At 70.8% G+C, this 54,074-nt stretch carries 58 protein-coding genes (2 of these 58 only partly in view); 30 read left to right on the forward strand and 28 right to left on the reverse strand.

Annotated features, from left to right (window positions below; translation table 11 throughout):
- Positions 1–1,010: the 5' portion of a hypothetical protein gene (locus FHR33_RS11855; RefSeq protein WP_183646074.1), read on the reverse strand. Its footprint begins 583 nt before the window's first position; 1,010 of the gene's 1,593 nt are visible here — the first part of the coding sequence; its start codon is at positions 1,008–1,010; its stop codon lies off the left edge, out of view.
- Between the two features lie 141 nt (positions 1,011–1,151).
- A complete protein-coding gene (locus tag FHR33_RS11860; protein ID WP_183646076.1) occupies positions 1,152–1,853 on the reverse strand; it encodes a DUF998 domain-containing protein in 702 nt (233 codons plus the stop codon).
- Positions 1,854–2,090: 237 nt separating this feature from the next.
- On the opposite strand from FHR33_RS11860, the gene FHR33_RS11865 reads away from it, so the two are divergent.
- Both FHR33_RS11865 and FHR33_RS11870 read left to right on the forward strand, forming a co-directional pair.
- The gene (locus FHR33_RS11865) at positions 2,091–2,927 is read left to right on the forward strand and encodes an alpha/beta fold hydrolase (RefSeq protein WP_183646078.1); all 837 of its coding nucleotides are present in this window, start codon (positions 2,091–2,093) and stop codon (positions 2,925–2,927) included.
- Positions 2,928–3,020: 93 nt separating this feature from the next.
- On the forward strand, positions 3,021–3,821 hold the full coding sequence (locus FHR33_RS11870; protein ID WP_221241062.1) for a helix-turn-helix domain-containing protein: 801 nt from the start codon (positions 3,021–3,023) through the stop codon (positions 3,819–3,821).
- A gap of 404 nt (positions 3,822–4,225) precedes the next feature.
- Here the strand turns inward: FHR33_RS11870 and FHR33_RS11875 are convergent, their stop codons facing one another.
- The 3 genes from FHR33_RS11875 to FHR33_RS11890 form a co-directional block, all read right to left on the reverse strand.
- Positions 4,226–4,585 (reverse strand): cupin domain-containing protein, encoded by a 360-nt coding sequence (locus FHR33_RS11875; protein WP_183646080.1) that lies wholly within the window; start codon positions 4,583–4,585, stop codon positions 4,226–4,228.
- 152 nt (positions 4,586–4,737) lie between these two features.
- Positions 4,738–5,451 carry a DUF6223 family protein gene (locus FHR33_RS49090; RefSeq protein ID WP_221241063.1) on the reverse strand — a complete coding sequence of 238 codons (714 nt, stop codon included), beginning with the start codon at positions 5,449–5,451 and terminating at the stop codon, positions 4,738–4,740.
- 276 nt (positions 5,452–5,727) lie between these two features.
- Complete coding sequence (locus FHR33_RS11890) at positions 5,728–6,567, reverse strand: NAD(P)H-binding protein (protein ID WP_183646084.1); 840 nt, start codon at positions 6,565–6,567, stop codon at positions 5,728–5,730.
- Between the two features lie 284 nt (positions 6,568–6,851).
- On the opposite strand from FHR33_RS11890, the gene FHR33_RS11895 reads away from it, so the two are divergent.
- The 4 genes from FHR33_RS11895 to FHR33_RS11910 all read left to right on the forward strand — a co-directional run bounded on the left by FHR33_RS11895 (position 6,852) and on the right by FHR33_RS11910 (position 10,526).
- Positions 6,852–7,793: an RNA polymerase sigma-70 factor gene (locus FHR33_RS11895; RefSeq protein ID WP_183646086.1), complete on the forward strand. Its 942-nt coding sequence runs from the start codon at positions 6,852–6,854 to the stop codon at positions 7,791–7,793.
- A 119-nt stretch (positions 7,794–7,912) separates the two neighbouring features.
- A complete protein-coding gene (locus FHR33_RS11900; RefSeq protein WP_221241064.1) occupies positions 7,913–8,977 on the forward strand; it encodes a hypothetical protein in 1,065 nt (354 codons plus the stop codon).
- A gap of 117 nt (positions 8,978–9,094) precedes the next feature.
- Positions 9,095–10,318: a cytochrome P450 gene (locus tag FHR33_RS11905; RefSeq protein WP_183646088.1), complete on the forward strand. Its 1,224-nt coding sequence runs from the start codon at positions 9,095–9,097 to the stop codon at positions 10,316–10,318.
- A gap of 7 nt (positions 10,319–10,325) precedes the next feature.
- Positions 10,326–10,526 carry a ferredoxin gene (locus FHR33_RS11910; RefSeq protein ID WP_312895484.1) on the forward strand — a complete coding sequence of 67 codons (201 nt, stop codon included), beginning with the start codon at positions 10,326–10,328 and terminating at the stop codon, positions 10,524–10,526.
- Between the two features lie 83 nt (positions 10,527–10,609).
- On the opposite strand, the gene FHR33_RS11915 is transcribed toward FHR33_RS11910, so the two are convergent.
- Positions 10,610–11,161, reverse strand: coding sequence for a MarR family winged helix-turn-helix transcriptional regulator (locus FHR33_RS11915; RefSeq protein WP_183646090.1), 552 nt, complete (start codon positions 11,159–11,161; stop codon positions 10,610–10,612).
- Positions 11,162–11,283: 122 nt separating this feature from the next.
- On the opposite strand from FHR33_RS11915, the gene FHR33_RS11920 reads away from it, so the two are divergent.
- From FHR33_RS11920 to FHR33_RS11930, 3 genes are all read left to right on the forward strand, one after another.
- The gene (locus FHR33_RS11920; protein ID WP_183646092.1) at positions 11,284–12,159 is read left to right on the forward strand and encodes an NAD-dependent epimerase/dehydratase family protein; all 876 of its coding nucleotides are present in this window, start codon (positions 11,284–11,286) and stop codon (positions 12,157–12,159) included.
- A 191-nt stretch (positions 12,160–12,350) separates the two neighbouring features.
- Complete coding sequence (locus FHR33_RS11925; RefSeq protein ID WP_221241065.1) at positions 12,351–12,755, forward strand: nuclear transport factor 2 family protein; 405 nt, start codon at positions 12,351–12,353, stop codon at positions 12,753–12,755.
- Positions 12,748–13,752 carry a zinc-dependent alcohol dehydrogenase family protein gene (locus FHR33_RS11930; protein WP_183646094.1) on the forward strand — a complete coding sequence of 335 codons (1,005 nt, stop codon included), beginning with the start codon at positions 12,748–12,750 and terminating at the stop codon, positions 13,750–13,752. The genes FHR33_RS11925 and FHR33_RS11930 overlap by 8 nt, the downstream gene beginning before the upstream one ends.
- 183 nt (positions 13,753–13,935) lie before the next feature.
- Here FHR33_RS11930 and FHR33_RS11935 read toward each other — a convergent pair whose 3' ends face one another.
- Positions 13,936–14,385: a MerR family transcriptional regulator gene (locus FHR33_RS11935; protein WP_183646096.1), complete on the reverse strand. Its 450-nt coding sequence runs from the start codon at positions 14,383–14,385 to the stop codon at positions 13,936–13,938.
- A 29-nt stretch (positions 14,386–14,414) separates the two neighbouring features.
- On the opposite strand from FHR33_RS11935, the gene FHR33_RS11940 reads away from it, so the two are divergent.
- Genes FHR33_RS11940 through FHR33_RS11960 form a run of 5 tightly spaced genes read left to right on the forward strand, consistent with a single transcriptional unit; the run spans position 14,415 to position 17,404 of the window.
- Complete coding sequence (locus FHR33_RS11940; RefSeq protein ID WP_183646097.1) at positions 14,415–14,813, forward strand: MFS transporter; 399 nt, start codon at positions 14,415–14,417, stop codon at positions 14,811–14,813.
- Entirely contained in the window at positions 14,806–15,588 is a 783-nt protein-coding gene (locus FHR33_RS11945) for a class I SAM-dependent methyltransferase (protein ID WP_183646099.1), read from the forward strand. The genes FHR33_RS11940 and FHR33_RS11945 overlap by 8 nt, the downstream gene beginning before the upstream one ends.
- Positions 15,585–16,205, forward strand: coding sequence for a GNAT family N-acetyltransferase (locus FHR33_RS11950; protein WP_183646101.1), 621 nt, complete (start codon positions 15,585–15,587; stop codon positions 16,203–16,205). Before FHR33_RS11945 ends, FHR33_RS11950 begins: the two co-directional genes overlap by 4 nt.
- A gap of 26 nt (positions 16,206–16,231) precedes the next feature.
- The gene (locus FHR33_RS11955; RefSeq protein WP_183646103.1) at positions 16,232–16,759 is read left to right on the forward strand and encodes a DinB family protein; all 528 of its coding nucleotides are present in this window, start codon (positions 16,232–16,234) and stop codon (positions 16,757–16,759) included.
- Entirely contained in the window at positions 16,760–17,404 is a 645-nt protein-coding gene (locus FHR33_RS11960; protein WP_221241068.1) for a 50S ribosomal protein L11 methyltransferase, read from the forward strand.
- 108 nt (positions 17,405–17,512) lie between these two features.
- Here FHR33_RS11960 and FHR33_RS11965 read toward each other — a convergent pair whose 3' ends face one another.
- Together FHR33_RS11965 and FHR33_RS11970 are read right to left on the reverse strand one after the other, a co-directional pair.
- On the reverse strand, positions 17,513–18,310 hold the full coding sequence (locus FHR33_RS11965) for an SDR family NAD(P)-dependent oxidoreductase (RefSeq protein ID WP_183646105.1): 798 nt from the start codon (positions 18,308–18,310) through the stop codon (positions 17,513–17,515).
- Complete coding sequence (locus tag FHR33_RS11970; protein ID WP_183646107.1) at positions 18,310–19,743, reverse strand: DHA2 family efflux MFS transporter permease subunit; 1,434 nt, start codon at positions 19,741–19,743, stop codon at positions 18,310–18,312. The genes FHR33_RS11965 and FHR33_RS11970 overlap by 1 nt, the downstream gene beginning before the upstream one ends.
- Positions 19,744–19,820: 77 nt before the next feature.
- Between FHR33_RS11970 and FHR33_RS11975 the strand changes: the two genes are divergently transcribed.
- Entirely contained in the window at positions 19,821–20,468 is a 648-nt protein-coding gene (locus FHR33_RS11975; RefSeq protein WP_183646109.1) for a TetR/AcrR family transcriptional regulator, read from the forward strand.
- Positions 20,469–20,590: 122 nt separating this feature from the next.
- On the opposite strand, the gene FHR33_RS11980 is transcribed toward FHR33_RS11975, so the two are convergent.
- Together FHR33_RS11980 and FHR33_RS11985 are read right to left on the reverse strand one after the other, a co-directional pair.
- Complete coding sequence (locus tag FHR33_RS11980) at positions 20,591–21,109, reverse strand: DinB family protein (protein ID WP_312895486.1); 519 nt, start codon at positions 21,107–21,109, stop codon at positions 20,591–20,593.
- Positions 21,110–21,167: 58 nt separating this feature from the next.
- On the reverse strand, positions 21,168–21,962 hold the full coding sequence (locus tag FHR33_RS11985) for an SDR family NAD(P)-dependent oxidoreductase (RefSeq protein ID WP_183646113.1): 795 nt from the start codon (positions 21,960–21,962) through the stop codon (positions 21,168–21,170).
- A 91-nt stretch (positions 21,963–22,053) separates the two neighbouring features.
- Between FHR33_RS11985 and FHR33_RS11990 the strand changes: the two genes are divergently transcribed.
- Positions 22,054–23,031 (forward strand): endonuclease/exonuclease/phosphatase family protein, encoded by a 978-nt coding sequence (locus FHR33_RS11990; protein ID WP_183646115.1) that lies wholly within the window; start codon positions 22,054–22,056, stop codon positions 23,029–23,031.
- Positions 23,032–23,056: 25 nt separating this feature from the next.
- Here FHR33_RS11990 and FHR33_RS11995 read toward each other — a convergent pair whose 3' ends face one another.
- Complete coding sequence (locus FHR33_RS11995; protein WP_183646117.1) at positions 23,057–24,694, reverse strand: serine hydrolase; 1,638 nt, start codon at positions 24,692–24,694, stop codon at positions 23,057–23,059.
- A 178-nt stretch (positions 24,695–24,872) separates the two neighbouring features.
- Here FHR33_RS11995 and FHR33_RS51715 point away from each other — a divergent pair, with 178 nt between their 5' ends.
- A complete protein-coding gene (locus FHR33_RS51715) occupies positions 24,873–25,373 on the forward strand; it encodes a calcium-binding protein (RefSeq protein ID WP_312895487.1) in 501 nt (166 codons plus the stop codon).
- A 32-nt stretch (positions 25,374–25,405) separates the two neighbouring features.
- On the opposite strand, the gene FHR33_RS12005 is transcribed toward FHR33_RS51715, so the two are convergent.
- Positions 25,406–25,975, reverse strand: a complete 570-nt coding sequence (locus FHR33_RS12005) for a TetR/AcrR family transcriptional regulator (RefSeq protein ID WP_183646119.1) — start codon at positions 25,973–25,975, stop codon at positions 25,406–25,408.
- Positions 25,976–26,068: 93 nt separating this feature from the next.
- Here FHR33_RS12005 and FHR33_RS12010 point away from each other — a divergent pair, with 93 nt between their 5' ends.
- Complete coding sequence (locus FHR33_RS12010; protein ID WP_183646121.1) at positions 26,069–26,557, forward strand: GNAT family N-acetyltransferase; 489 nt, start codon at positions 26,069–26,071, stop codon at positions 26,555–26,557.
- A 219-nt stretch (positions 26,558–26,776) separates the two neighbouring features.
- Here the strand turns inward: FHR33_RS12010 and FHR33_RS12015 are convergent, their stop codons facing one another.
- Positions 26,777–27,679 carry a LysR family transcriptional regulator gene (locus FHR33_RS12015; protein ID WP_246451779.1) on the reverse strand — a complete coding sequence of 301 codons (903 nt, stop codon included), beginning with the start codon at positions 27,677–27,679 and terminating at the stop codon, positions 26,777–26,779.
- 109 nt (positions 27,680–27,788) lie between these two features.
- Here FHR33_RS12015 and FHR33_RS12020 point away from each other — a divergent pair, with 109 nt between their 5' ends.
- From FHR33_RS12020 to FHR33_RS12030, 3 genes are all read left to right on the forward strand, one after another.
- Complete coding sequence (locus FHR33_RS12020; protein ID WP_183646124.1) at positions 27,789–28,205, forward strand: hypothetical protein; 417 nt, start codon at positions 27,789–27,791, stop codon at positions 28,203–28,205.
- Complete coding sequence (locus tag FHR33_RS12025) at positions 28,189–29,802, forward strand: multicopper oxidase family protein (RefSeq protein WP_183646126.1); 1,614 nt, start codon at positions 28,189–28,191, stop codon at positions 29,800–29,802. The genes FHR33_RS12020 and FHR33_RS12025 overlap by 17 nt, the downstream gene beginning before the upstream one ends.
- Positions 29,803–30,051: 249 nt before the next feature.
- Positions 30,052–30,717 carry a B3/B4 domain-containing protein gene (locus FHR33_RS12030; protein WP_183646128.1) on the forward strand — a complete coding sequence of 222 codons (666 nt, stop codon included), beginning with the start codon at positions 30,052–30,054 and terminating at the stop codon, positions 30,715–30,717.
- Positions 30,718–30,748: 31 nt separating this feature from the next.
- On the opposite strand, the gene FHR33_RS12035 is transcribed toward FHR33_RS12030, so the two are convergent.
- Positions 30,749–31,450: an SRPBCC family protein gene (locus FHR33_RS12035; RefSeq protein WP_183646130.1), complete on the reverse strand. Its 702-nt coding sequence runs from the start codon at positions 31,448–31,450 to the stop codon at positions 30,749–30,751.
- Positions 31,451–31,535: 85 nt separating this feature from the next.
- Here FHR33_RS12035 and FHR33_RS12040 point away from each other — a divergent pair, with 85 nt between their 5' ends.
- The 3 genes from FHR33_RS12040 (at position 31,536) to cydB (ending at position 34,958) form a co-directional block, all read left to right on the forward strand.
- Entirely contained in the window at positions 31,536–32,405 is an 870-nt protein-coding gene (locus FHR33_RS12040; protein WP_183646132.1) for a polysaccharide deacetylase family protein, read from the forward strand.
- 251 nt (positions 32,406–32,656) lie between these two features.
- Positions 32,657–33,997, forward strand: coding sequence for a cytochrome ubiquinol oxidase subunit I (locus tag FHR33_RS12045; RefSeq protein WP_183646134.1), 1,341 nt, complete (start codon positions 32,657–32,659; stop codon positions 33,995–33,997).
- A 10-nt stretch (positions 33,998–34,007) separates the two neighbouring features.
- Entirely contained in the window at positions 34,008–34,958 is a 951-nt protein-coding gene (cydB, locus tag FHR33_RS12050) for a cytochrome d ubiquinol oxidase subunit II (RefSeq protein ID WP_183646136.1), read from the forward strand.
- Here the strand turns inward: cydB and FHR33_RS12055 are convergent.
- Genes FHR33_RS12055 through FHR33_RS12075 form a run of 5 tightly spaced genes read right to left on the reverse strand, consistent with a single transcriptional unit; the run spans position 34,902 to position 39,401 of the window.
- Positions 34,902–35,633, reverse strand: a complete 732-nt coding sequence (locus tag FHR33_RS12055) for an ABC transporter ATP-binding protein (protein ID WP_183646138.1) — start codon at positions 35,631–35,633, stop codon at positions 34,902–34,904. The two genes, cydB and FHR33_RS12055, sit on opposite strands and share 57 nt — an antisense overlap.
- Positions 35,626–36,357 carry an ABC transporter ATP-binding protein gene (locus FHR33_RS12060; RefSeq protein ID WP_183646139.1) on the reverse strand — a complete coding sequence of 244 codons (732 nt, stop codon included), beginning with the start codon at positions 36,355–36,357 and terminating at the stop codon, positions 35,626–35,628. Before FHR33_RS12060 ends, FHR33_RS12055 begins: the two co-directional genes overlap by 8 nt.
- Positions 36,354–37,331, reverse strand: a complete 978-nt coding sequence (locus FHR33_RS12065; RefSeq protein ID WP_221241069.1) for a branched-chain amino acid ABC transporter permease — start codon at positions 37,329–37,331, stop codon at positions 36,354–36,356. Before FHR33_RS12065 ends, FHR33_RS12060 begins: the two co-directional genes overlap by 4 nt.
- Positions 37,315–38,196 (reverse strand): branched-chain amino acid ABC transporter permease, encoded by an 882-nt coding sequence (locus FHR33_RS12070; protein ID WP_183646141.1) that lies wholly within the window; start codon positions 38,194–38,196, stop codon positions 37,315–37,317. The genes FHR33_RS12065 and FHR33_RS12070 overlap by 17 nt, the downstream gene beginning before the upstream one ends.
- On the reverse strand, positions 38,190–39,401 hold the full coding sequence (locus tag FHR33_RS12075; RefSeq protein WP_221241070.1) for an amino acid ABC transporter substrate-binding protein: 1,212 nt from the start codon (positions 39,399–39,401) through the stop codon (positions 38,190–38,192). The genes FHR33_RS12070 and FHR33_RS12075 overlap by 7 nt, the downstream gene beginning before the upstream one ends.
- 247 nt (positions 39,402–39,648) lie before the next feature.
- Between FHR33_RS12075 and FHR33_RS12080 the strand changes: the two genes are divergently transcribed.
- Entirely contained in the window at positions 39,649–40,701 is a 1,053-nt protein-coding gene (locus FHR33_RS12080) for a LacI family DNA-binding transcriptional regulator (RefSeq protein ID WP_183646145.1), read from the forward strand.
- Positions 40,702–40,845: 144 nt separating this feature from the next.
- On the opposite strand, the gene FHR33_RS12085 is transcribed toward FHR33_RS12080, so the two are convergent.
- Positions 40,846–42,558: a M4 family metallopeptidase gene (locus tag FHR33_RS12085; protein ID WP_183646146.1), complete on the reverse strand. Its 1,713-nt coding sequence runs from the start codon at positions 42,556–42,558 to the stop codon at positions 40,846–40,848.
- A 121-nt stretch (positions 42,559–42,679) separates the two neighbouring features.
- Between FHR33_RS12085 and FHR33_RS12090 the strand changes: the two genes are divergently transcribed.
- Positions 42,680–43,909 (forward strand): MFS transporter, encoded by a 1,230-nt coding sequence (locus tag FHR33_RS12090; RefSeq protein WP_312895488.1) that lies wholly within the window; start codon positions 42,680–42,682, stop codon positions 43,907–43,909.
- Here the strand turns inward: FHR33_RS12090 and FHR33_RS12095 are convergent.
- From FHR33_RS12095 to FHR33_RS12125, 7 genes are all read right to left on the reverse strand, one after another.
- On the reverse strand, positions 43,899–44,276 hold the full coding sequence (locus FHR33_RS12095) for a hypothetical protein (RefSeq protein WP_221241071.1): 378 nt from the start codon (positions 44,274–44,276) through the stop codon (positions 43,899–43,901). The two genes, FHR33_RS12090 and FHR33_RS12095, sit on opposite strands and share 11 nt — an antisense overlap.
- Positions 44,277–44,372: 96 nt before the next feature.
- Positions 44,373–45,386 carry a leucine-rich repeat domain-containing protein gene (locus tag FHR33_RS12100; RefSeq protein ID WP_183646149.1) on the reverse strand — a complete coding sequence of 338 codons (1,014 nt, stop codon included), beginning with the start codon at positions 45,384–45,386 and terminating at the stop codon, positions 44,373–44,375.
- On the reverse strand, positions 45,383–47,737 hold the full coding sequence (gene cutA, locus FHR33_RS12105) for an aerobic carbon-monoxide dehydrogenase large subunit (RefSeq protein ID WP_183646150.1): 2,355 nt from the start codon (positions 47,735–47,737) through the stop codon (positions 45,383–45,385). Before cutA ends, FHR33_RS12100 begins: the two co-directional genes overlap by 4 nt.
- Positions 47,734–48,216: a (2Fe-2S)-binding protein gene (locus tag FHR33_RS12110; protein WP_183646152.1), complete on the reverse strand. Its 483-nt coding sequence runs from the start codon at positions 48,214–48,216 to the stop codon at positions 47,734–47,736. Before FHR33_RS12110 ends, cutA begins: the two co-directional genes overlap by 4 nt.
- The gene (locus FHR33_RS12115) at positions 48,206–49,069 is read right to left on the reverse strand and encodes an FAD binding domain-containing protein (protein WP_183646153.1); all 864 of its coding nucleotides are present in this window, start codon (positions 49,067–49,069) and stop codon (positions 48,206–48,208) included. The genes FHR33_RS12110 and FHR33_RS12115 overlap by 11 nt, the downstream gene beginning before the upstream one ends.
- Positions 49,066–50,418 (reverse strand): uracil-xanthine permease family protein, encoded by a 1,353-nt coding sequence (locus FHR33_RS12120; protein ID WP_183646154.1) that lies wholly within the window; start codon positions 50,416–50,418, stop codon positions 49,066–49,068. Before FHR33_RS12120 ends, FHR33_RS12115 begins: the two co-directional genes overlap by 4 nt.
- 192 nt (positions 50,419–50,610) lie before the next feature.
- Entirely contained in the window at positions 50,611–51,453 is an 843-nt protein-coding gene (locus FHR33_RS12125) for a PaaX family transcriptional regulator (protein WP_246451782.1), read from the reverse strand.
- 76 nt (positions 51,454–51,529) lie between these two features.
- Here FHR33_RS12125 and FHR33_RS12130 point away from each other — a divergent pair, with 76 nt between their 5' ends.
- The 4 genes in view from FHR33_RS12130 to FHR33_RS12145 are tightly spaced (at most 13 nt apart) and all read left to right on the forward strand, a layout consistent with a single transcriptional unit that may run on beyond the window.
- The gene (locus tag FHR33_RS12130) at positions 51,530–52,402 is read left to right on the forward strand and encodes an SDR family oxidoreductase (RefSeq protein WP_183646155.1); all 873 of its coding nucleotides are present in this window, start codon (positions 51,530–51,532) and stop codon (positions 52,400–52,402) included.
- Entirely contained in the window at positions 52,399–53,262 is an 864-nt protein-coding gene (locus FHR33_RS12135; protein WP_183646156.1) for an amidohydrolase family protein, read from the forward strand. Before FHR33_RS12130 ends, FHR33_RS12135 begins: the two co-directional genes overlap by 4 nt.
- A complete protein-coding gene (locus tag FHR33_RS12140) occupies positions 53,259–53,717 on the forward strand; it encodes a MaoC family dehydratase (protein ID WP_183646157.1) in 459 nt (152 codons plus the stop codon). Before FHR33_RS12135 ends, FHR33_RS12140 begins: the two co-directional genes overlap by 4 nt.
- Positions 53,718–53,730: 13 nt before the next feature.
- Positions 53,731–54,074: the start of an MFS transporter gene (locus FHR33_RS12145; protein ID WP_183646159.1), read on the forward strand. It continues 967 nt past the right edge of the window; the window shows 344 of its 1,311 coding nt (coding positions 1–344); the start codon lies at positions 53,731–53,733; the stop codon falls past the right edge of the window.

Below are 54,074 nucleotides of genomic sequence, written 5' to 3' on the forward strand. Positions count from 1 at the left end.
TTGGAGCGCGGCCCGTAGATCCCGCCGATCCGGCGGAACGGTGACTCCTTGGAGAACATGGCCGCGTAGACCGGCGAGGCGATCCTGGGATCGCTCGGAGGTCTCTTGGGGCACAGGACGGCCAGGTCGGGGGCGGGTTTGATTCGTGCGCAGTCGGCGAAGGCGGCGGTCCGCCCGTACAGCCAGACCGCGCCGTGCCGGTTGAAGCCCCACTCGCCGTAGTGACTGTGGAACCACGCCATGTACGCGGTGACCGGTACCAGGAACGCCCCCACCGCCACGATGACGGTCAGGCCCGACGCCCGTCGTCGCCAAGCGCCGGCGCCTGCGCCGTTCAGACCTGTCATGACGAGGCCCGCCGCGATGACAAGGATCAGTGGAAGGCCGACGATCCTGGTCACCGCCGCGCATCCGGCCAGCAGTCCTGCCGCCCCCGCCGACCATCGGGGCACGGGGCTTCGCCACAGCAGGACGGTCACCGCCGACATCACCAGGAAGGCGAACAGTTCATCGGAGACCAGTAGGTGCTCCAACTGCAGGCGGTCTCCGTCGAGCAGCACCGGGATCGAGGCGGCGCAGCCCAGCGCCTGGGGCAGCCAGGGCCGGTGCGGCCATCGGGCGCGCGCCGCCCGCCATACCAGCGCGTACACCATCACCCCGGTGAGCAGGCCCATGACGGCCTGGGCGGCCACCACCGCGGTGAACCCGTGCAGCGGCCGCAGCAGCCACAGCAGGATCGGATACCCGCCGGGGTGGTGCGCCGCGGGCGTCAGCGTCAGCGCCGCGCGCACGTACACGGCCGAGTCGCCGGTCCACAGCATCGAGGGATACCCCGCGGCGGCGACGATCCGCAGGGTGGCCGCGGCCACCAGCACCCCCGCGAAGAGCGCGTGCCGCCACGCCCATCGGCCGCAGGCGCTCAGCCGCCGGAGCATCGCGCCGCTCCCTGGCCGATCGCGAGCAGGCCGGTAGGCGAGGAGGACCAGACGGCCGGACACGCGACGTTCCATGCCTGCTCGCCTACCCCTTCGCCCGTGGGGTTCCCGGCGCTCCCGTCGATCCATGGCGGTCCATGGCCGGAAGATTCCGCCGTCTTTCCTCTGGGCGGCTTTCCTCTGGGCGGCGGGCAACGTGCCGGGAACCCCGCGCCGTCACCCGCCCGCCCGGTCCCCGATCTCCTGCCCGCGCAGCAGACGGAGGGCGAGCAGGCTCAGCCAGCACCACCCCGCGGTGATCGAGATGCGCTGGAACAGCCCGGCCACGTCCACCAGCCCCTCGGTCTGCTCGAAACCCATGCCGGCGAGCACGAACGCCCCCGTGAAGACGATGCCGGTCACCGCGGAGTAGGCCGCCCAGAGCGGACTCCCCCATCCGGCGAACCTCCTGGCGAAGACCAAGCAGGCCGCCACCAGGGCCACGAAGGCGAGCAACGAGAAGACGTCGTGCAGGGCGGCGTACGCGCTGCCGTACTGCGTGAGCCTGCCGGGGGTGCCCGGCGGATACCCGCTGATGGGGTCGGTGACGAAGACGCCCGCGCCGATCAGCCCCGCCCCCCAGACCCCGACGAGCACGGGCCCCCAGGTCGAGCCGCCGAAGGGCCGGAGCGCGCGCCTGAGCCCGACGGCGAAGGCCACCGTCAAGGCGCCCGCGACGACGAAGGTGGCCACCTGCGTCCAGCCGAGGTCGCCCAGGGCGAGCGAGCTCACCGGGTGGCGCAACGGGTCGTAGCCGGCGCGGGTGGCGCCCGTGATGAGGAAGACGACGACGAACAGCGGGCCGGCGATCACGCCGCAGACGAGGAGAAGGGCGGCCCGTGCCGCGTTCAGCCGTGCTCGCGTCGATTGCTGCCGCATCAGTCCTCCGCCATTTTCACAGTAACCGAGCGGGAGCCGGAAAACATGGGCCCGCAGGCCGATGTCGCGCGGCCACCGGCTCCCTCACCTGTGACCCTGACCCTGCGCGATGGGGAGGGAACATGCCCGGCCTGGAGAACAAGGTCGCCGTCATCACCGGCGCGGCGAGCGGTACGTGCGACTCCGCGGGAACATTTGTCCAAGACTGACGGTCGGCCGCCCGTGCATGGTCTCCGCATGAGTAACTACGACATTGAGCACTCGCATGGGACGCACGTGGTCCATGACGGCCCGCCGCAGGCGCCGCCGTTGTTGCTCATCCACGGATCGGGGGCTTCGGGCGGCTTCTGGAGCCCGGTGGTCCCGGCACTGGCCGGCCACCATCATGTCATCCGGGTCGACCTCCCGGGCTGCGGACAGTCCCCGCCCGCGCCGTCGTACGACGTGCCTGCGCAGGCGGGCCAGGTGGCGGCGCTGCTGGATGACCTCGGCCTTCGCCACGTCGCCGCGGTCGGGCACTCCAGCGGCGGCTACGTCGCCACCGCGCTTGCCGAACAACGTCCCGACCTCGTGGGTTCGCTCGCACTGATCAGTAGCGGCCCACGTCCGGATGCGCTCCTTCGGCAGCCGTTCATCCTTCGGGTCCTGTTGGCCCCGCCTTTGGGCCCGCTGCTGTGGTCGAGGCGTTCGGATGCGATGATCCGCAGGGGGATCAGCGCGACGGCCGCTCGCCCGGTGCACCTTCCGGACGCCGTGGTCGCCGACGTACGGGGCATCACCTACCGTGTGATGAGGACGGTGCTGCGCCGGAACACCGCGTACATCGCCGAGCGGAGCGTGCCCGAGCGTCTCGCCGCCCTCGAGGTCCCCGTGCTGGTGATCTTCGGCGCCGCCGACCCCCGTTGGGAGCCGTCGTCGGCGCACCAGTACGACTCGGTGCCGAACGCGCGGGTCGAGCTGCTGCCCGGCGTCGGGCATCTCCCCATGGTGGAAGCGCCCGAGACGACCAGCGAACTGCTGCTGGGCTTCACGGCAACGGCCGCTGACAGTCCGACCATGATCCCAGAGGCCTAGACTGGTCACGTGTTGTCGACCAGGACGCCGCCTGACGAGGCGTGGGTGGACGTCGCAGTCCCATGCCCGTCGGCTCGGCTGCCGGGGGTCAGCATGGCCGGGTTCCGCCATCGCGCCCCGGCCGCTGTGGACATCGCCATGGTCGCGCACCCGTCCGTCACCCTGCTCGTCGACCTGAGCGAGGGAGAAGGCGTCGTCTACGAAACCCGTGGCCGGCACGAGCGCGGCAGTGTCGTCGTCGGGCTCCTCCCCGGCGATCTTCGGGCAACTGGCCGGGGAGTCGGCGAGTGCCTCCAGATCCGGCTGGAGCCGGTCGTGGCGGCTGCGTTGTTCGGCGCGTCGGCCGAGCTCAGCGGGACGGTGGTAGCCCTTGAGGATGTCTGGGGCCGCGACGCGGGGCGAGCTGAGGACAGGCTGCGCGCCGCCGCGTCGTGGGACGAACGGTTCACGATCGCCGTGAACATCCTCGGCCGGCGGCTGGGCGCCCATTCACCGGTCGATCCGCAGGTCGCCCACATCTGGCGGCGGACGCTCACCAGCCGGGGGCGGGTGCGGGTCGACGGCTTGGCGGACGAGGTCGGCTGGAGCCGCAAGCGCCTGTGGTCCCGCTTCCGGTCCCAGCTCGGCATCACGCCCAAACGCGCCGCCCGACTGGTGCGCTTCGACCACGCCGCCCACCTTCTCGCGGCGGGTCACGCCGCCGCCCGCGTTGCCACCGAGAGCGGCTACGTCGACCAGTCCCACCTCCACCGCGAGGTCACGACGTTCGCCGGGCTCACGCCCACGGCCCTGGCCGTGGCGCCGTGGCTCGCGATCGACGACGTCGCGTGGCCGGCTTCATCGCCGACCCAGCGCCATGCGAAGAGTGGCGAACACATCCCCGACCTTCGTTGAACAGCGTGCTCTGGATGGCCCGGGTGTGAAGGCAGCGTGCTCGCACCGGCAACCGGATCTCGTTTCGCGACCTGCCCCCCGCCGCGCTGCTCGGTCTCATCCGAGGCATCCGCGAAGGTCGCGCCGAGAATCCGCCCGGCATGCCGGGAGCCGACCACGGCGGAGAAGCCGTGCGACGAAGCAGGACCCCCATCGGGTTCAGCGGCCGTTGTCGTGGCGGCCGGGCTCAGGTCCGGTCATCCGCGCCCAGGCGCGGCGCGCTACGGGTGTGCGGGGCCGACGTCGCTTCCCGCCCACACGCCATGCAGTACGGGTGCAGCTCGTTCTCAGGGACCCGCCGAGCTGGGCGGACACACTGCGAAATGCACCTGTCATGCCCCGACCGTAAGGACTGGCGCCGACAGTTACCGGCTACTGCCTCCGCTGGGACCCAGCAGGTCGCCTGCTCCGCCTTCCTTCGCGGGGCCGGGCTCCTTGAGCTCGATGAAGATGCTGTGGGTCTCCGTGTCGCCGATGTTCTCGCCGGAATGCTCCTGGGCGTCGAGCCAGCGCACCTGCCCCGCGGGAAGTTCGACGGCGACCTCCCGTCCTCCTGCCGACAGCTTCCTGCGGAAGAAGCTCAAGGTGTACATGACGCTGTCGGGATGCTGGTGCGCGACCGTCCTGTCACCGGGCCGATCCCTGTACTCCAGTACGCGGACGCGATCGTTTTCGAAGATCACCTTGTAGAGCTCTGGGTTGGTGACCGCTGGGTCCTTGCTCATGCCGGCCTCGCTCACTGTGATCGCCGTGGAGCCTGCCCCTGCCGGGGGCCGCACGGCAGACCCTACGGCGCGACGCTTGCAGATCGCATGCAGCCCAACCGGCTGATAAACGAGAGGTGGCCGTAGTGGTGATCCGTGCCGTGGAGATCGCTTCATGTGGGGAAGAGGGAAGCGACGGCGCGCAGGACGCGCCGCTCGATCGGCGACAGGGGCAGGTCGTCCAGGTCGCGTGCGCGCTCCCCCATGCCGTCGAAGACATCCGCGAGCACGGCCACCACGGCGGGCCGGCGGATCTGCAAGGCACCCGCTTTCGGGTTGCCGGGGTCGGCCTGGACGAAGGCGACAGCGCGGTTGACGATGGCCAGGTGCCGGACCCGCTCGGTGGTGACCCGGTGCAGGTCGCCCAGGGCGTGCTGGCTCCGCGCGTGGGGCTCCTGGGCGGGATCCTCCAGGGCGTGGGCGGAGAAGAGGATGCGGCTGCGCAGCCCGTGGGCCTCGTCCGACGAATCGAGATCGTGCGTGAAGCCGCGCCTGGGTCGGGTCAGGCGGTGCGGCGGGCTCGGGACAGGGCCAGCCCGCCCAGGACCATGCCGATCAGCCGGAACAGCAGGGCGAAGATGGCCCCTGCCGGTGCCCGAGCCGCCGGCGGAGCCGGCCGCGTGCGGCCCCCCGGTGATCAGGCTGGTCAGCCCGAGTGCCAGGGCCGTGACGGCGCCGGCGCGCCGGTTGCCGACGCCGATCCCCACGGAGCGGGCTCGGGCCAGCCCACCGATGACCACGCTGATCAGTCCCAGCACGACGGCCACGGGGGGCACGGTGCGCCCGGAGCCGATGTCGTAACCAGCGGCGGCGACGGAGAGCTGCACGGCCTCGGGTGCGGCGAGGAGGAGACGGACGGAATCGTCCTGGGCGAACCGGAGCAGGGGGATCGGCCTGAGCCGGTCGAGGCGCCGACGTGGAACGCCTAGGAGGTTTTCCGGTGTGATGTGGTGATTGAGCGGAGCCGGCCATTCAGGGCCCGGGGACGTTCTTTCAGCGGAGCTATCGCCGGTTGCCGTCCTGCTCGACGAAGGCCTGCCCGGTGATCGGCTTGCCCCGGTACCGTCCGGTGACGGGGGCAGCGCCCTCGAAAGGGCCTTCCGTCAGGCTGAGGCCGCGCCGAAGGCGGCGGCGTGGTCGGCGACCCACTGCGCGTAGGTGAAGGGCGGTCGGCCGGTGACCCTTTCGACCGTCGGCAGGACCTCCGCGGTCTTGCCGACTCTTGCGGTGAGCGCGTCGACGTAATCGTCGATCCCCTGGGCGGGCATGCCGAGGCGGGCCATCTCGTCCCGGAACCAGGCCTCGGACTGCTCCTCCCACCGCAACGGCCGTCCGATGGTCTCCGCGATGACGCGCAGACGGTCGATCGGGGTCAGCGACTGCGGTCCGGTCACCGAGTACCCCTCGCCGGCACGCCCGTCGAGGAGGCTGCGGACGGCGACCGCGGCGATGTCGCGCGGATCGACCGGGGCCGTCGCGGCGTCGCCGTACCGCCCGCGTACGTCACCGCCGTCGATGATCTGGGGCGCCCAGATCAGGTCGTTGGTCGTGAGCGCGTCGGGCCGCACGAAGGTCCACGCCAACCCGGACGCTTCGACGGATCGTTCGAGCCGCAGGTGCAGGTCGCCGACCCAGCTGGGCTCGGACCATGTGACGGACACCGAGGACAGCATCACGACATGCCGCAGGCCGGCTCGCCTCGCCACGTCGAGGAATCCGTCGAGCCCCTGGAGAACGGGGAACAGGAAGGCCCGCTCGATGCCGGACAGCGCCTCAGGCAGGGTTTCCGGCTGGGTCAGGTCGCCGGTCACGACCTCGACCTGGTCCGGGAACGCATGGCCGCTGGGGTTGCGGGTCATGACGCGGACCTTCTCACCTGCCTCCAGGAGTTGGCGGACGACGTGGGAACCGACGTTTCCGGTGGCACCGGTTACCAGGATCATGGTGGGGATCTCCTTCAGTTTCTTCGTTTCTCTGAGCCGGGGGCCGGTCGGTGACGATCGCGTCACTCGATCAGCCGTCCGGTGGATTCGAGGTCAGCGGTGAGTTCCACGAGGCGCGTGGATCGTTCGCGCGGCGTCCCTGACGACCATGAGGCGTCGGCGCCCCGGACTTTGTGACGGTGCGGACATGTGACATACGCCACCCTTCGCGAGTGTCACAGGGCGATGCGGGCCGGCGCCTTATGTGGAGAGCAAGGTGCGAAGAGAACACCCAGGAGCAGGCGATGAACGAGCACAGCGAGGCGACGGCCGGCCCGGGCGAGCCGCCCTTCGGTGACGGCCGGATGGACTCCGCCACCGAGACGTTCGTCGCTCACCGCAGTCTGCTGTTCACCGTCGCCTACGAGATGCTCGGCTCGGCTGCCGACGCCGAGGACGTCCTGCAGGAAACCTGGTTGCGGTGGGTCAAGGTCGACGCGGGGCAGGTGCACGACCAGCGCGCCTACCTGGTCCGGGTCACCACCCGGCGCGCGCTGGACCGGCTGCGCACCATGAAGCGCCGCAAGGAGGCGTATGTCGGCCCCTGGCTGCCCGAGCCGCTGCTCACCACGCCGGACGTGGCCGAGGACGTCGAGCTCGCCGAAAGTGTGTCGATGGCGCTCATGCTCGTCCTGGAGACGCTGTCGCCGACCGAGCGCGCCGTCTTCGTGCTGCGCGAGGTCTTCGACGTCGGCTACGACGAGATCGCCGCCGCCGTCGGCAAGACCCCGGCGACCGTCCGCCAGATCGCGCACCGGGCCCGCCGGCACGTCGATGCTCGGCGGCCTCGCGAGGTGGTCTCCCCCGTCCAGGCCCGGGCGGCGGTGGAGTCGTTCCAGCGCGCGCTCGAAACCAGGGACCTGCAGGGTCTCCTCGATGTGCTCGCCCCTGAGGTCGTCCTGGTGAGCGACGGCGGCGGCGTCAAGCAGGCCGCGCCGCGGCCGATCACCGGCGCCGACAAGGTGGCCCGCATGATCGTCGACGGCCTCGGCAAGGCCCGAATCGCGCTCACCAGCGAGCCCACCGTGGTCAACGGCAACCCGGCACTCCTCCTCCGCGTGAACGGCGAGATCGACGGCGTCATAGCAGTCCGGGTCGAGGACGCCCGCATCACCGGCCTCTACTACGTCCGCAACCCGCGGAAGCTGACCCGCATCGCGTCGGAGACCCCACTCACGCTGAAGTGATCCTTCAGCCGTCGCGCCATGATCACGACATCTCGACAGCGCGGAGCATCCCGAGCGAAGGCATCGGTTCATCGGCACGACCACGTCAGTCACGCAAACGTTGTATTCGAGGAGTGGACATGGCCGTTCAGGCCCCGCTGACAGCCGACACACCACCGTCACCCTGGCTGACGGTGGCCAGGGCAGTCGTCCTGCTCACAGCGAGCATCTCCGTGCTGCTCACCGCCTTCGCCTGGCCGTCGGTGCGCTCGTCGGTGCACGATGTGCCGATCGCCGTCGCCGGGCCGGCCGCCGCGGTCGAACAGGTCAGCACCGCTCTCGACCAACGCCTGCCGGGCGGCTTCGAGATCACCGAGGTCGCCGACACGGCGGCCGCCGAACGGTTGATCCGCGACCGGGAGGTGTACGGGGCGATCGACGTCAGCTCCGGCATCCCGCGGGTCATCATGGCCTCCGCCGCCGGCACAGCGGTCGCTCAGACCCTGAACAGCGTCGCGACCGCGCTCGGCCAGGCGCAGGCACAGGGCGCCGGCCCGGCGGTCGCCGTCCGCGACCTCGTCACCTTGCCGGCCGACGACCCGCGCGGCGCCGGCCTGGCCGCCGGATCCCTTCCCCTGGTCATGGCCGGTCTGCTCGCCGCGCTGTTGCTGACCAGGCTCGTCCGCGGCACCACCCGCCGGGTCACTGGAGCGCTCGCCTTCGCCAGCACCGGCGGCCTGGCCGTGGCTGCGATCCTGCAGTTCTGGCTCGGCTCGCTCAACGGCGCGTACTGGGCCAACAGCGGCGCCGTCGCCCTGACCATCGCGGCCACCTCCCTGAGCATCCTCGGGCTGGAGTCACTGCTCGGGTCGGCGGGTTTCGGTCTCGGCGCCGTCGCCATGATGCTCATCGGCAATCCCCTGTCAGGTACGGCGACCGCACCCGAAATGCTGCCCGGCTGGTCCGGCATCCTCGGCCAGCTGTTGCCGCCAGGGGCGGGTGGCCAGTTGCTGCGCTCCACCGCGTTCTTCGACGGCCGAGGGGCCACCCACTCCGTCATCGTCCTGCTCACCTGGCTCACGCTCGGTGTCGTGCTGTGCCTGGCCGGCGGCCTGCGCGCGCGCCGTGCCGCCACCGTGGCCGCGGGTTTTGTGAGGACGCCGTCATCACCGGCCTCCACGACGTTCGCAACCCCGAGAGGCTGACCCGCATCGCGCCCACGAAGCGGCGGCGCGACAGCCACCTGAACAGCACCGCTTCTGGCCTCACCACCCGAACAGCCCCGAAGGAATTCAGCCAGATCTCTTACCAGGAGGTTATTCATGACGAAGAACGTCGCCGACGAACTGGCAGGCCTGGAACTGCCGGTCGAGCGTGGCTGCCCGTTCGCCCCGCCCGCCGCCTACGAGCGGCTGCGCGAGCAGGCGCCGATCAACAAGGTCCGCCTGACCAGCGGCGGCCAGGCGTGGTGGGTGTCCGGGCATGAGGAGGCCCGTGCCGTCCTCGCCGACGGCCGCTTCTCCTCCGACAAGCGCAAGGACGGCTTCCCGCTCTTCACCCTCGATGCGGCGACCCTGCAGCAACTCCGCAGCCAGCCGCCGTTGATGCTCGGCATGGACGGCGCGGAACACTCCGCGGCCCGCCGTCCGGTGATCGGCGAGTTCACCGTGAAGCGGCTGGCCGCGCTGCGCCCGCGGATCCAGGACATCGTCGACCACTTCATCGACGACATGCTCGCCACCGACCGGCGCCCGGTCGACCTGGTGCAGGCGCTGTCCCTGCCGGTGCCCTCACTGGTGATCTGCGAACTGCTCGGCGTCCCCTACACCGACCACGACTTCTTCCAGAGCCGCACCACCATGATGGTGAGCCGGACCTCGATGGACGACCGCCGGCGAGCCTTCGCCGAACTGCGCGCCTACATCGACGACCTGATCACCCGCAAGGAGTCCGAACCCGGCGACGACCTGTTCAGCCGGCAGATCGCCCGGCAACGCCAGGAGGGCACCCTCGACCACGCGGGCCTGGTGAGCCTCGCCTTCCTGCTGCTGACCGCCGGGCACGAGACCACCGCGAACATGATCTCGCTCGGCGTGGTCGGGCTGCTCTCCCACCCGGAGCAACTGACCGTGGTCAAGGCCGACCCGGGCAGAACGCCCATGGCCGTGGAGGAACTGTTGCGCTACTTCACCATCGCCGACGGGGTCACCTCCCGGCTGGCCACCGAAGACGTGGAGATCGGCGGGGTGAGCATCAAGGCCGGCGAGGGCGTCATCGTCTCGATGCTGTCGGCCAACTGGGACCCGGCGGCGTTCAAGGACCCGGCTGACCTGGATGTCGAGCGCGGGGCCCGTCACCACCTCGCCTTCGGCTTCGGCCCGCACCAGTGCCTCGGCCAGAACCTGGCCCGGATGGAGCTGCAGATCGTCTTCGACACACTGTTCCGCCGTATCCCCTCCCTGCGGCTCGCCGTACCGATGGAGGAGGTGCCGTTCAAGGCGGACGCCGTCATCTACGGCGTTCACGAACTCCCGGTCACCTGGTGAGCAGGACATGATGCGGATCAAAGCGGAAACCGGCCTCTGTGTCGGCTCCGGCCAGTGCGTCCTGACCGAACCGGCCGTCTTCGACCAGGACGACGACGGCATCGTGGCCCTGCTGACCGACCACCCTGACGACCAGAGCGCCGCACAGGTGCGCCACGCCGTCACCCTGTGCCCGTCCCGCGCGCTGTCCATCCTGCGGGACGCCTGAAGCCACTGAAGCCACTGACTCCGGTGTTCTCCTGCTCACCGAGGCCTCGGCCCGCCGTTGACTCGGCCGTACCCAGCTCGGCGTCAGCGTACGTTCTGGTTCGGCTGCGCTTCGGCCTCCATGTCCGGCCCCGTGTCGCCGAGGGAGACGAGCAGGCGGCGCAGGAGCACCGGGATCTGGTCGCGGTCGGCGGAGCTCAGGCCCTCCAGGAGCCGCCGCTCGTTGGCGACGTGATGCTCGACGAGCCTGTTGACCAGGCTCAGCCCCTGATCGGTGAGGGAGATCAGGACGCGGCGCCGGTGGGCCGGATCGACGGCGCGGTCTACCAGGCCCTTTTTCTCGAGCTGGTCGATGCGGTTGGTCAGGGCGGCCGAGCTGACCATCGCCGCCGTGCTCAGTTCGCCGGCGCTGAGGACGTGGGGCGGCCCGGAGCGCAGCAGGGTAGCCAGCACATCGAACTCCCAGGGCTCGATGCCGTGCAGGGAGAAGTGATCCCTGATGGCGCGTTCGAGGAGGCGGGAGACCCGGGACAGGCGACCGATGATCTCCATCGGTGAGCAGTCCAGATCGGGGCGCGCCCTCTGCCACTGGCTGATGATCACGTCCACTCCGTCGTGGGGTTCGTCGGTCGTCATCGTGGGTCCTGTCCTGAGCGTGGGCTTTGCACAGAGACTAACACTTAGACGTCGAAGGGTTTGACTCTTGTGAACATCGTGCTCTAAGTTTTCGACATCGAAATTTTCGAGAGGAGACTTTGATGAAGATCTTGCTCATCGGTGCCGGCGGTTACCTCGGCTCGGCGGTCGCGGACCACCTGGACGAGGCCGGACACCACATCGTCGAACTGACCCGCGCCACCGACGACCGCCCGCAGAACGGGCGCGAACAGCGTGTCGGCGACCTGACCGATCCGCGTTCGCTCACCCGGGCGGTGACCCCCGACATCGACGCTGTGATCAACATGGCGACGCCCACTGGAGACGCCGAGACCGACGCCGCCGCGATCGCCGCGCTGACGGATCCACTGCGCGGCACCGGGCGAGCTTTCGTCTACACCAGCGGCGTCTGGGTGCTGGGAGCCACCGGGCCCGGCCCCGTGGACGAGAACACCCCTGCCAACCCCATCCCGATCGTGGGATACCGGCCGACGATCGAGCGTCAGGTGCTCGACACCGCCGCGAGCGGTGTGCGCGCCCTGGTGATCCGCCCGGGCATCGTGCACGGCCGAGGTGGCGGCATTCCCGCCCTCCTGGTGAACCTGGCCCGCGAACACGCGGCGCCGAGGTTCGTGGGGGAAGAGTCGGTGCGCTGGCCCATGGTGCACGTCGACGACCTCGCCGACCTGTTCGTCGCCGCAGTGGAGCGGGCGCCCGCAGGGTCGCTCTGGCACGGTGTGAGCGAGACCGCGGTCGCCGTCCACGACCTCGCCTCCGCGGCCGGACGCGCCGCCGGTGTCCAGGCGCAACCGCAGGGATGGCCGCTCGACCAGGCGCGTGAGGCGCTCGGCGCCCTGTTCGCCGACGCCCTCGCCCTGGACCAGAGCGTCAGCGGCGACGCCGCACGCGACAAGCTCGGCTGGCGTCCCCGGCGCGACGGCGCGATCGCCGACCTCGTCGACGGCTCCTACCGGTAGGACGACGGCACCACCCCCGGATCAGCACCACGACAACGCTTGACCAGCGCCCGGCGGCCACGGGCCGGACGTGCGGCCCTGGCGGCCGGTCCCGGCCCGCACCGCCCCACGGCGCCTTCCAGCGGTTGACAGTAGATCAACCAGTCTATATAAATCGATCAGTAGACCGACTGTTCTATCTATGAGGTGTCATGATGTCGTTTCGTACCACCACCGAGGTCATCGACCGTTTCAACCGCGCCTTCATCGATCACGACCCCGACCTGCTCGTCGACCTGATCGGCGAGGACTGTGTGATGGAGGCGGTCCAGCCGGCCCCCACCGGAGAGCGCGTCGAGGGTGGCGAGGCCTGCCTGGCCTGGTGGCGGACGCTCGTCGAGGACCGCACCACCCAGTTCGAGCCTCAGGAGGTCGTGATCGCCGCCGATCGGGCGACGATCCGCTGGCACTACCGCTTCGGCGACGGTCCCACCGACTGGGTGAGCGGGGTCAACCTCATGCGGGTGCGCGACGGCGTGATCGTGGAGGCCCTCGGTTACAGCAAGACCGCGGGCGAGGTTCCCCTGGCCACCGAGGGGAAGCCCGAGAATGCGTAGTTATCACCTCGACAGCGGCGCCGGAATCGACGGCCTGGCGATCCGGTGGCACGACGATCCCGTCCCCGGTCCCGGGCAGGTCCTCGTCGCGGTGCGTGCCGTCTCGCTCAGCTACCGCGAGCTGATGGTGCTGCGCGGCGACTACGTGCTGCCGGTGAAGCCGGACGTGGTGCCGGTCTCGGACGGATCCGGTGAGATCGTCGCGATCGGCTCCGGTCTCCGTACCGCGCGAGTCGGCGACCGGGTGACGGCCACGCTCTTCCCGAACTGGCAGGACGGCCCGTTCGGCGCCCAGCACCTGCCGCAGCGGGGCGGCTCCCTGGACGGCATGCTGACCGAGCTCGCCGTGATCGACGAGGACGCCCTCGTGCCGATTCCCGATCACCTCTCCTACGAGGAGGCCGCGACACTGCCCTGCGCCGCGGTCACCGCGTGGAACGCCCTGACCGGTGACGGCGACGGCCTCCGGCCGGGTCAGACACTGCTCGTGCAGGGATCTGGCGGGGTATCGCTGTTCGCGCTCCAGTTCGCCAAGGCGCTCGGCGCCCGGGTGATCGCCACGACCAGCAGTCCGGCCAAGGCCGAGCGGCTGGCCGAACTCGGCGCCGACGCGACCATCGACTACCGGGCCACCGCCGACTGGCCGGCCACGGTCAGGGAGCTGACCGCGGGCCAAGGGGCCGACCGCATCGTCGACGTCACGGGCCTGCTGGATCAGTCACTCAAGGCAGTGGCGATAGCGGGCCACATCGCCTGCGTGGGCTTCGTCTCCGACACCGCGCCGCCGATCGACCCCCGGGTGCTGTTCGCCTCCGGCGCCACGGTGCGCGCCGTCGCCGTCGGCAGCCGCGCCCAGTTCCTCGCGATGAACCGCGCCATAGAAGATCACCGGCTTCGTCCCGTCATCGATCGGGTGTTCGCCTTCGACGAAACCTCCGACGCCTATCGCTACTACGCGTCGGGCAAGGCCCTGGGCAAGGTCGTGATCAGGCTCTGAAGTACGTGACCGCAGCCGGGGTCAGCCACCCAACGCCTCGCGGTGGCCATGGCGGAGGTGGCGGCGCCGCACGCTTCGTCTTCGGCCTCTGAGGACATGGTCGCGATGATCGGCCAGTCGAACTGCAAGACGGACCGCCCGCGGTCACCGCGACGCGGAGTCATCGTCTTACGGGGCCGGGGATCAGTTCGCCGAGGTCTTGTACCGGACGCTCGCCGGCCGGCGGGCCTCGATACGGCCTGGTGGATCATCGTGAGGCGGAGCGGCCGACGAGGAGACGGTGAGGGGCGCGGCGGCGATGACCGCGTCGAGGAGGTCACGCGAGGCCTGCAACTCCTCGATGGCGCGGGTGATGCGTTCACGCTGGTGTTGTAGATCGTCGATGATCTCCGGGCAGACGGGCACCAGGTTCCCGGCCTTGACCCGTATGCAGGGCAGCACCTGCCCGATGGTCTCGGTGTTGAGTCCTGCCGACAGCAGACGGCGAATGCGCAGGACGGTGTCGACATCCGATTCCTGATAGGAGCGGTAACCGCTGGCCGCACGTTCCGGCCACAGGAGGCCCTGCTTCTCGTAGTAACGCAGCAGCCGCTCATGAACCCCGGTACGACACGACAGTTCCCCGATACGCACGCCGCCGCCTCCACTTGACTCTGACATGGATGTCAGAGTTTAACCTCCTCCGTATGAGAGGAACGTTTCCGGTGCTTGCCGCTCTGTGTGGGAGCGTCTTCGTCGTCGGCACCGCTGAGTTCCTGACCGCCGGCCTGCTGCCGGAGATCGGCTCTGATCTGGGGGTGCCGGTCCCCATTTCGGGACAGGTGGTGACCGCTGATGCGCTCGGCACGTTGATCGCCGCGCCGGCGCTGATCGTGGTCACCACCGCGGCCGGTCCCGGGCGGGCCGGTTCCTCGATCGCCGCCGCGCCCTCCGCGTTGACCGTGGCCAACATGCTCGGGGTGCCACTGGGTGCGGCGCTCGGCCAGGGCCTGGTCCTGCGGCCGCCGCACGACTGGGAACGTCCGGCCGTAACCGCGACCGTGAGGAAGATCCATGACTGAAGCCGCTGACCACTACGACCGGCTGCTCGCCCGGCATTACACCTGGATGCTCGGCGGCGATCTGGCCGCCCTCGCCGCGGAGCAGGCGGATCTGCTGCGCAGCGTCGGCGTCGTTTCGACGGCGGCCGCCGCTACCGCCGTCGACCTCGGCTGCGGACCGGGCAACCAGAGCTTGGCCCTGGCCCGGCTCGGCTTCTCCACCGTGCTGGCGGTCGACACGAGCAAGGCGCTGCTCGACGAACTGACCGCCACCGCCGGCGGCGACCCCGCCATCCGGACCGTCCAGGCCGACATCCGCACGGTGTTGCCGCACATCGCTCGGCCCGGTACGGCGGACGTCATCGTCTGCATGGGCGACACGCTGACCCATCTGCCCAGCAAGGACGACGTGACCGCCCTGCTCGGCGACATCGCCGACGCCCTGGTGAAGGGCGGCCAGCTCGTGATCACCTACCGCGACCTCACCCGTCCCCTGGCCGGCGCCGACCGGTTCATCCTGGTCCGCGGCACCGCCGACCAGCTGCTGACCTGCTTCCTGGAATATGGCGACGACGACACCGTCCTCGTCCACGACGTGCTGTGCACCCGTGCCGGCGACACCTGGAGCCAGCAGGTCAGTAGTTACCCCAAGCTCCGCATCGGCGCCGACTGGCTCGCCGCGCAATGCGCCGGGGCCGGGCTGTCGGTGCGACGCAACGAGATCGGCCCACGCGGCATGCGCCTGCTGACCGCCGTCAAGGCGGGAGCGAAGAGCAGAAGGTCACCGATCTCATGAGACTCGACGTCCCGGTGCTGTCCGGTGCTGCTGTACGGCTGGAGCCGCTCGCCATGGACCATGCATCCGAGCTGGCGCAGGCCGCAGAAGAGGACCGGTCCTCCTATGCCTTCACCCTGGTTCCCCGTGCGGATGAGGTGGAGGCCTACCTGCAGGCCCAGCTCTCTCGCGAGGGGCTGACCCCCTTCGCGCAGATCCGCCTGCAGGATGGGAAGGCGGTGGGATGCACGGCGTTCTGGGATCCGCGTTACTGGCCCGGCCGCCAGGACCTGCGCGCTGTGGAGGTCGGCTGGACCTGGCTGGCCGCTTCCGCGCAGGGCACCACCATCAACGCCGAGGCCAAGCTGCTGCTGTTCACTCACGCGTTCGAGGTGCTGGGCGTGACTCGCGTCGACCTGAAGACCGACGCACGCAACCAGCGCTCCCGCCGGGCGATGGAGCGCCTCGGGGCGACATTCGAGGGGGTGTTGCGCAGGTGGTCGCCCTCCTGGGCACCGGGCGAGGAAGGCCTGTTGCGGGACTCGGCCATGTTCTCGGTGATCGCCACGGAGTGGCCGGCCGTCAAGACGGCCATGCTGGACCGCCGCCTCGCCAAATCCAATGGAGAAGTGAAATGACCCCCCAAAAGCCCATGTTTGCCGAAATGTTCGTCGAGGAGAGGGCCGACCCCAGGATCCACGTGCCGACCGGAGGCGAGGAGAAGGCCATGCTCGCCGCCTTCCTGCGCTGGCACCGGCAGACGCTGCGGCTGAAGTGCGCCGACCTCGACCCGCGGGCCCTCGCCCAGCGGCCGGTGTCCTTCTCCGGCTTGTCCCTGCTTGGCCTGGTGCGGCACCTGGCCGACGTCGAGCGCCGTTGGTTCCGCCGTGACCTGGCTGGGCAGGCGGTCGAGCCGTACTTCGCCTCGGAGGATCACCGGGACGCGGCCTTCGACAACGCCGCACCCGATGCCGAGATGGTCGCCGAGGCTTGGCGCCGATGGCAGGAAGAGGTCGACTTCGCCGACCGTTTCGTGGCCGAGGCGGAGAACCTGGAGGTGACCGGTGAGGATTCCTGGCGGGGCACGATCTCCCTGCGGTGGGTGCTGGTGCACATGGTGGAGGAATACGCGCGGCACAACGGCCACGCCGACTTCCTCCGGCAGGGCATCGACGGCGCGGTCGGCCTCTGAGTGGACATCGAACAGTGGGCCGAGATCGGAGGCACCCTCCAGACCAGCGACGGCGTACACCGGCCATCGCGGTTCTCCGCGTTCCTGGCCGCCGGCATGGACGACTGCGGGGATCTGACGGTGATCGACGCTGGATGCGGGGCCGGGCTGGTGGCCGTGGCGGCGCTGCAGGCGGGAGCTCGTCACGTCGTGGCCCAGGACTACGACCCCAAGGCCCTGCATGACACGGCCCGCAACGTCACACGGGTCCTGGGGTCGCGGGCGCGTGCTCGGTTGACCTTGTGGGAGGCCGACTGGAGCCGGCTCCGCCCGATGAAGGCCGATCTCCTGGCGGTCAATCCTCCCCAGCGCCCAGCCGCCCTGTTGCCCGCCGTACCCCAGAACCAACGGCACCTCCACGACGGCGGCGGGCCAGACGGACTCGCGGCGATCCGTCTCGTCCTGCGCCACGCCGGAGCGGGCAGGGTACGGACCACCGCCGCGGCTGCCCTACGGTTCGACACGCGGGAATTCCCGGGCTGGTCGGCACCGCGATGCGTGGCGATGACAGAACTGCCCTACGACCCTGCATGGCGCGCGCTCGTCCCTGACCTGCTGGGACAGGTGGGCATCTGGGAACTCCACCGAGAATGCGCTGACGGTTGAGTAGACGTGCGGCGGCAGCCCGGACCGCATGCGCGGCCGGTACGCACCATCGGGTGACGGAGACCGACGACACCCCCCCGGGCCGGTCCGCACGTCGGCGGCCCGGGGTCACTTCTCCAAGGAGGCCAGCAGGTGGTGGGTCAGGTCGTGCAGCCGGGTCGCGGCGTGGGGGTCGAAGGCGGAATCGTCCAGGTTGATCGGGTCGAAGCGCGCGAACGCGGTGAGCGGCGCCGCCGGCGGGGCGTCGATGCGGGCGATGATCGGTTCGATGCCTTCGCCGACCGGCCGGCCGTGCCTTTTGAGCGTGGCGACATGGGCGGCGGTGGGCGGGTCGTACTCGCCTGCGAAGCTGGTGGCCACCGGGCCGGGGTTGATCAGCACGTACCGGGTGGGGCCGGTCGCCCGGCGGGCGGCGTAGGCGACCGCGAGCAGGTCGTTAGCCCGTCCGGCCTGCATCTGGGCGGCCACCCCTTCGTAGCCGTGTTCGAGCATGAGGTCGTCCCAGTGGATGCGGCCCATGGGGACGCCGGGCCCGGAGACGTTGACGATGACGCCGGGCGCGGTCAGGCCGTGGCTGAGGATGAACCGGCTCAGGTACTCCAGGGCGAAGACGCCCTCGACGCCCTCGGCGGTGACGAACCGGCTGGACCGGAAGTAGCGGGCGCACAGCACCAGCGCATCCACGGCGGGGTGGCGGGCGTTGATCTCCTCGACGATTCTCCTGTTCTCGCTGACCAGGCTCAGGTCAGCGGGGATGACGTGGGCTCCGGGCAGCGTGGCCGCCTTGGCCGCGTCGCGGCCGATGACCACCACGGTGTCGCCTCGATCCAGGTAGGTGGCGGCCAGGGCCCGGCCCATGCCGTCGGTGCCGCCGCTGATCACGATGGTCTTCGCGGTGCTGGTCATCAGGACGCCTTCGCTGTGGTGACGGGTTCGGAGAGGGTGGCAGGAGTGTGATCGCGGCCGGGTAGCAGCGGGGTTACGGCGAGCACGGCCGCGATGAGCGCGCTGACGAACCAGAACACGGTGTGGAAGCCGGTGATCACGTCTGTGGCGGTCTGCAGGATGAGGGTGACCAGGGCGATGCCGAGCGCGGCGCCGAGCTGGTTGAGCATGTAGAGGACCGAGCTGCCCTGCGCGACGAGCGGGCCGGGCAGGCTCCGGTAGAGCGAGCCCATCGACGGCGCGCTGAAGCAGCCCATCCCCAGGCCGATGGCCAGCGCCGCCACCACCGGCCACGCCTGGCTGGTGTCGGCGTCGATCCGGGTGAAGGCCAGGGCGCTGAGCCCGGCCACGAGCGCGCCGCCGGCGGCCAGGCTCCGGGCGCCGATCCGGTCCGACAGCCGGCCCGCGAGCGGCATGGCGATGGCGCCGCCCAGGCCCGCCGGTGCCATCAGCAGCCCGGCGGTGAGCACCCCGTGGCCGTGTGCCTGCTGGTGGTACAGCGGGAGCGCGAACAGGGTCGCGAAGTTGGCCAGCCCGCCCAGTCCCATGATGGTGACGCTGGCGGTGAACCCCCTGCTGGTGAACAACCGCATGTCGATCAGCGGCGGTGTGCGGCGGGCGCCGAGCGAGCGCAGGACGTAGCCGGTGATCAGCACGAGGCCCGCGGCCAGCGGCAGCAGCGCCTGCCAGACGCCGAACGTCCCGTGCTCGGCCGTCTGCGACAGGGCCAGGACGAGCGCGGCGAACCCTGGCGCGAGGAGGGCCAGCCCCAGGACGTCCAGCCGGACCGCAGGGTGCCGTCCGGACAGGGAGTCTGCGGGCAGCACGCGTACGGCCAGCAGGTAAGCGATCAGGCCGACGGGCACGCTGAGCAGGAACATCCACCGCCACGACAGGCCGCCCAGGACGGCGCCGCCCGCGATCGGCCCCAAGACCGGGCCGAGGGACAGCACCACGCCCATCAGACCCATGACGCGCCCGGCGCGCGCCGGTCCGGCCGCGCGGGCCAGCAGGATCAGCACCAGCGGGTCGAGCAGCCCGGCGCCGAAGCCCTGCAGGGTGCGGAAGGCGATCAGGCTGCCGGCGTTCCAGGCCAGGCCGGCGGCCAGCGATCCGGCGACGAACACCGCCAGGCCGGCCAGCCACAGCCGCCGTCCGCCGTACCTGTCGACCGCCCAGGTGGTGAACGGGATGGTGACGGTGACGGCGAGCAGGAAGCCGGTGGAGGCCCAGCCGACCGTGCTGAGCGAGGCGTGCAGGGCGCTCGCCAGTGTCGTGGTGGCGACCGCGGCCATCGTGCTGTTGAGGATGCCCAGCAAGCCGCCGAGCAGGACGACGCCGATCAAGGCCAGCAGTGGCCGGTCGAGCCGGTCATCCGAAGGGATTGAACTCATGGGTTCAAAGTAGTTATCCAACGAATCCAAAGCAACTAGAACGTTCATATGGTTGAACCAGCCAGTACAATCAAGGCATGGCTACCGCACGCGGACGCATCGACAAACGGCAGGCGATCCTGGACGGCGCCTTCGCCGTGTTCGCCCGTCAGGGCTACGCCCAGGCCTGCGTACAGGAGATCGCCGATGAGGCCGGCGTGGCCAAACCCACGGTGTACAACCACCTCACCGACAAGGCGACCCTCTTCAGGCACGCGATCCAGGCCGCGGCCCAGAGCGTGCTGGACCAGCGACTCGCCGCGCTGAAACCGCTCACCGAGCCCGGCGCCGACCTCCGCACCACATTGGAGGAGGTCGGTCACCACCTGGTGCGCCTGCACGCCGACGACCGCTCCTGCGCACTGCGGCGGCTGCTTTACGCGGAGCTCACCCACTTCCCCGACATCCTCGACATCGCCGTCGAGAGCGGTCCACACCGTCTCAACCAGGCGCTCGCCGACCGGCTGGCGCGGCTCATCCTCGCCGGCCGCCTGCACGCCACCAACCCGGACCAGGCTGCCGAACACCTCCTGGCCCTGCTCATCGGCCCGCTGGAGTCACGCTCCCAGATGGGCACCCGCCAGCTCGACGACACGGAACTGCGGGAGATGACCCGCGCCGCCGTCCACACCTTCCTCCAGGCCTTCGGCGCCGAGAACGCACACGCGCGGCAGCCCGCGGAGTGATCGCCGCCGGATTCGGTCCTGGTCGTGGGGCGATCCCTCGTGCCTCGCCGGCGGCCTCTGAGGGCGCATGACTCGCTCGCACGGCCGCGGCCCGCGCCGCCGGCGGTCGCCGCCTGGAGAGGTCAGGCCCCCGTGACGCCGTCGAGGCGTTCGCGGACCAGGTCGGCGTGGCCGCTGTGGCGTGCGTACTCGGCGATCAGGTGGACGTAGATCAACCTCAGGGAGATCTCCTCGCCGTCGTCGTGGACGAAGGTGTCGTCGAGCGACGCCCGCGCCACGGCGGCGTCGGCGAGCTTCCACTCCTCTATCAGGCGGGCGTGGTCGAGCGCGGCGTCGGCCGGGTCGAGGTCCTCGAAGTCGGCGTCCTTCCACTCGGGCGTGGAATAGGCCATCTCGACGGCCTCGCCGGAGAAGCGGCGGCGGAACCAGGTGCGCTCGACCTTCGTCATGTGGCGCACCATCCCGAGCAGGGTCAGGTTGGACGGCGGCACGGTGGCCGTGGCGAGCTGCTCGCCCGTCAGCCCCGCGCACTTCTGCAGCAGCGTCGCGCGATACCAGTCGAGCATGCCCTGCAGCAGGGCGCGCTCGTCGCCGGTCTTCGACCCGCCGACACGCTCGATCTCCGGGGCGATCCATGTCACGGGCCCATCCTCCACCATGATCACAGCAGGCCAGGACGCGACGGAGGAGCCATGCCTTTCACGGCAGGATGGCGTCCACGTAGCCGCCGTCGACGCGCAGGGCGCCGCCCGTGGTCGCCGACGCGTACGGCGAGCTGAGGTAGACCACCATGTTCGCGATCTCCTCCGGCTCGATCAGCCGCTGCAGCAGCGACTGGGGGCGGTGCCTGCGCATGAACTCGCGCTGCGCCTCCTCCCACGGCAGTTCCCTGTCGACCAGCTCGTAGACGAAGTCCTCCACCCCGCCCGTGTGGGTCGGCCCGGCGATCACCGAGTTGACGGTGACCCCCGTGCCCGCCGCCTCCTTGGCGAACCCCCGGGACACCGCCAGCAGGGCGGTCTTCGACACGCCGTAATGGATCATCTCGGCGGGCGTGACCACGGCCGAGTCGCTGGCGATGTACTGCACGCGCCCCCACGACCTGGCCGTCATGCCCGGCAGGTAGGCACGGGTGAGCCTGACGGCGGCCAGGACGTTCACCTCGAAGTACCTGCGCCACTCCTCGTCGGTGATCTCCAGCGCGGGCCTGGTCCCGAAGATGCCGAGGTTGTTGACCAGGATGTCCACCTCGGGCAGCAGGTCCACGACCCTGGCGGCGCCCTCCTCCGTCGACAGGTCGGCGGCGACGGAGGTCACGCGCGCGCCGTCCACCTCGCCGCGTAGCTTGTCGGCGGCCGCCTCGACGGAGGACCTGCTCCTGCCGTTGACCGCGACGTGCGCGCCCGACCTGGCCAGGCCCGTGGCGATCGCCGCCCCGATGCCCTGGGTCGAGCCGGTGACCAGGGCGGTCCTGCCCGAGAGATCGATGTGCATGGGGCTCGTTCTGCCCTCGGGGCGGCGGTTCATCCGCCTCTCATTTCCGTCCCCGAAGCTGTGGCGGGACAAGCCGTAGCGAGGGGGTCGTGTGAGCATCGCCGCCGAGAAGGTCCAGCGGGCGAGCGGGCCCGCGCCGCGCAGCGGGCGCAGGCGGTGGAGGTCGTGGCTGCCGGCGGCCGCGTTCGCCGCCTGGGCCTGCGTCAGGGTCTTCGGCCTCGAACATGGATCGTTCCCGACCCAGTTGATGACGCTCACGCCGTACGCGCTGGCGGCCGGGGTGGTCACGACGGTGATCCTGGCCGTCCGCAGGAGGCCCGCCGCCGTGCTGGCGCTGGCCGCGTGCGTGGCGCTGGCCGCGACCGTGCTGCCGCGCGCCTTCGCCGAGCCGCTGACCGTACGGGGGCCCGCGCTGAAGGTTCTGTCGATCAACCTGTTCTCCAGGGCGGACGCGCAGGCGGTGGTCTCGCTGGTGAAGGAGTTCGATCCTGACGTGTTCAGCGCGCTCGAGCTGGGGCCGGAGACGGTCAGGCGCCTCGACGAGGCGGGGCTGGACACCCTCATGCCGCACAGGGTGCTGCAGGCGGAGCGGGGCGCGTCGGGCAGCGGCCTGTTCGCCAAGCATCCGCTGACGGAGCTGAAGGGCCTGTTCACGCCGATCGGCCACAACATGCCCGCGGCCACGGTGACGCTGCCCTCGGGCGTCAAGGCACAGGTGGTGGCCGTTCACCCGAATCCGCCGCTGGGGTCGATGGCGGCCGAATGGTACGCGTCGCTGGCGGCGCTGCCCGCGCCCTCGCCCGACGTGGTGCGCGTGCTGGCGGGGGACTTCAACGCCAGCCTCGACCACAGGGCGATGCGGGACCTGCTCGGCAAGGGGTACATCGACGCCGCCGAGGCGGTGGGCAAGGGGCTGACGCCGACGTGGCCGCACGGGCGGCTGCTGCCTCCGTTGATCACCATCGACCACGTGCTGGCCGACCGGCGGGTGGGGGTGGCCAGGGTGGAGGTGCGCGACGTCCCCCGCACCGACCACCGCGCCGTCTTCGCCGAACTCCGCCTTCCGTGAGGCCGCAGGAGGAGCACCGGCCCTCTCAGCGGGGGCGGATGAAGGTGCCGAGGCTGTTCTCGTTGAGGTGTTCGACGGTCACCGCCGACGCCCGCGCCTCCTCCCGCACCGTGAACCGCACACCGGACAGCCCCACCGCGTTCTCCCCGCGCGTGACGTAGCTGAAGGTGTCTCCGTCGTAGTGGCGCAGCGGGAAGGCCATGTCCTTGGGGCCCAGCCGCATCACCAGTCCCCCGTCCTCGGTCGAGGTGACCCGCATCGGCCCGTAGTAGGGGTTGTCGTAGGTTCCCGTGTAGGCGTCGGCGGGGTGCGCCCGCCTGCCGTCCGAGGGAGGCCTGGAGTAGTCGATCTTCGATCGCCCCTCCTGCTCCATGGCCGCGAACATCCTGCCCACGAGGGGGAGCCAGTCGACGGTCTGCCTGCCGTGCTGGGCGATGTCGAAGAAGGCCTCGGCCACCGTCTCGGGCACGCCCACGGGCTCGCCGTTGGTGAGGACCACGATGCCGAGCCCCTCGTTCGGCAGCAGCGTCACCGTGGTGGCCGCGCCCTCGCCGAACCCGCCCGAATGGTTGAGCCGCAGCCTCCCGCGCGCGTCGTAGTTGACGTTCCAGCCGAGCCCGTAGAAGCCCGCCCCGCCGAACGGGGCGCGGGGCGGGACGGAGACGATCCTCGGCAGGTGCGTCTGTGCGAGGGCGACCGGGTCGATGACGGTCCTGCCGCCGAAGCTTCCGCCGGCGAGCTGCAGCCGCATCCACGCGACCATGTCACGGGCCGTGGAGCTCGCGCCGCCCGCGGGGGACTGCGCCTGGGGGTCGCGGGTGTACCTGGCCTCCCAGCGGCCGTCCGCCTTGACGTGGAGGACCGCCCTGTCGGGCGCCTTGGCGTAGGCGGAGAAGAGCGAGCTGGTGGACTTCATGCCCAGGGGCCGGTACAGCACCTGGGCCGACAGCTCCTCCCACGTGACGCCGCGGGCCTTCGCCACCGCCTCGGCCGCCGCCGTGAGGCCGAAGTTGGTGTAGGCGTAGCTCGCGCGGAACGGCGTCAGCGGCTCGTAACGCAGGTGCCGCAGGATGTACGGCCTGCCGTACCCGAGATCTTCGAGCAGGTCGCCGGCGTGGTCGGGGAGTCCGCTGCGGTGGGCGAACAGGTCGGCAAGGGTGGCGTGCCCGCTCACCCATGGGTCCTTGAGCGCGAAGGCGGGGTCGTGCTCGGCCACGGGGTCGTCCCAGGTGACGGTCTTGGCGCCCACGACCCCCGCGACCACGGTCGAGGCCAGGGGCTTGGAGACCGAGGCGAGCTGGAAGACCGTGTCGGGGCCGACGGGCCGCGGGTCGCCGACGCGCCGCACGCCGTACCCCTTCAGATACAGCGTGCGGTCGTTGTGCACGACGGCGACCGACAGGCCCGGCACGCCGGTCCTCGTCATCGCGTCGCGGATGACGCCGTCGAGCGCGGCGACGGCCCCGTCGATCCGGGCCCTGGTCAGCGAGGGCGGGGCCTGCGCCGGTGGGGCGGCGGACAGCGCCGGCGTGGGGGTCGTCTCGACGTACCGCGCTCCGGGCCGGCCGGCCGTCATCAGCCCGTCACCCACGCCGCACGCGGTGAGCAGCAGCGCCGCCACGCCCGCGGCCGCCCAGCCCGCGCGCCTTCGCCTGTGTGTCATCTTTCCCAGCCTAGGACGCGTTTGCGCAGATCACACGGCTGGCGAGGCGCATGTCCCCGTGGCGCCGCCGGGGTTGGTGAGATCAGAGAGAACCTTTGGGGTCGTTGAGAGACGACCTCGGGGAGATCTGCGTGCGTACGCGTGATCAGACACGAAGGGGCAGATCGTGGAGCCAACGGTGACGGGAAGCCGTCGCGTCGCGAGGAGGGCGGCCGTCCTCGCGACGGCCACGGTGATGGTGGCCATGGGCGCGAGCGCGGCGCCCGCGGGAGCCGCGGTGCGGGGCTACGGCCTCGGGGCTCGGGCCCTGACGGCGCCGCTGACGTGCGACACCGCCACCCCCACCCTGTCGGGTACCGACTTCTCCGAGATCCTGGAGGGCACGCCGGGCAACGACGTGATCTTCGGCCTGGGCGGCGACGATGTCATCAACGGCCTGGGCGGCGACGACCTGCTGTGCGGCGGAAGCGGCGACGACGCCGTGTCAGGCGGCGACGGCGACGACACCCTCGACGGAGAATCGGGCAGCGACGGGCTGTCCGGCGAAGCCGGCGACGACACCCTGCGCGGGAGCGGCGGCTCGGACTTCCTGAACGGCGGCAGCGGCGTCAACACCAACGACGGTGGAACCGGCGTGGACTTCTGCGTCAACCCGTCGAACGGTCGCGGCTGCCCCTGACCGCGAGGAGGCGGCAGAGCGGCCCTGCGGCCTCAGCGTGCGGACAGCAGCCTGCGCAGGGCGTCGGCGAGGACGTCGGGGTCCTTCAACGCGGGGTCGGCCAGTGCCAGCGGCATGCCGAGCCCGTCGAGGAGGGCGAGGGCCTGGCTGGCCAGGCGGTCGGGGTCACCGTCCGCGCCGAAGCTCCCATCGGCGATCCCCTCACCGATCACCTCGGCGAGCAGGGCGCGCCATGCGGCGTAGTCGCGCAGGAACTCCCCCCGCCACTCCGCGTCGCGCAGCGCCCACCGCCACGACTCGACCCACACCCGCCAGCCGCCGCCCTCCTCGCCCGCGACGTGGTGGGCGATGTGCAGCAGCCGCTCCCACGGCGTGCCCCGCAGTCCCTGCCTGACCACGGCCAGGTCGGTGGCGGCGGAGTGGCGGAAGGCGGCGACGAGGAGGTCCTCGCGGTTGCCGAAGTAGTACTGCAGCGTGCTGATCGGCACTCCCGACGCCTCGGCGACGTCGGCGAACCTGGTCGCCTCCGCGCCGCGCTCGGCGATGACCCGCGCGGCCCCTTCGAGGACGTCCTGCCTGCGCCGCCCGGCCCGTCTGCCCATGTCCCCCTATCTATCACGAGCCCGAAGGCATCTATCACGAGCCCGGAGGCGGACGCCCGGCGGACAGGGCGATCACGGCAGCATGATGGAGGCATGAGCGACGACCGGATCTCCCTCACCCCGCTGACCGTGGCCGACGCCGACGAGATGGTGGACGTCCTGAGCGGCGAGCGGCTCTACACCTTCACCGGCGGCTCGGCCCCCACGTTGGAGGGCCTGCGCGCCCGCTACACCAGGCAGGTCGCGGGCCGCTCCCCCGACGGCCTGGAGGAGTGGCGCAACTGGATCGTCCGCCGCGGTCACGACGGGCAGGCGGTCGGCTACGTCCAGGCGACGATCACCGAGCAGGGCCGCAGGGCCGAGATCGCCTGGGTGATCGGCCTCGCGTGGCAGCGCAGGGGCTATGCCTCCCAGGCCGCCACCGCCCTGGTGGCCTGGCTGTTCGACAGGGGGGTCGAGCAGGTCGTGGCCCACATCCATCCCGACCATGCCGCCTCCGCCGCCGTCGCCGCCAAGGCCGGGCTCTCACCCACCGACCAGTTCGACGACGGCGAGCGGCTGTGGCGGGCGGAGCGCGCCTGACCTGACGACCTTTTGAAGGGGCTCACCCACCCGGGGTCGGCTCGCGTGAGCCGGCCGCAGGACGCACGCGTGCGGGAGACGACCCGATGGCCCTTGAAACTGCGGCGCTGGCGGATCGGAGGCCTGCGCGCGTCACTGGTCGGCGACGAGCTTGCCGCCCTCGAGGAAGGTCTTGGGCGACCTCCACGCCGAGCCGCAGCGTCTTCCACGGCGACACGCTCATCCGCGCTTCTCCTGCGGTTGGCCGGTGGCCCAGTTCCAGCCGGTGATCGTGGCGCGCATCAGCCGGGCGGCGGTCGACAGGTGGCTGTCGGCCCCCCAGTAGAGGGTGACCGCGCGACGGCAGTCGGGGCTGTCGACGGCGATCCAGGCGCCGCTGGGCCGCGTGGAGCTACGCCTGGCGAAGGCGGGTACCAGGCCGATGCCCAGCCCCGCGCTGATCAGGTCGGCGATGGCGCTGGGCTCGTCGACCTCGCAGACGATCTTCGGTGTGAGGTCTCGTGCGGCGAAGAGCCGATCGAGCAGCCTGCGCTGCCAATGCCCCTTGCGGGCGCTGACGAAGGGCTGGCCGGCGAGTTCGTCGATGCTCACAGAGGTACGGTCCGCCAGCGGATGACCGAGCGGCGTGGCGACCCCTACCGCGTCATCGAGCAGCTGGACCGCCGCCAGGCCCTCAGCGGAGATGGGCTGGGAGGCGACACACAGGTCGACCTCCTGGGCGCGCAGGTGGCGGGCCATGTCCTCGGCCGGCATCCAGCGGAGTTCGATCTCGATGTCGGGATGGGCGCGCTTGTAGGCCGCCAGCGGCCCTGTGAGGGTGAGGAAGGTCTCCGATGCCAGCCGTACGGTGCCCACGCCTTCGCTGACGGCCTCGGCGACGGCCCGCCGTCCCGCGTCGAGCTCCCCCAGGGAGCGTTCGACGTAACCGAGGAAGAGCCTGCCCGCGTCGTTCAGCCGGAGCCGCCCGCTCCGGTCGAACAGCGGCGCGCCCAGCTCGCCCTCCAGCCGGGCGATGGTACGGCTCAGCGACGGCTGGGCGACGCGAAGCTCCTCAGCGGCGCGGCTGAGGTGCTCCAGCCGGGCCACCACCACGAACTGCCGGAGCGTGTTCAGATCCATCATGCCTCCCAAGGCATGACAGCATAACAATATTGATCTTCGACAAGATAACTGCTGAGTCATAGTGTCGGCGCGTGTTGATGAATCGACGAACACGGCAGGAGGACCCTTCATGGTCATCGATGCCGCACCCATGACGACACCCACGGGGTGGGCCCTGCGCGCCGTCGTCAGCGCGCACATGGTGGCGATCGTCGGCCAGCCGGTGTTCGCCGGGGTGTATCTGACCGGCGACTACGACAGCCTGCTCTGGCACGCGATCGGCGCCGACGTGGTCACGTCCATCGGATATCTGCAGGTGATCGTCGCGATCGTGGTGTGGGTCCGGCTGCGCAGGGCGTGGCCATTCCTGGCCACGATGGCGGTGGTGGTGGCCGAGACGGTGCAGTACTTCGCCGGCCTGGACGGCGCCCTGTGGCTGCACATCCCGCTGGGCGTGGTGACCGTCGCCGCGCTCGTCGTGCAGTTCATCGCCGTCTGGCGCCGGCCCCTCCTGCGGCGGGAGGCCCGCGATGCGCGAGCGCGATGAGGGCCGCGGCCTGAGCCGGCGGCGGATGCTGGGCATCGGCGGGGCGCTCGGGCTGATGGCGGCCACCGGGCTGTCGGCCTCGGCCGCGCTGGCCCGCCGCCCCTCGGTCACCGGTGCCGAACTGCGCAGCGCCGTGCCGCTGCCGCCGCCGTTCCAGGTGCCGCTGCCGATCCCCGCCGTGCTGAAGCCGGTCAGCACTTCGGGCGGCGCCGACCGTTACGAGATCACCCAGCGCGAAGCGAGCGCGGAGATCCTGCCCGGCGTCAGGACGCCGCTGTGGACGTACGAGGGCGCCTTTCCCGCGCCGACGATCGAGGCACGCCGCGGCCGGCCGGTCACCGTGACGCACCGCAACGAGCTGCCCGTGCCGACCGTCGTACACCTGCACGGCGGACGCACCCCTGCGGCCTCCGACGGCTACCCGACCGACCTGGTCCTGCCCGGCGGCTGGCAGGAGGCCACCCCGCACACCGGGCACGGGTCCGCGCAAGGCGCGCATGGCATGCACGATCCGCGGGCCGTGGTGACCAGGCTGACGCGGGACTACACCTTCCCGCTGGACCAGCGGCCGACGCTGCTGTGGTACCACGACCACCGGATGGACTTCACCGCCCCCGCGATCTGGCGGGGCCTGGCCGGGCTGCAGATCGTCCGCGACGACGCCGAGGACTCGCTCGGCCTGCCCGCGGGGCCGCGCGAACTGCCGCTGATGATCACCGACCGGGCGTTCGCCGCCGACGGCAGCCTCGACTACCCCTCCCTCGACCCCACCCTGCGCGAGCGGCCGGGCGTTCGCGAGCCCTATCTGGCCGGAGTCCTCGGCGACGTGATCCTGGTCAACGGCGCGCCGTGGCCGGTGCACGAGGTGGACGCGGCCCGCTACCGGCTGCGCATCCTGAACGCCTCCAACGCCCGGCACTACGAACTCGAAGCGGTCAGCGACGACGGACGCCGCCTGGATCTGGTCCAGATCGGCGCCGACCAGGGACTGCTCGCCGCGCCGGTCACCCACCGGCTGCTGCCGATCGCGCCCGCCGAACGCTACGACGTGATCGTCGACTTCTCGGGCGTTCCCGTCGGCGGGCTGGTCAGGATGGTCAACCGGCTGGGCTCGGGCCGTACCCGCGAGGTGATGGCCTTCCGCGTCGCGCGCAAGGCCACCGACGGCAGCCGCATCCCACGCACGCTCTCCACCGACCTGCCGGCCTGGCGCCGGTCGGACGCGGTCAGGGTGCGCGAGTTCGCCTTCCGCGTCGGGCAGATGCACGGCGGCCACGGCTGGCTGATCGGCGGGCTTCCGTTCGATCCCGCCCGCGCCGACGTCACCACCCACCTCGACGACGTCGAAATATGGCGACTGGTCGCCGACGTCCACCATCCCGTCCACCTGCACCTGGTCGGCTTCCGGGTGCTCTCACGCAGCGGCCGCCCGCCGCTGCCCCACGACGCGGGCCTGAAGGACACCGTCTCCCTGCGGCCGGGCGAGGGAGTGGAGATCATCACCCGCTTCGACGGCTACCGCGGCCGCTACCTGTTCCACTGCCACAACGCCGAACATGAGGACATGGCCATGATGGCCAACCTCGAGATCCTCTAGGGGCATCGCCCGACGGCGCCGAGCTCCTCTTCGCCTAGGCTGGTCGCCGGCGAATCCCCGAGGTCGTCGCGGGTCCAGATGAAGGAAGCCGAAACCCGCACATTGGACCTCTCAAAAGGCTCCGCTTTGGACCTGTTCATCAGGCCATTGTGGCGAGAGGGTGGTTGCGACGCCGAGAGTGACGGCCCGCATGGGCGCCTGTCGCCCTCGGCGTCCGACTCGCCTTCACCGATCTTCAGGAGCCGCCTCATGGACTTCCACCACTCGCCGCAGATCAGATCCGCCTTCCCCGAGCTGGCGGCCGGAGTGGTCTTCGCGCAGGGCATCACCCCCGACGCCGCTCCGGACCTGGAGCGTTTCACCGCCGTGGCGAAGGAGCGGCTGGCGGCGGGCACGGAGGCGGACCTGCCCGAGATCCAGGCCTGGCGGCGCGCCTTCTCGAAGATGGGGCTGAAGCCGACCCAGTACAGGTGCGCGTCGGAGTCGCTGCTGCGGCGCTTCAGGAAGGAGGGGTCGCTGCCGCGCATCCACCCGCTGATCGACCTGTGCAACGCGGTCTCGCTGGCCTACGCCGTCCCCGTGGCGGTCTTCGACCTCGCCCATGTCGCCCGCAGCCTGGAGGTGCGCCACGCCGTCGGTGAGGAGACCTACCTGACCTTCGGCGGCGAGGTGGAGCGGCCCGACCCCGGCGAGGTGATCTTCGCCGACGCCGAGGGGCGGGCGCACGCGCGCCGCTGGACCAACAGGCAGAGCGGCTACTCGGCCGTCAGGGACACGACGGACTCGGTCCTGATCGTGGCCGAGGCGATGCACGCGACGGCCGCCGCCGACGTCGCCGAGCTCACCACGGCGCTGGCCAGGGAGCTCGAGCGCGCCTGGCCCACCGTGCGCGAGGTGACGATCGAGAACCGCTAGCTCGCCGCGTCCCGCCCGGGTCCGCCGGGCGCTAGCGGCGGCCCGCCCTGCCGAGCACCCAGCCGATCGCGGCGCTGCCGAGGGCGATGCCCGCGCCCATGCCGAAGGCGGCGAGCATGACCCACGGGCGGGTCTGGGTGTGCTGCCTGTCCTGGGACGGCCGCTCGAAGACCTGCCCGCCCCCCGGCCCTGGCGCCGTCGCCGGCGCGGCGAGAGCGGGCACGGGCGTACCGGACGGCAGCGCGACGCCCGGCGGGGCGGCCGAGCCGCTCCCTGCCGCGGTCGCCTCCGCGGGCGGGGAGATCAGGTGGCTCTCCACGGCGGAGAAGAAGTCGCCCGCCGTGCGCTTGGCGACCGAGCCGAGCATCCGCTGTCCCACCCCGCCGATCATGCCGCCGACCACCGCCTCGGCGTCGTAGTCGATCCTGGTGCCGCCGTCCACGTCGGCCAGGCGTACCTCCACGGTCGCCTCGACCGTGCCGGGCGCGCCCTGTCCTCGCGCCCTCAGCACGAAGCGCTCGGGCGGCAGCGGCTCGGAGAGGGCCACCTCCCCCTGGTAGACGCCCTTGATGGAGGCGACGCCCGCGCTGACCGTCATCCGGTAGGTGCCGGGCCCGGTCTCCTCCAGGCGCTCGCAGCCCGGGATGGTGCGCACCAGCACCGCCGGGTCCTGGAGCGCGTCCCACACACGATCTCTGTCGATGCCGAGCACCGCACTGCCTGCGACCTTCACATGGCCACTCTAGGCAGCGACCCTCCCCTTCCTCATGTCAACTCACGCCGAGAATGCGACCTTGGTCATGGCAGGATGGGCTTTCATGGTCACGGGGCGATTCGGGGGAACGCGCCTGGCGCGCGCGGGCGCGGGCGTCACGGCGGTGGCGTTACTGGCCGCCTGCGCGACGGAGCAGGCCAAGGAGCCGGGCTCGGCCTCGTCACCGGCCGCCTCGCAGCGGCCGCAGCCCTCGGCCCAGGAGCTGGGCCCGCCCGGCGCGACGCCGAGAGCCGGGGAGGTGGGCAGGATCCCGCCGAGCGGCTCGCTGCCGCCGGTGATCAGCTCCATTCCCACCCGGCGCAAAGTGGTGTTCCTGACCATCGACGACGGCTGGGAGCAGGACCCCGGCTTCGTCCGCCACGTGCGCGAGCAGCGCATCCCGATCACCGCCTTCGTCATGCGCGACGCCGTGGAGGCGATCGGCGCGCCCGACTCCGCGGGCGGTCAGGGCCGCTTCGTCGGCAGCGGCAAGTGGGGCTACGTCCGCCGGCTGCGCGACGCGGGCGTGCCGATCGAGAACCACACGCTGACCCATCCCAACCTGCGCACGCTCGGCTACGAGGCGCAGAAGGCGGAGCTGTGCGGCACCTCCAGGCTGATCGCCGAGCAGGTCGGGGTGCGGCCCACGCTGTTCAGGCCGCCCTTCGGCAACTACAACGCCGACACCCGGCGCGCCGCCAAGGCCTGCGGCCTTCACGCGCTGCTGCTGTGGACGGCGACCGTCCAGCCGGGCGGCAAGATCGCCTACCAGGTGCCCGACAAGAGGCTGCGCCCCGGCGACATCCTGCTGCTGCACTTCAGGCCCAACCTCGCCAGGGACTTCAGGATCCTGGTCGACAAGATCAAGCGCCGCGGCTACGAGCTCGGCAACCTCGACGCCTATCTGAAGGCGGCCCTCCGCCGGGCGAAGTAGCGAGGAATCCGCCGCGCGGGTGACGCGCGCGAAGCCCCCTGCCCGCCATCGTTGTCCCCGGGGGGACGACAGGGCCGGGAGCCCGGGGGGTGACCGGGGGACCCTCAAGGGGTGCGAGGTGTGCGGCCTCGCACCCCTTGAGCTTGCCTGTGACGAAGATCGCAGCCCCTCCTCGTCGCATTGCTCTACGAGTCGTAGTACTACTTTTAGTAGAACTACAAGCTGTAGAGCTCCAAGCCCGTGAGGGGATCATGGAAGCACTAGACCTTGCACGGTGGCAGTTCGGCGTGACCACCGTGTACCACTTCCTCTTCGTACCGCTGACGATCGGCCTCGGCGTCTTCGTGGCCGGGCTGCAGACCGCCTGGCACCGCACGGGCAAGGAGCACTACCTGCGGCTGACGAAGTTCTTCGGGAAACTCTTCCTGATCAACTTCGCGATGGGCGTGGTGACAGGCATCGTGCAGGAGTTCCAGTTCGGCATGAACTGGAGTGAGTACTCCGTGTTCGTGGGCGACGTCTTCGGCGCCCCGCTGGCGCTGGAGGCGCTGCTCGCCTTCTTCATGGAGTCGACGTTCCTGGGTCTGTGGATCTTCGGCTGGGACAAGCTGCCGAAGAGGGTCCACCTGGCCACCATCTGGGCGGCGGTGATCGGCTCGAACCTGTCGGCCTACTTCATCCTGGCCGCCAACGCCTGGATGAAGCACCCGGTGGGCTACGAGGTCGTGGACGGCAGGGCCAGGATGACCGATCTCTGGGCGGTGCTGACCAACTCCACCGCGCTGGCCCAGGTGCCGCACGTGATCGCGGCCAGCTTCATCGTGGCGGGCGGGTTCGTGCTGGCGGTCAGCGGCCACCGGCTGCTCAGGGGCGACACCACCTTCAGGAGCCCGCTGCGCGGCGCCCTGGTCATGACGGCGATCGCGGGGGCCGTCGTCGCGGGCAGCGGGGACATGTCGGCCAAGCTGATGTACGAGCAGCAGCCGATGAAGCTGGCCGCCGCCGAGGGCCTCACCCACGACACCAAGGGCGCGCCGTTCCACGTGCTGCCCGGCATCGAGATCCCCAAGCTGCTGAGCTTCCTGTCCACCAACGACTTCGAGGCCACCGTCCAGGGCAGCGAGGACATCCAGCGCAGGCTGGAGGAGAAGTTCGGCCCCGGCGACTACCGGCCGAACCAGGAGGTCGTCTTCTGGTCCTACCGGGTGATGCTCGGCTTCGGCCTGTCGACGGTGGGCCTGTCGGTGCTGGGCCTCTGGCTGACCCGCAGGCGCAGGCAGGTGCCCCCCTGGTACGCCAAGGCCCTCGTCCTGGCCCTTCCGCTGCCGCTGCTCGCGGTGATCGGTGGCTGGCTGCTCAGCGAGATCGGCCGCCAGCCGTGGACGGTGGCGGGCGAGCTGCTGACCGCCGCCAGCGTCTCGCCGGGGGTGTCGCTGGCCGAGGTGGCCACCTCGCTGACCCTGTTCACCCTCCTGTACGGCGTGCTCGCACTGGCCGAGGTCGTCCTGCTGGTCAGGAGCGTCAGGAAGGGCCCCGAGCTGCCATCGGCGCCGGCCGCCGAGCCGGTGCGCGAACCGTCGCTGATGTACTGAGGAGAACGCAGTGATCGATCTGTGGCTCGTCATCATCGCCTTTCTCTGGACCGGATACTTCGTCCTTGAGGGCTTCGACTTCGGGGTCGGCATGCTGTCGCCCTTCCTCGGCAGGAACGAGGGCCAGCGCAAGCAGGTCCTGCAGACCATCGGCCCGGTGTGGGACGGCAACGAGGTCTGGCTGATCACCGCGGTGGGCGCGATGTTCGCCGCCTTCCCCGCCTGGTACGCCGGCTTCCTCAGCTCCTTCTACCTGCCGCTCACGCTGGTGCTGGCCGGGCTGATCGTGCGCGGCGTGGCCCTGGAGTGGCGCGGCAAGCTGGAGCACTCCTCCGACAGGGCATGGGCCGACGTCGGCATCGCGGCGGGCAGCGCGCTTCCCGCCTTCCTGTGGGGCGCCGTCTTCGCCGACGTGCTGCTCGACAGCGGGGTGGCGGCCCTGGTGGGCGGCGCGTTCTCGCTGGCGGTCTGCCTCCTGCACGGTGCGGTCTTCCTCGCGCTCAGGACCGAGGGTGTGGTACGGCGGCGCGCCCGAGCGGCCGCCATGGGCACGCTCGTCGCGGTCATCCCCCTGGGGATCGTGGCGCTGTCGTCCATTCCGCGCGAGGGCTCCGGCGCCGTGTGGATCGCCGCAGGCACGGCGATGGCGCTGCTGGCGGCGGGCGGCTCGCTGATCTGGCGGCGCAGGGAGGGCTGGGCCTTCGCCGCCACCGCGGGGGCGATCGCGCTGGCCTCGGCCGCGCTGTTCGGGACGCTGGCGGGCGCGCCGATGCCTGGCCTGACCCTGGAGCAGGCCGCGTCGGGCCCCTACACGCTGAACGTCCTGACCTGGATCGGCCTGGCCATCCTGCCGTTCGTGCTGGGCTACCAGGGCTGGACGTACTGGGTGTTCAGGAAGCGGATCTCAGCCCCTGGCGGCGCCACCCAGGTACAGCGCGCCCAGACGGGGATCGGCCAGTAGGTCGCGAGCGGGCCCTGAGATGTGGACGGTGCCGAGGTCGAGCACGCAGCCGACGTCGGCCGTCTCCAGGGCCCTGCGCGCGTTCTGCTCCACGAGCAGGACGGCGACGCCGGTGCGGCGCATGAGGTCGATCTGGTCGAAGACGGTCTGGGTGGTCCTGGGGTCGAGCCCCATGGACGGCTCGTCGAGCAGCACCACCCTCGGCTCCAGCATGAGCGCGCGGGCGAACTCGACCTGCTTCTGCTGGCCGCCCGACAGCAGCCCCGCGATGCTCCCCCACCGCTCGCCGACGACGGGGAACAGCTCCTTGACCCGCTCGGCGCGCCTGGCCAGCAGCGCGCCGTCGCGCACGGTGAAGCCGCCGAGCAGGACGTTCTCGGCCACGGTCATCTCACGGAAGACGCTGTGGCCCTGCAGCACGTGGGCCAGGCCCCTGGTCAGCAGGTCCTGGGGGGCCAGGCCGGTGACGTCCTCGCCCGACAGCACCACGGTGCCCGAGCGTGGGGCGAGCAGGCCACTGGCGACCCTGAGCACGGTGGACTTGCCCGCGCCGTTGGGCCCGACCAGGCAGACGACCTGCCCCGCCTCGACGGTGACCGACAGTCCCCGCAGGACGAGGGCGGCCCTGCCGTATCCCGCCTCGAGGTCGTTCAGAGCCAGCACGATCTCAGACACCGAGGTAGGCCTCCAGCACGCGAGGGTCGGCGCGCACCGCCGAGGGCGGGCCCTCGGCGATCGGCGCTCCCCTGTCGAGGACGATCACGTGGTCGCACATGCCCATCACCATGTCCATGTTGTGCTCGACGACCAGGAAGGTGCGGCCCTCGGCGTTGAGGTCGCGCACCAGGGTGACGATCCGCTCGATCAGCGCGGGGTTCACGCCGCCCGCGGGCTCGTCCAGCAGGACCAGCTCGGGGTCGCCCATGAAGACGGCGGCCAGTTCGAGCAGCTTCTGCTGGCCGTAGGAGAGGTTGCGGGCCTCGGCGCGTTCGAGGTGCTCGATGCCCATGCGGGTCAGCCAGTGGCGGGCCCGCTCGACCTCGCCCGTGGCGTGGGTGCCCGCCAGCAGCTCGCGCAGGCGCGTACGGCGCACCGCCACCAGCATGTTCTCCATCACCGTCATGCGGGGGAAGACCCTGCACAGCTGGAAGGTACGGCCCAGCCCCACGTGCGCGATGCGGTGCGGCGCGTAGCGGGTGATGTCGCGGTCGCGGTAGAGCACCCTGCCCTCGTCGGGCCTGATCAGGCCGGTGACGAGGTTGAAGAAGGTGGTCTTGCCCGAGCCGTTGGGCCCGATCAGGCCGTTGATCCTGCCTTCGGCGATCTCCACGGTGACGTCGTCGACGGCCCTGACGCCGCCGAACGACTTGGTCAGCCCCGCGGTCCTGAGCGAGCTCATCCGGCCGCCTCCTCCCTGATCGAGGCCTGCTGGGGTCTGCTGACGAGCCTGGCGGCGGCGGGGATGATGCCCTCGGGCATGAAGAGCACGACCAGCACCAGCAGCAGCCCCGCCGCCGCCAGGTGCACCTGCGTCTCGCCGAGCGCGACCAGGAAGTACTCCCCCGCGGGCGCGACGATGAGCGCGCCGAGCAGCGGGCCGAACAGGTGGCGCACCCCGCCGAGCAGGCTCATCAGCACCATGTAGGAGCCGATGAGGATCGAGAAGACGAAGATCGGGTCGAGGCTGCGGAACCACAGCGCGTAGAGGCCGCCGGCCAGCGCCACGAACAGCGCCGACAGCGCGTAGGCCGTGACCTTGAAGGCGGCGGTGGGCACGCCGAGCGACTCGGCCTTGTCCTCGTCCTCCCTGATCGCGCGCAGGCCCGCGCCGTAGCGGGACCTGGAGATGAACCACCAGGTCAGCATCACCAGCGCGAGCAGGCCAAGGAACAGGTAGAAGAAGGCGAAGTGGCTCTGCCCCCTGTTGAGGTCGGGGAAGGGCGAGGGGACGCGCAGGCCCGTCGAGCCGCCGGTGAGCGAGCGCCAGCCCTGCACCAGCAGGTTCGTCATCGACACCAGCGCGATCGACACGATCACGAACGAGGCGCCGCGCACCCTGACGGCCGCCACGCCGACCAGCGCGGCGAACAGCGCGACGACGAGCGCCGAGCCGATCAGCGAGGGGATCCACGACCAGCCCGCGCGGGTCATGAGCAGGCCGGTGCCGTACGCGCCGAGGCCGAAGAAGGCCGAGTGACCGAGCGAGACGTAGCCGGTGAAGCCGCCGAGGATGTTCCACGAGGTGGCGGTCGCGGCGTACATCAGCGTCAGCACGCCCGCGTACAGCAGGTAGAGGTTGGGCACGATCCACGGGTAGGCCAGCGCGAGGGCCACCCCCGCCGCCAGAAGCGCGTACCTAGAAGCGTTGCGCAAGCCGTCCTCCGAAGAACCCCTGCGGGCGGGCGATGAGGGTCAGGAAGAGGAAGACGTAGAACATCATCGTCGCCCACGTGGCGTCGACGGTGACCAGCACCAGGCTCTCGATCACGCCCAGCATCACCGCGGCCAGCGCCGCGCCGAGCACGCTGCCCAGGCCGCCGACCACGATGATCGCCATGAGCTTGCCGATCCACGCCCAGTGGGCGGCGGGGAAGAAGGGCGTGATCAGCGCCAGCACCGAGCCGCCCACCGCCGCCGTGGCCAGGCCGACGCCGAAGCCGTACCCCGTGACCCGCTCGGTCCTGATGCCGACCAGCCGCGCGGCCTCCCTGTGCTGGATGGTGGCGCGCAGCGCGCGCCCGAACCTGCTCTTCAGCAGGATCGTGAACAGCGCCGCCAGCGTCAGCGCGGCCACCGCGAAGGCCACGATCCTGTCGTACGGCAGCCGCACCGCGCCCAGCGTCAGCGACCTGGTGGCGTAGTCCATGCTGACCGACTTGTAGGAGCCGGTGTAGACCGTGCCGAGCAGCCCCTCGATGACCAGCGCGAGCCCGAAGGTGAGCAGCACCGACATCATCGGCAGGTTCTCCGGCGCCAGCCTGGCCACGAGCAGGCGCTGCACGGCCACCCCGAGCGCGAAGAACAGCGGCACCGTCACCGGCAGCGCCAGCAGCGGGTCGAGGCCGGAGGCGGTGTGCAGGGTGTAGGTCAGGTAGGCGGCCAGGAACAGGAACGCCGGGTGGGCCACCATGACCACCCGCATCACGCCGAAGTACAGCGACAGGCCCGAGGCGAGCAGCGCGTACAGGCCGCCGGTCAGCACGCCCAGGGCCAGCCCCTGCAGGAGGAGGGTCACCATTCCTTCTTCGGGTAGACGAGCTTGGCGGTCTGCGCCTTCGACCCCTCGGGCAGGACGATCTCGACCTTGCCGTCGATGTACTGCTGGATCATGTGCGCCTGCTCGGGCCTGCCCTTGTCGTCGAAGGAGAGCGGGCCGACGATGGTCTCGAAGCTGCCCTGGCGGATGTGGTCGGCCAGCTTGGTCTGGCACTCCTTCGTCTGCTCGACGCACTTGACCGCGTTGACCGCCGCCTCCACGATCTGGCCGACGGTGAAGCCGTTGGCCGCGTCCTCGTTGGCGTCGGTCTTGAACATCTCCTTGTAGCGCTTGACGAAGGCGTCGTTGCCGGGGAAGCCGGAGGAGACCGCCCAGCCCACGGGGGAGACGATGTGCTCGGCCGCGCCCTTCACCGCCGCGGGGAACTCCGCCAGCGTCGGCCCCGTGGAGAAGGCCGCCATCCTGGGCTGCGAGCCGAGCTCCTGCAGGGCGCGCACCAGGCCGACGGAGTCCTCGAACTGGGTGCCGCCGACGACGAGGTCGGGTTTCGCCGCCGCGATCTTGGCGGCGATGGGGGCGAAGTCGGTCGTCTCCGGCGGGTAGACCTCGTCGACCACGGTCTTGATCCCGCCCGCGGCGAGCTTGTCGCGCAGCCCGTAGGCGGTGCCCATGGCGAACGGGTCGTCGAGGCTGGCGTAGGCGGCGGTCCTGGGCCTCTTGTCGGCGGGCAGCGCGAGCAGGTACTCGGCCAGGTAGTTGTAGTGGTCGCTCGCGATGGCGGGGGCGGCGTAGAACAGTCGCTCGAAGCCCTGCTCGAAGACCTCCTTGGCGGCGCCCGCCGGTTCGACGAAGAGCATGTCGTACGACTCGGCCACCTGCGCGGCGGGGATGACCAGGCGCGAGGAGAACGGGCCGAAGACCAGGTTCACCTTGTCCTGGGAGATGAGCGACTCGTAGTCGGAGCTGACCTTGTTCGGGTCGGAGGCGTCGTCGCGGAAGATCAGCTCGACCTTCCTGCCGAGCAGCCCGCCCTTGGCGTTGACCATGTCGGCCCAGACCTGGTAGCCCTCCTGGATGCCCTTGCCCGGCTCGGAGAAGTCACCTGTCAGGGGCAGGGAGATGCCTATCTTCACGGGGCCCGCGGCGGTGGCGGAGGGCGCGGCCGCCTCCTGGGCGGCGCCGCCGCAGGCCGAGATCGCCAAGCTGGTGAGTGCCAGCGCTGCCACACCGTTCCGGAAACTGACCATTGTTCGCGACCTCCAGGGACCTCGAGGGACCTCCGGGGACTTCCTGTCACCTTGCTGGTGGAGCGCGTCCCGGCCCTTCGCCGGCGGTGGCGCTCTCCGAGACTTCGGCTGCGGACTTCTTGCGTTCGGCGGTCTTCGGGTGCTTGGTGGAGAGGGAGCGCTTTCGGAAGCGCTTTCGCGTCACGATTGCACCGTTTCAGCGGTGCGACAAGGGGGTTGCGCTCGCATGTCCGACCGTCCTTCCCCACCGCGCCTCATCGACGTCGCCGAGGCCGCCGGTGTCTCCCTCGCCACCGCCTCCAGGGCGCTGAACGACAGCACGGGCGTCAGCGCCACCCTCGCCGCCCACGTCAAGGCGGTCGCCGCCCAGGTCGGCTACGTGCCCAACAGTCACGCCCGTGCTCTGGCGGGCGGCCAGGCGGCCATCGTCGGCCTGATCGTCCACGACGTCGGCGACCCCTACTTCGGCGAGATCGCCAGGGGCGTGCTGCGCGAGACGGAGAAGCGCGGCTACATGGCGCTGATCAGCCAGACCCAGCGCGACCCGCACGCCGAGCTGTCGCGCATCCGCAGCCTGCGCGCCCACCGCGTCAACGCCATCGTGCTGGCGGGCTCGGGCTACATCGGCACGGCGGCCGAGGCCGACATCGCCGCGGAGGTGCGCTCCTTCACCGCCGCGGGAGGGCGGGTGGCGGTCATCGGCCGCCACCGCCTGCCCGTCGACGCCGTGCTGCCCGACAACGTCAACGGCGGTGTGACGATCATGAAGCACCTGCTCGGCCTGGGGCACCGGCGCATCGGCGTCGTCGCGGGCCCCGCCAACCTCACCACGGTCGAGGACCGCCTGTCGGGACTGAGGGCCGCCGCCTCCTCCGTCCTGGACTGGTCGGCCGTTCCCGTCATCCACGGCGACTTCACCCGCGAGGGCGGGGCCTCCTCGGCCGCCCGCCTGCTGCGGCGCGACCCGGGGCTCACCGCCGTGGTGGCGCTGAACGACCCCATGGCCGTCGGGGCGCTGTCCTGGCTGCTGAGCTCGGGCCGCAGGGTCCCCTCGGACGTCTCGGTCGCGGGCTTCGACGACATCCCCGTCGCCGCCGACGTCCATCCGGGGCTGACCACCGTGCGACTGCCGATGGTGGCGATGGGCGCCCAGGCCCTCGAGCTGGTGCTCAGGCCGCCCGCCTCACGGCCTCGGCGCCGCCGTACCGGCCACGAGCTCGTCCCTCGCGCCTCGACCGCCCCTCCCCGCAGGCCGGCTGCCGGCCCCCGTACGCCCTGACGATCTCGACCGCCGGACGGACAGCCCGATCTTCCCCGGCAGGGCCGTCTGGGCGCCGGAGATCCGGGGCCGGGACCACGCTCGGGATCCGCCGAGCGCGAGGGCTCGTCCAGGGAGGGCGCGCTCTCCCTGGACGAGGCGGGGCTACTCGATGCCGACGGCCGAGTAGGCCGACTCGATCGCCGCCAGCACCGGGTCGAGCTGCTTCGGGCTGCCCGCGAGGTAGACCTTGGCCACGTCCCTCAACGCGACGGGCACGTCGGTGAAGAGCGCGAGCCTGCTCAGGCGCACCATCGCCAGGTAGAGCAGGACGACCCAGTCCCTGGCGTCCAGGACCGGTGTCCCCTGCGCGGTGGTGGCGGTGAACAGCAGGTGTGCCGCCTTGTTGGGGATGCCGCTGTTGATGTGGACGCCGCCGTTGTCAGCGGTGGTGTGCACGAAGTCGCGCATGTGCGCGGGCTGGCCGAAGGCCACCGGGTCGCTGAGCGAGCGCAGCCCCGCGCCGGTGGGCCGCCAGCCCCTGCCCAGCTCCCAGTTCCAGCCCGCGACGTTCTCCGGCGTCTCGGCCTCGTACCAGTTGCTGATCGTGATGCCGAGGATGTCGGCGAAGGACTCGTTCAGCGCCCCAGACTGGTTCCTGTAGACCAGGCCGCTGGAGGTGTCGATGACGCCGTGCGTGAGCTCGTGCCCGATGACGTCGAGGAAGCGGGCGGTGCTGACCAGCACGCCCGCGGGGTTGCGCATCTGGCCGTACCACATGCGGTTGTCGAACCAGGCGGCGTTCTTCCACTCGGGCCCCGGCCCGTGCGGGCTGAAGATGCAGTTGATGACGGAGGTCAGCGCCATGCCCTGGTCGTCGACGCTGTCGCGGCTGAGCACGCCGCGGTAGAAGTCGAAGACCTTGGTGGCGTTGGCGTGGGCCGAGACGGCGGCCTTGAACTTCTCGCCGAGGTCGGGGTCGTTGACCTGTACCGGGTCGGTCAGCTGAGGGTTCTCCGCCAGGTCGCCGAGGGCCAGGTCGAAGGTGACGATGTTCCTGAGCCTGTCGCGCAGCGCGAAGCCCGAGCCCAGCTTGTCGCCCCAGATCCGGTCGACGTGCACGCCGTTCTCGTCGACGCCGCGCAGCTTCGTGGGCACGTCCACGGTCGGCGTGACCCCGAAGTAGAACAGGATCGCTCCGTCCTGCGCGTCCACCAGGTAGTCGACGCGGGGGTACAGCTCGCGGGGCGAGGGGTCCTCCATGCCGTGGCCCGTGTGGCCTGGCCCCGGCCTGGCCTCGGGCAGGACGGCAGCCAGCCCGTGCAGGTGCCAGGCCAGGTGCCACGTCCCGGCGTCGTCGAGGTAGTAGGTGAGAGCGGGCGGCATCGAACCGGCGCCCTCGATCGCGGTGCCGGTGGCCGCGGCGACGGCGGCCACGGCGGCGGGCGCGTCGAGCGTGGGAACGTCGGGCGCGCCGCTGACCTCGGCCAGCCGGGCGTCCATGGCCACCAGCTCGCGCGACTGGTCGAGCTCGACGAGCACGTCGCTGCCGAAGATCGGGATCTGCGCGTGCGTCTGGTCGAAGCGGACCAGCGTGGTGCCGGAGGCGGGGGTCTGGCGGGAGGATCGGAGCGTGAGGTCGGGCACCCTGGCGGGTGACTCGGTGGCCAGCGCGGCCCTGAAGCCCGCGGTCTCGGGCTCCTCCGCGAGCTTGTGGTCGAGGTAGAACCTCGCGGCGGCCTCGTTGGAGGTGAAGCGCGGCGCGACGGACTCCAGTCCAGGTGCGATGCCGGTGAACGCACCAGGCGGCCGGGGCCTGCCTCCCGCGTCAGGGTCGTCGGCGATGTGGTAGCGCATGCGGTCGAAGTGTCGACTCATGGCGCGCCCCCTCCTGTTGGTCGGCTTGTGGCGTCATCGTGAACCCACACCCCGGCTTTGTCATGAGTAGGGCATGACTATTCGAGTTGATTGCCCTCCGGTCGTTGGGCACCATGCGCAGGTGACTCTCTTCCGGCACCGCGCCTTCATGCTCCTTTTCGGCGCCGACACGATCAGCCAGGTGGGCACGCAGGTGAGCATGGTGGCCCTGCCCCTGGTCGCGGTGGTGGCCCTGCGCGCGACGCCGTTCGAGATGGGCCTGCTGGTGGCCGCGGAGACGGCGGCCTTCCTGCTCATCGGGTTGCCGGCGGGCGTGTGGGTGGACCGGATGGCCCGCCGCCGGATCCTGATCACCGCCGACCTGGCGCGGGCCGTCCTGCTGCTGTCCGTGCCGGTGGCCTGGTGGCTCGGCGTGCTGTCGATGCCGCAGCTCTACGCGGTCGGCCTGGGCGCCGGCGTGGCCACCGTCTTCTTCGACGTGGCCTACCAGAGCTACCTGCCTTCGCTGGTCGAGCGGCACCAGATCCTCGAAGGCAACGCCAAGCTGGAGATCGTCCGCTCGGGCGCCCAGGTGGCGGGTCCCGGCGTCGCCGGATGGCTGGTCCAGCTCGTCACCGCGCCCGTGGCGATCCTGGTCGACGCGATCAGCTTCGCGCTGTCGGGGGCGCTGCTGGCCGGCATCAGGTCCGATCGCGACGTGCCGAGCGTTCAGGAGCGGCGCGGGCTGGTCAAGGAGATCGGCGAGGGCCTGCGCTTCGTGCTGGGCCACCCGATCCTGCGCATGATCGCCGCCTGTACGGCCAGCGCCAACTTCGCCAACTCCATGAACAACGCGCTCGCCGTGCTCTTCCTCGTCAACGTCGTCGGGGTGACGCCAGGCGTGATGGGCCTGCTGTTCGCGGCGGCGGGCGTGGGAGGGCTGGTCGGCGCGGCGCTGGTCGGGCCGTTCTCCCGGTGGGTGGGCTCGGCCAGGGCGATCTGGCTGTCGAACCTGCTGACCACGCCGTTCGTGCTGCTGGTGCCGTTGACCGAGCGCGACTGGAGGCTGGGTCTCTACGCGTTCGCCTGGTTCGTGGTGAGCGTCGGCATCGTGGTCTACAACGTCGGGCAGCTCAGCTTTCGTCAGGCGCTCACCCCCGACCACCTGCTGGGCAGGATGAACGCGACAATGCGCTTCGTGGTGTGGGGCGTGCTGCCGCTGGGCGCGCTGGCCGGCGGCCTGCTCGGCCAGCACCTCGGGATCGTGCCGGCGATGTGGATCGCCTGCGCGCTGGTGCCGCTGTCGGTGATCCCGCTGCTGCTGTCGCCGCTGCGCACCATGCGCGACCTGCCCGAGCCTGTCAGCCCTTGACCCTGTGGTCCTTGAGGTGGAGGTCGCCGCCGAGCCTGCGCTGCACCCGCTCCAGCACCGGCCTGCTCGACAGGGCCGTCCACAGCGGTCCGACGAGGTGCGGGTTGTACTCGGGCGCGGTGTCCATCCAGGCGTCCTTGCCCTGCTGGGTGGTGAACGTCGTGAGGAAGAACTCCCCGTCGGCCGTCTCGCAGTGGCCCTGCCTGAGCTCGCTGGCGTCGATCTGGATGTGCGGGGTGCAGCCGGCCTTGGCGGCCAGCTGCTCGACCGTCGTCGGCTGGACGGCCGCGCCGTAGGAGCCGCCGCCGTCGCCTGGCGAACAGGCCGCGACCACGAGCGCGAATGCCGCTATGCGGAGATATGTCATCACGCCCGGAGGTACGCGCGCCCACCCGGCGAAGTTCAATCAGCACGATGCGATCAGCGGGTTCGATCAGCGGGTTCGATCAGCGGCGTGCAGGGTTCACCGCAGGACGACGCAGCCCCTGGCCTCGAGGGCGCGCAGCTCGGCCGGGTCGCCGTCGAGCTTGTTCCAGCGCAGGTCCAGCTTCTCCAGCGCGGTCATCCCCAGCAGTCCTGCCGGGAGCTCCCTGAGCCGGTTGTTACGCAGGTCGAGGTGAACCAGCCTGGTCAGCCCTCCGATCGTCTCCGGCAGCCGCGACAGGTGGTTGTCGCGCAGGTCGAGCACGCGCAGTGAGGGGGGAAGCGTGGGCAGCGAGGTCAGATGGTTGCCCTGCAGGTGCAGCTCGCGCAGCTCGGCCAGGCGCCCGATGGAGGGCGGCAGGCCGGTGAGCGCGTTGTTGTACAGGCGCAGCTCCTTCAGCGCGGCCATGTCGCCGATGGACGGGGGCAGCGCGGTGAGCCTGTTGTCGGTCAGGTTGAGATAGGTGAGCCTGCGCAGGCCGCCGATGGAGGCCGGCACGCGGGTGAATCCGTTGTCGCTGAGGTAGAGGTAGTCGGTGAGGTCGAGCTCCCCGATCTCCGAGGGGATCTCCTTGATCGCGTTGTGCCCGAGGTCGAGCATCCGCAGCCCGTTCAGCCCGCCGATGGCGCCGGGCACGTGGGTGAGACGGTTCTCCGCCAGGTTGAGCGAATGGAGGCCGGTCAGCCGCCACACCTGGTCGGGGACCTCCTCCAGGCCGTTGCCTCCGGCAGCCAGGTGCCGCAGCGGGCCCAGGCGCGCGGGCAGGCGCTCCAGCGCGTTGCCGTACACGAACAGGCTCTCCAGGGACGGCGGGAGCGGGGGCAGCGAGGTGAGCCTGTTGCCGTCGGCGTGCAGCTCCCGCAGCGAAGGGGGCAGCGTCGGTAGTGAGGTGAGCAGGTTGCCGTCGAGCCGCAGCTCTTCCAGCGCGGACAGCTCACCCACCCGCGCGGGCAGCTCGGTGAGCCGGTTCCACGCCAGGTCGATCAGGCGGACGTCGTCGGGCACGGCGGGCATGGCGGTCAGGCCCGCTCCCTGGGCGCGTAGCTCGGTCATCCACCGGATCTTAGGTGGAACAGCTCCGAGGGTGAGATCGGCATCCTGTCGATCGGCAGCCCCTCGGCGTCCTCGACGGCGCCGGCGATCACCGCGGCCACCGGGATCACCCCCGCCTCCCCCGCCCCCTTGATGCCGAGCGGGTTCAGCGGGGAGGGCGTCTCCAGGTGGTCGGTCTCGATGCGCGGGATCTCCGTGGCGTAGGGCATGAGGAAGTCCATGAACGAGGCGTTCAGCAGCTGCCCGTGGGAGTCGTAGGCCATCCGCTCGTACAGCGCGCCGCCCACGCCCTGCGCCACGCCGCCGTGGATCTGCCCCTCGACGATCATGGGGTTGATCAGCCTGCCGCAGTCGTGCACGACCGCGTAACGCAGGATGCGGATCTCTGCGGTGTCGGGATCGGTCTCGACGATCGCCGCGTGCATGCCCGCCGCGAAGGTGGAGCGCAGGGGCGAGTAGTAGTCGCGCCCCTCGAGGCCGGGCTCCTCCCCCTCCGCGACGGGCGGCCTGTCGAAGGAGGCGCCGCCGGCGAACTGCCCCGCGCGCGCGGTCTCGGCGTCGAAGGAGTAGCGCAGCGGGTTCGACAGCACCGCGACCGTGGACAGCGGAATCGAGGCGCCCGGCGCGCCGGCGACGTGCACGAGACCGTCGCTGATCTCCAGGTCGGCCGGGTCGGCCTCGAGCGCCTCCGCGGCGATCCTCAGCGCCTTCTCCCGCACCTTCCTGCAGGCCAGGGCGATGGCGTTGCCGCTGACGACGGCCGCCCTCGAGGCGAACGTGCCCACGGCGTAGCCGAACCTGCGGGTGTCGCCCGTCACGACGGAGATCCGCTCGATCGGCACGCCCAGCTCGGTGGCCGCGATCTGCGCGAACACCGTCTCGTGACCCTGGCCCTGCGAGGTGAGGCCCGTGGACACGTGCACCCGCCCGTCTGAGGTGACCTGCACGTGTCCGCCCTCGTACGGCCCCACCCCTGTGCCCTCGACGTAGCAGCCGATGCCGATGCCGAGACCCTTTCTCGGCACGAAGGAGTCCCAGCCGATCAGCTCCTTCAGCTTGGCCAGCATCGCCGGGTAGTCGCCGCTGTCGTAGATGAGAGGACGGCCGTCCTGGAAGATCATGCCCTGGTCGTAGGGGAACTCCGACGGCTGGATGAAGTTGGCCGCTCTCACCTCGGTGCGGTCCTTGCCAAGATGGGCCGCGATCTTGTCCATCGTCCTTTCCATGCAGAAGACGCCCTGCGGGCGCCCCGCCCCCCTGTACGGCGTGACCTGCACGGTGTTGGTGTAGATCGAGGAGAACTCGACCCGGTAGGAGCCGATCTTGTAAGGGCCGAGCAGCTGCGTCGAGGTGATGATCGGCACGATGATCCCGTACGGCGTGTACGCGCCGTGGTCGTGCAGGATCGTCACCTCGAGGCCGAGCACGTGACCGTCGTCGTCGAAGCCGACCCGCACGAACTGCACCTGGCCCCGCTCGTGGGCCGAGGAGATGAAGTGCTCGCGCCTGTCCTCCGTCCACTTCAGCTCGCGGTCGAGCAGCATGGCCGCCCACGGCACCAGGATCTCCTCCGGCCACGGGTGCACGATCTTGACCCCGAACCCGCCGCCGACGTCGGGCGCGATCACCTCGACGTGCGGCAGGGGCAGGCCGAGCTTGGCGGCGATCGCCATCCTGACGCTGGTGGAGGTCTGGGTGGAGGAGTGGACGCGCAGGTCGGTGCCGTCCCAGCGGGCGTGCACACCGCGCCCCTCCAGCGGCGAGCTCGCGCTGCGCTCGATGTCGAGCCTGAAGGCGAGCGTGTGCGGCGCGCTCTCGATGACCTCGCGGGCGCTCTGCCCCGACCTGGAGGGGACCTCCTGCACCAGGCGCGCGCCCACGTTGCCCGGCACGTCCTCGTGCACCAGCGCCGCGCTGTGGACCGCCTCCTCGATGCCGACGACCGGCTTGAGCAGCTCGTAGTCGACGCGGATCAGCGCGCAGGCGTCCTCGGCGAGGTAGCGGTCCTCGGCGACCACCATGACGACGGGCTCGCCGACGTGCCTGACGACCTCCCTGGCAAGCGGGTAGGCGGTGCGGCCGTGGGTGAGCGCGGGGTGCGGGATGAGCAGCGGCAGCGGCTCGGCCACGAGCCCCGGCAGGTCCTCCCAGGTGTAGACGGCGACCAGGCCCTCCACGTCGAGGGCGGCCGAGACGTCGATGTCGAGGATGCGGGCGTGCGCGTGCGGGGAGCGGACGAAGGCGACGGCCAGCGCGTCGGGGCCCAGGTCGTCGAGGAAGCGGCCCTGCCCGGTGAGCAGGCGAGGGTCCTCCTTGCGCTGGACGCGCTCGCCGAACAGCCGCGTCGTCATCGCCCCTCCTCCTCGGCCATCAGCTCGGCGGCCCTGTGGACCGACTTGACGATGTTCTGGTAGCCGGTGCACCTGCACAGGTTGCCGGAGATCCCCTCGAGGACCTCCTCGTCGGTCGGCGTCGGGTTCTGTCTCAGCAGCGCCGTCGCCGTGCACAGGAAGCCCGGCGTGCAGAAGCCGCACTGCAGCCCGTGGCACTCGGCGAAGGCCCGCTGCACGGGCGACATGCCCTCAGGCCCGGCCAGGCCCTCCACCGTGGTGATCTGCCGGCCGTCCACGGTCACCGCGAACGTCAGGCAGGAGCGCACCGGCTCGCCGTCGAGCAGCACGGTGCAGCACCCGCAGACGCCGTGCTCGCAGCCCACGTGCGTGCCGGTCAGGCCGAGGTCGTGGCGCAGGCAGTCCGACAGCAGCCGCCTGGCCGGCACGCCGACCCTGCGCACGATGCCGTTGACCACCAGCGTGATGTCATAGCGCATGTCTCGCCGCCTCCGTCAGTGCCCGCACGGCCAGCACCCCGACCAGGTGCCTGCGGTACTCGGCCGTCGCGTGGATGTCGGCCTCAGGTTCCGTCCGATCCTGTACGGCCCGCGCCACCGCCGCCCAGTCGACGGTCGAGGCGGGGCGCCGCTCGCACCACCCGCTCACGTCGGCCGTCAGAGGGACGGGCCCGACCCCGACGCACACCACCCTCGCCTCGCTCACCCGCAGGTCGTCGTCCACCGTGACCACGGCGGCCACTCCTGCCAGCGCGTAGTCGCCGTGTCTCCTCGCCACCTCGACGAACGAGCTGCCCGTTCGCTCGGGCAGCCGGGGGAAATGGGCGGAGACGGCGAGCTCCCCCGGTTCGAGCGCCGACTCCAGCGGCCCGGTGAAGAACTCGCCCGCGGGCACGTCGCGGACGCCGCCCGCGCGGGCCAGCCGTACCGACCCTCCTAGCAGCGCCAGCACGGCCGGGAGTTCGGCGGCGGGGTCGGCGTGCACCAGGCTGCCGACGACGGTGCCGCGGTTGCGGATCACCGGGTGCGCCACGAGCCTGAGCGCCTGGCGCAGCAGCGGCTGGACCGCGGCGATCCCCTCCGAGCGCTCCACCTGGGAGTGCCTGGCCAGCGCGCCGATCCGCACGCCGTCGGGGGTGACCTCGAAAGGTTCGAGCGAGGCGATCCTGTTGATGTCGACCAGCCGCTCGGGGGCGGCCAGGCGCATGTTGAGCAGCGGGATCAGGCTCTGACCTCCGGCCAGCACCTTGCCGTGCTCCCCCGCCTCGGCGAGCACGTCGAGGGCCTCGCCGAGGTCGCGGGGGGCGTAGTAGTCGAACGGAGCGGGTTTCAACCGGTGCGCTCCCTCACATGCGTTCGTCCCGCGATCGCGCGCAGCAGGTGGTAGCCGGCCACCACCACGACGGTGCCGAGCGCGATGCCGTCCAGGATGAAGTCACTGCTGATCACGTGCTTGACCGGTCCGATCGCCAGGATGATGCCCGCGCCGATCGGGACCATGTTGACGGGGTCGGAGAAGTCCACCCTGTTCTCGATCCAGATCTTCGCGCCGAGTAGACCGATCATCCCGTAGAGGATGACCGTGACGCCGCCCAACACACCGCCGGGCGTGGCGGCCACCAGCGCGCCGAACTTCGGGCACAGGCCGAACAGGATGGCGATGATCCCCGCGATGTAGTACGCGGCCGTCGAGTAGACGCGGGTGGCGGCCATGACGCCGATGTTCTCGGCGTAGGTGGTGGTGGGCGAGCCGCCGACCGCACTGGTGATCATGGTGCCGACGCCGTCGGCGGCGACCGCGCGGCCCATGTACGGGTCGACGTCGGTGCGCGTCATCTCGCCGACCGCCTTGACGTGGCCGATGTTCTCGGCGATCAGCGCGATCACCGCGGGCAGCACCAGCAGCACGGCCGAGGTCCTGAAGTCGGGCAGGTGCATGGGTGGCAGCCCGATCCACGGCGCGTCGGCCACCGCGCCGAGGTTGACCCTCGGGTGGGTGTCGATCTTGCTGGTGGCGGCGTTGAAGGCGGTGATGTTCCCGAAGATCCTGTCCGCCACCCAGGAGAGCGCGAACCCCGCCACCAGCCCGATGAGGATGCCGATCCGGCCGGTGAAGCCCTTGAACGCCACCACCACCACGAAGGTGATCACCATCGTGACCAGCGCCATCCACTGGTCCTGCGGCCAGTAGACGTCGGCGACCACGAAGGCGAGGCCGAAGCCGATCAGCATGACCACCGCGCCGGTCACCACCGGCGGGAAGATCTTGTGGATGATCTGCACGCCCAGCACGTGGATCGCCAGGCCCGCCAGCGCGAGCACGAGTCCCGCGACCAGGATCGCCCCTGTGACGATCGCGTCCACGCCCGCCGTGTCACCCCCGAACATCGCCCTGACCGCCAGCACCCCGCCGACGAAGGAGGCGCTGGTGCCGAGGTAGCTGGGTACCTTCCCCTTGACGATCAGCAGGAAGAGGATGGTCGCGATGCCGGACATCATGATCGCGGTGTTCGGGTCGAGACCCATGACCAGCGGGAACACGAACGTCGCGCCGAACATCGCGATCACGTGCTGCGCGCCGAACCCCACCATGCGGGGCCAGGTCAGCCGCTCGTCGGGCCTGACGACCTCTCCGGGGGCCAGATGCTTGCCGTCTCCGTGTTTCGTCCAACCCAAAACCATGAGACCGCCTCCGCTCTGTCGCTTCGGTGGCTTCCCCGCAGGCCATTGCGGGCACAGTATGTTGGCTCGCGCGGCCGTTCACCGGCATGATCTGCCAGATTTCGCCACCTGGTACGGCGCTTCTTTCTCCCATCCTGACCACCGCCCCTCGCGGGGGAGACACCCGCCCCCGTCCCATCACGCGCGGGCGCGTCATTCGCCGCCGGACGACGGCCTTCCTTCGCCGCTCCGAACGGGCAGCTCGTCGAGCACGGTGTCGGCCAGCCTCCTGGCGCGCGGCTCGTACAGGCGCGCCAGCGTGTGGAAGACGTGCTCGGCCCGGATGGCGGGCCAGTCGTCCGGCAGGTGCTCGGCCGGCAGGTGCGGATCCTGCCTGACGAGCTGCAGCCAGTCGTTGTGCAGCAGCAGCTGCCGGGCGAGGTCGTCGGGCGCGGCGGGCAGCGGGTCGCCGGTGTCCCAGCGGTCGAGGAAGGCGCGGTAGCGTCCGGCGACCTGCTCGGTGTCGAAGGCCTTCCTGACGAGGTCGGCCGCCTCCGTCGGCTTGAACGCCCTGGCCGTCAGCACGGTGACGTGGTCGCCGAGCTCGAGTGGCGCGAGGACGCCCGCGACGTCCTTGGTGCCCGGCGCGATCCACAGGCCGCTCTGCAGCAGGCCGAACCCGGCCCAGACGAGCTGCGAGCGAAGGTCGTGCCGCGTGCTGCGCCTGCTGTCGGGCAGCGAGAATCCCACCACGGTCCAGGTGCCGTCCCAGCCGTTGTTCACCGCGCCGGTCTCCCAGATCCGCCTGCGCCCGTCCTCGAGCACCTCGGCGGCGTGCTCGGTGAGCCCGAAGTACACCTTCCGGCCCTGGCGGTGCCGCTCCAGCAGGCCCCGCTTGACCATGCGGGTGAGCGTCGAGCGCACCGCCTCCTCCGACAGGCCGAGCCTGGCGAAGACGTCGATGACGCTGCCCGAGTACAGGGCGGTGTCGCGGCCCAGCACGTAGATGCCGAGGAGGGTGAACATCAGCGACTGCGGGCGTACGGGTCCTTCCATGGCACGAGCGTAGACGGATCAGCTGATGTTGTGCAAACCATTGACGGGCGTCGAAAAATCGCCTTACTTTCGAGAGGTGAATCTCTCCGGGAAAGTAGCCGTCGTCACGGGCGCGGGTCGTGGTCTCGGCCGCGCCTACGCCGAAGCGCTCGCCGCCGCCGGCGCGGCCGTGGTCGTCAACGACGTGGACGCCGAGACCGCCGCCGAGGTCGCCCGAGCCATCACCGGCGACGGCGGCAGGGCGGCCGTCGCCGCCGGTCCCGTCGGCGGCTCCGAGATGGCCGAGCGGCTGGTCACCACCGCGGTCAAGGAGTTCGGCCGGCTCGACGTGATGGTCGCCAACGCGGGCATCCTGCGCGACAGGGTCCTGTGGAAGATGTCCGACGAGGACTTCGACGCGGTGATCGACGTCCACCTGCGCGGCACGTTCACCTGCGCCCGCGCGGCGGCCGTGTGCATGCGCGAGCAGGGCGACGGCGGCCGCCTGATCCTGGTCTCCTCGCCGGCCGGCCAGCGGGGCAACGTCGGCCAGACCAACTACGCCGCCGCGAAGGCGGGCATCGTCGCGATGGCGCGCACCTGGGCCATGGAGCTGGCCAGGGCGAACGTCACCGTGAACGCCGTCGTGCCGGTGGCGGCCACCGAGATGACCAGGGCCATCCCCGCCTTCGCCGAGCTGGTGGAGCCCTACCCCGACTCCCTGCGCAAGGACGAGGGCTTCGGCACCGTGCACGACGTCGCGCCGCTCGTCGTCTTCCTGGCCTCCGACGCCTCCGCGGGGGTGACGGGACAGGCCATCGGCATCGGCGGCGACCGGCTCGCGCTGTGGTCGCACCCAAGGGAGAAGGCCGTGGCCCTCGCCGACGGCGGGTGGAGCGCCGACGCCATTGCCGCCTCCTGGGCCGAGGGCGTCGGCGCCGACCCCGAGACCTACGGCGGTCCCCGATGAACGTCGCCGAGCTCGTCGCGATCGACGTCCACACGCACGCCGAGGTGTCCAGGGACGGCCACGGCTCGCTCAGCCCCGAGCTGTTCGGCGCGTCGAAGGAGTACTTCAAGGGGCACGCGCGGCCGACCATTCCCGAGATGGCCGCCTACTACCGCGAGCGCGGGATGGCCGCGGTCGTGTTCACCGTGGACGCCGAGCACGCCACCGGCCACCCCCGCATCGCCAACGAGGAGGTGGCCGAGAGCTGCGCCGAGCACGCCGACACGCTCATCCCCTTCGCCAGCGTGGACCCGTGGAAGGGCAGGGCGGGCGTCCGCGAGGCGCGCAGGCTCGTTGAGGAGTACGGCGTGCGCGGCTTCAAGTTCCACCCCGCGCTCCAGGACTTCTCGCCCAACGACCCGATGGCCTACCCCCTGTACGAGGTCATCGAGGAGCTGGGCGCGATCGCGCTGTTCCACACCGGACAGACCGGCATCGGCGCGGGAGTGCCCGGAGGCGGCGGGATCCGGCTCAAGCACGCCGACCCGATGCTGGTCGACGACGTCGCCGTCGACTTCCCCGAGCTGCGGATCATCCTGGCCCATCCGTCGTTCCCCTGGCAGGACGAGGCGCTCGCGGTGGCCACCCACAAGCCGTACGTCTACATCGACCTGTCCGGATGGTCGCCGAAGTACTTCCCTCCCCAGCTCGTGCGGTACGCGAACACGCTGCTGAAGGAGAAGGTGCTCTTCGGCTCCGACTACCCGGTGATCACCCCTGACCGCTGGCTCGCCGACTTCGACGAGCTCGAGATCAAACCGGAGGTACGACCCATGATCCTCAAGGACAACGCCGCACATCTGCTCGGACTCAAGCCATGACCGTGACGGTGAGCGGGTTCGAGGAGATCAGGGCGCTGGAGGGAAGGGACCTCGGCCGCAGCGGCTGGCTCGAGGTCGCCCAGGACAGGGTGAACACCTTCGCCGACGCCACCGGCGACCACCAGTGGATCCACGTCGACGAGGACAGGGCGAAGGGCGGGCCGTTCGGGGGCACGATCGCCCATGGCTACCTGACGCTGTCCCTGATCATCCCGCTGTTCAACGAACTGCTCGACGTCCAGGGGGTGGCGATGGGCGTCAACTACGGGCTGGAGAAGGTCCGCTTCCCCAGTCCTGTGCGGGTGGGCTCCAAGATCCGCCTCGCGGGCACGGTCGCGTCCGTCAGCGAGGTGGCCGACGACTGCGTGCAGATGCTGCTCGACTTCGCCGTCGAGATCGACGGCTCCGCCAAGCCCGCCTGCGTGGCCAGGGCGATCTATCGCTACTACACGTGAGGACACCCCTCCCATGCCGAACCCGCCCGCCTTGACCTCCAGCCCCGTCCAGCTGCGCCGCGCGGTCGCGTCGAGCTTCCTCGGCAGCGTCATCGAGTACTACGACTTCCTGCTGTACGCCACGGCCTCCGCGGTCGTGTTCAGCAAGGTGTTCTTCTCCAACCTCAGCCCGCTCACCGCGACGCTGGCCAGCTTCGGGACCTTCGCCACCGGCTACCTCGCCAGGCCGCTCGGAGGCGTCGTCTTCGGCCACTTCGGCGACCGGCTCGGACGCAGGCAGATGCTGGTCCTGACCATGATCCTCATGGGCGCGGCCAGCTTCCTCATCGGACTGCTCCCGACGTACGCCCAGATCGG

Origin of the sequence: Nonomuraea dietziae (genome assembly GCF_014195505.1) — a bacterium.
GTDB classification, from domain to species: domain Bacteria; phylum Actinomycetota; class Actinomycetes; order Streptosporangiales; family Streptosporangiaceae; genus Nonomuraea; species Nonomuraea roseola.

What these genes read in the sequence shown, in the direction of transcription:
- FHR33_RS12110 (WP_183646152.1), bottom strand. Translation starts at nt 48,216, where the DNA reads ATGCGCTATGACATCACGCTGGTGGTCAACGGCATCGTGCGCAGGGTC.
- FHR33_RS11955 (WP_183646103.1), top strand. Translation starts at nt 16,232, where the DNA reads ATGTTCGTCGAGGAGAGGGCCGACCCCAGGATCCACGTGCCGACCGGA.
- FHR33_RS11985 (WP_183646113.1), bottom strand. Translation starts at nt 21,962, where the DNA reads ATGCACATCGATCTCTCGGGCAGGACCGCCCTGGTCACCGGCTCGACC.
- FHR33_RS11870 (WP_221241062.1), top strand. Translation starts at nt 3,021, where the DNA reads ATGGCCGGGTTCCGCCATCGCGCCCCGGCCGCTGTGGACATCGCCATG.
- FHR33_RS12100 (WP_183646149.1), bottom strand. Translation starts at nt 45,386, where the DNA reads ATGACCGAGCTACGCGCCCAGGGAGCGGGCCTGACCGCCATGCCCGCC.
- FHR33_RS12120 (WP_183646154.1), bottom strand. Translation starts at nt 50,418, where the DNA reads ATGGTTTTGGGTTGGACGAAACACGGAGACGGCAAGCATCTGGCCCCC.
- FHR33_RS12080 (WP_183646145.1), top strand. Translation starts at nt 39,649, where the DNA reads ATGTCCGACCGTCCTTCCCCACCGCGCCTCATCGACGTCGCCGAGGCC.
- FHR33_RS11860 (WP_183646076.1), bottom strand. Translation starts at nt 1,853, where the DNA reads ATGCGGCAGCAATCGACGCGAGCACGGCTGAACGCGGCACGGGCCGCC.
- FHR33_RS11905 (WP_183646088.1), top strand. Translation starts at nt 9,095, where the DNA reads ATGACGAAGAACGTCGCCGACGAACTGGCAGGCCTGGAACTGCCGGTC.
- FHR33_RS11910 (WP_312895484.1), top strand. Translation starts at nt 10,326, where the DNA reads ATGATGCGGATCAAAGCGGAAACCGGCCTCTGTGTCGGCTCCGGCCAG.
- FHR33_RS12095 (WP_221241071.1), bottom strand. Translation starts at nt 44,276, where the DNA reads ATGACATATCTCCGCATAGCGGCATTCGCGCTCGTGGTCGCGGCCTGT.
- FHR33_RS12085 (WP_183646146.1), bottom strand. Translation starts at nt 42,558, where the DNA reads ATGAGTCGACACTTCGACCGCATGCGCTACCACATCGCCGACGACCCT.
- FHR33_RS12015 (WP_246451779.1), bottom strand. Translation starts at nt 27,679, where the DNA reads ATGATGGATCTGAACACGCTCCGGCAGTTCGTGGTGGTGGCCCGGCTG.
- FHR33_RS12125 (WP_246451782.1), bottom strand. Translation starts at nt 51,453, where the DNA reads ATGGAAGGACCCGTACGCCCGCAGTCGCTGATGTTCACCCTCCTCGGC.
- FHR33_RS11920 (WP_183646092.1), top strand. Translation starts at nt 11,284, where the DNA reads ATGAAGATCTTGCTCATCGGTGCCGGCGGTTACCTCGGCTCGGCGGTC.
- FHR33_RS12140 (WP_183646157.1), top strand. Translation starts at nt 53,259, where the DNA reads ATGACCGTGACGGTGAGCGGGTTCGAGGAGATCAGGGCGCTGGAGGGA.
- FHR33_RS11950 (WP_183646101.1), top strand. Translation starts at nt 15,585, where the DNA reads ATGAGACTCGACGTCCCGGTGCTGTCCGGTGCTGCTGTACGGCTGGAG.
- FHR33_RS12020 (WP_183646124.1), top strand. Translation starts at nt 27,789, where the DNA reads ATGGTCATCGATGCCGCACCCATGACGACACCCACGGGGTGGGCCCTG.
- FHR33_RS12135 (WP_183646156.1), top strand. Translation starts at nt 52,399, where the DNA reads ATGAACGTCGCCGAGCTCGTCGCGATCGACGTCCACACGCACGCCGAG.
- FHR33_RS11970 (WP_183646107.1), bottom strand. Translation starts at nt 19,743, where the DNA reads ATGAGTTCAATCCCTTCGGATGACCGGCTCGACCGGCCACTGCTGGCC.
- FHR33_RS11875 (WP_183646080.1), bottom strand. Translation starts at nt 4,585, where the DNA reads ATGAGCAAGGACCCAGCGGTCACCAACCCAGAGCTCTACAAGGTGATC.
- FHR33_RS12060 (WP_183646139.1), bottom strand. Translation starts at nt 36,357, where the DNA reads ATGAGCTCGCTCAGGACCGCGGGGCTGACCAAGTCGTTCGGCGGCGTC.
- FHR33_RS11865 (WP_183646078.1), top strand. Translation starts at nt 2,091, where the DNA reads ATGAGTAACTACGACATTGAGCACTCGCATGGGACGCACGTGGTCCAT.
- cutA (WP_183646150.1), bottom strand. Translation starts at nt 47,737, where the DNA reads ATGACGACGCGGCTGTTCGGCGAGCGCGTCCAGCGCAAGGAGGACCCT.
- FHR33_RS11940 (WP_183646097.1), top strand. Translation starts at nt 14,415, where the DNA reads ATGTCAGAGTTTAACCTCCTCCGTATGAGAGGAACGTTTCCGGTGCTT.
- FHR33_RS11900 (WP_221241064.1), top strand. Translation starts at nt 7,913, where the DNA reads ATGGCCGTTCAGGCCCCGCTGACAGCCGACACACCACCGTCACCCTGG.
- FHR33_RS12030 (WP_183646128.1), top strand. Translation starts at nt 30,052, where the DNA reads ATGGACTTCCACCACTCGCCGCAGATCAGATCCGCCTTCCCCGAGCTG.
- FHR33_RS11895 (WP_183646086.1), top strand. Translation starts at nt 6,852, where the DNA reads ATGAACGAGCACAGCGAGGCGACGGCCGGCCCGGGCGAGCCGCCCTTC.
- FHR33_RS11890 (WP_183646084.1), bottom strand. Translation starts at nt 6,567, where the DNA reads ATGATCCTGGTAACCGGTGCCACCGGAAACGTCGGTTCCCACGTCGTC.
- FHR33_RS12070 (WP_183646141.1), bottom strand. Translation starts at nt 38,196, where the DNA reads ATGGTGACCCTCCTCCTGCAGGGGCTGGCCCTGGGCGTGCTGACCGGC.
- FHR33_RS11965 (WP_183646105.1), bottom strand. Translation starts at nt 18,310, where the DNA reads ATGACCAGCACCGCGAAGACCATCGTGATCAGCGGCGGCACCGACGGC.
- FHR33_RS11925 (WP_221241065.1), top strand. Translation starts at nt 12,351, where the DNA reads ATGATGTCGTTTCGTACCACCACCGAGGTCATCGACCGTTTCAACCGC.
- FHR33_RS12010 (WP_183646121.1), top strand. Translation starts at nt 26,069, where the DNA reads ATGAGCGACGACCGGATCTCCCTCACCCCGCTGACCGTGGCCGACGCC.
- FHR33_RS12045 (WP_183646134.1), top strand. Translation starts at nt 32,657, where the DNA reads ATGGAAGCACTAGACCTTGCACGGTGGCAGTTCGGCGTGACCACCGTG.
- FHR33_RS11975 (WP_183646109.1), top strand. Translation starts at nt 19,821, where the DNA reads ATGGCTACCGCACGCGGACGCATCGACAAACGGCAGGCGATCCTGGAC.
- FHR33_RS12025 (WP_183646126.1), top strand. Translation starts at nt 28,189, where the DNA reads ATGCGCGAGCGCGATGAGGGCCGCGGCCTGAGCCGGCGGCGGATGCTG.
- FHR33_RS11915 (WP_183646090.1), bottom strand. Translation starts at nt 11,161, where the DNA reads ATGACGACCGACGAACCCCACGACGGAGTGGACGTGATCATCAGCCAG.
- FHR33_RS11995 (WP_183646117.1), bottom strand. Translation starts at nt 24,694, where the DNA reads ATGACACACAGGCGAAGGCGCGCGGGCTGGGCGGCCGCGGGCGTGGCG.
- FHR33_RS12005 (WP_183646119.1), bottom strand. Translation starts at nt 25,975, where the DNA reads ATGGGCAGACGGGCCGGGCGGCGCAGGCAGGACGTCCTCGAAGGGGCC.
- FHR33_RS11945 (WP_183646099.1), top strand. Translation starts at nt 14,806, where the DNA reads ATGACTGAAGCCGCTGACCACTACGACCGGCTGCTCGCCCGGCATTAC.
- FHR33_RS11930 (WP_183646094.1), top strand. Translation starts at nt 12,748, where the DNA reads ATGCGTAGTTATCACCTCGACAGCGGCGCCGGAATCGACGGCCTGGCG.
- FHR33_RS12040 (WP_183646132.1), top strand. Translation starts at nt 31,536, where the DNA reads ATGGTCACGGGGCGATTCGGGGGAACGCGCCTGGCGCGCGCGGGCGCG.